This window comes from Ruegeria faecimaris (assembly GCF_900182615.1).
GTDB lineage: Bacteria > Pseudomonadota > Alphaproteobacteria > Rhodobacterales > Rhodobacteraceae > Ruegeria > Ruegeria faecimaris.
The window spans coordinates 56,829-113,378 of the sequence record NZ_FXTE01000006.1; the positions used below are offsets into that span (position 1 = coordinate 56,829).

The window sequence follows — 56,550 nt, forward strand, 5'->3', positions numbered from 1 at the left end:
CACCGAATGTGCAAAAATCTTCCAACCCAACATCTGAAATCTATCCCTTCAACCAATCCTTGTTTTCTTTCCTTCTGTTTCACCCCAAATCCCGACCTGCGTCAACGCAGATAACTTGCCCCCGCGTTCAAAACCCGCTAGGGGCCAGTCGTTCTACGCATAAAGGGAAGTCAGATGTCCGCGCCCAAGAAAGTTGTTCTGGCCTATTCCGGTGGCCTTGATACCTCGATCATCCTGAAATGGCTGCAGACCGAGTATGGTTGTGAGGTCGTAACCTTCACCGCCGATCTGGGTCAGGGCGAGGAGTTGGAGCCCGCCCGCAAGAAGGCCGAGCTGCTGGGGATCAAGCCCGAAAACATCTATATTGAGGACATCCGCGAGGAATTCGTCCGCGATTTCGTCTTTCCGATGTTCCGCGCGAATGCGCAGTATGAGGGCCTGTACCTGCTGGGCACCTCGATTGCGCGACCGTTGATCTCGAAACGTCTGGTCGAGATTGCCGAGGCGACCGGAGCGGATGCCGTATCTCATGGCGCGACCGGTAAGGGCAACGATCAGGTGCGGTTCGAACTGGCCGCTTACGCGCTGAACCCTGACATCAAGGTGATTGCCCCGTGGCGCGAGTGGGACTTGTCCAGCCGCACCAAGCTGCTGGAATTTGCCGAGGCCAACCAGATTCCGATCGCCAAGGACAAGCGGGGTGAGGCACCGTTCTCGGTTGATGCCAACCTGCTGCACACCTCATCCGAGGGCAAGGTTCTGGAAGACCCCGCCGATATGGCGCCCGATTACGTCTATCAGCGCACCGTTCACCCCGAGGACGCGCCGAATAAACCAGAATTCATCGAGATCGGGTTCGAAAAAGGTGACGCGGTCAGCATCAATGGCGAGGCGATGAGCCCGGCCACCATCCTGACCAAGCTGAACGAATATGGCGGCAAGCACGGCATTGGGCGTCTCGATCTGGTCGAAGGTCGCTTTGTTGGCATGAAATCGCGCGGTATCTATGAAACACCCGGCGGCACAATCCTGTTGGAAGCACACCGTGGCATCGAATCCATCACCATGGATCGGGGCGCGATGCATTTGAAGGACCAGCTGATGCCTCAATATGCAGAGCTGATCTATAACGGCTTCTGGTACTCGCCCGAGCGCGAGATGCTGCAGGCCGCGATCGACAAATCTCAGGATCATGTCACCGGCACCGTGCGCGTGAAGCTGTACAAAGGTCTGGCATCGACCGTTGGCCGCTGGTCGGAACACTCGCTGTATTCCGAGGCGCACGTGACCTTCGAAGAGGATGCTGGTGCCTACGATCAGAAAGACGCTGCGGGATTCATCCAACTGAACGCCCTACGCCTGAAACTGCTGGCAGCACGCGACAAACGGCTGTCAAAGTAAGACAGCTGAGATTTTGACCTGAAGACCCGGCAGCCCCTCAGGATGCCGGGTTTTTTATGCGCCCATTTTTGCCACCTCCCGTCAGGTCACTCTTGCTCCACCGCAGGATATGTCTTTACCCAAGTCACAACACTGAAAGGAGGGGGCATGTTGCAGGATATCGCAGAAGGTATTCAGAGCGGTCTGAATGGCAAAAACTTCGATGGGTCGTTGAAATTCGATTGCGGTGATGCCGGTGTGATTGTTCTGGCCGACAATCAGGCGACGACGCAGGATCGGGACACTGATTGCACCATTCGTATCTCACAAGAGAACCTAACCAAGCTGCTGACCGGCAAGCTGAACCCGATGACCGGTATTGCCATGGGCAAGCTCAAGATCTCAGGCAATATGGGTGTGGCGATGAAACTGGGGCAGTTGCTGGGCTGAGGCGATAAACTCGTCTCACCAGCGCGTGAGAACAGATGTCAGCGCGTTGCGCCTGAAGTTTTCCCAAGGCAGTCTGATCATGGAAGGAGACCCACCATGATCCGAACCACATATCTTGATGCAGTCAAGCCATGGCTTTTATTCGCGTTGATCCTCATCGTCGCAATGCTGCGCGCCGCCCCTGCACCCGCTGCCGGGACCGAAACGCTGACTGTGGCCGGGGGATGTTTCTGGTGCGTTGAATCCGATTTCGAATCCGTGCCAGGGGTGATTCATGCGGTCTCGGGCTATACCGGCGGCGCAACCGCCGACCCAACCTATGGCGAGGTGTCCAAAGGCGGCACAGGCCATTACGAGGCGGTTCAGATTACCTTTGACCCAGCCCGTGTTTCCCGTGAAACCCTGCTGAACCTGTTTTTCCGCTCGGTCGACCCTACGGATGCGGGCGGACAGTTCTGCGACCGTGGAGAGAGTTACCGCACAGCGATTTTCGTCTCTAACACAGGCGAAAAGGCGTTGGCCGAGGCTGCAAAATCCAAAGCGCAGAACGTCCTGCGTCAAACGATTGTCACCCCGATCCTGCAACAGGACCGGTTTTACCCGGCCGAAGCCTATCATCAGGATTACTATAAGGGCGAAAAACTGGTCTTTACGCGGTTTGGTCCCAAACGCCAGCACAACGCCTATAAGGCCTATCGCAAAGCCTGCGGTCGCGACGCCCGCGTCAAACAGCTGTGGGGCAGTGACGCGCCCTTTGCCGGGTCTTAATCAAAGCGCGCTTCGCGCACCTCTTTCAGATCAGGAATGACATCCGCCGTACCGTGCCGTGTCACCATCAACGCGGCAGCCCGGTTTGCCTGCAATATGGCCTGCTCCATCGGCATGCCACGATCCATTCCTGCCAGAACGTAACCTGTGAACGTATCGCCCGCACCAGTTGTGTCCACCGCCTGAACCTTGTAAGCCAAAAAATCCGAGGTCGTCCCCTTATGATGATATCGCGCGCCCTTTGATCCGAGGGTCACAATGACATGCTCTATCCCCAACTCGGACAGGCCCTGTCCGGTTGCCTGCCGCAGCTGCTCGGCCTCGACCTCATTTAGGATCAGGAAATCCAGATACGGAAGAACCGCCCGCACTGCATCGGCTTGAAAAGGGGCCGCCGCGTAACAGACAGTCAGCCCCATTTCGCGGCCCAATTTTGCGGCTTCGACCTGCAAGTTGGTTTCGTTTTGCGTCACAATCAGATCACCCTGATCCGCCGATGACAGCGCCTGGCCTAGTTGATCTGACGTAATTGCATGATTTGCGCCTTGAAACAGGATGATGTTGTTTTCACCCTCGGCGTCTACGGCGATAATGGCATGCCCGGTAGGATCTGAAACCTCGGCAATCCAACGGGTATCGACGCCATATTCGGTCAGCCTGTCACGCGCCCAGCGCCCGTCGGGCCCTATGGCCCCAATATGCGCCACCCGCGCGCCGGCCCGCGCGCCGGCGACGGACATATTCGCGCCCTTGCCGCCCAGAAACCGATCCAAACGGTTGGCCGAAAGCGTCTCACCCGCGCCCGGCAGGTGTGGCACATCATAAATCATGTCTGCGTTGATCGATCCTAGATTCCAGATTGTCATGGCTTAACCAATATCGCAGGAGGCCAGAATGGCCATGTTCAGAATGTCATTGGCCGTCGATATGGTCGAACAGATCTGAATCGGCTTGTCGATGCCCGACAAGATCGGGCCGATCACCGTGGCCCCACCCATTTCCTGCATCAACTTGGTCGAGATCGAGGCCGAATGCCGTGCTGGGACAATCAGGATATTCGCCGGTCCGGTCAGGCGCTGGAACGGATAGTTTGCCTGCTGGTCGACATTCAGCGCCACGTCCACCGTCATTTCACCTTCGTATTCGAAATCTACGCCACGCTGATCCAGAACGGCAGGAGCGCGGTGCATCTTTTCGGCCCGCTCCGACACCGGGTAGCCAAACGTCGAAAAGCTGACAAAGGCAACGCGCGGCTCCAGCCCCATATGGCGGGCAACGGCTGCTGAGCGCTCGGCGATATTGGCCAGATCGTTTTCGTCCGGCCATTCATGGACTAGAGTGTCGCCGATCAGCACGATCCGCCCCTTGTGCAACAGCGCCGTCACACCGGCCGCGCCACGGGCCGCATCTGCATCGAACACATGGTTGATCCGATCCAGCACATGCGCCGATTTACGCGTCGCGCCCGAGACCAAACCGTCGCCATGCCCATGTGCCAGCATCAGCGATGAAAACACATGCCGGTCGCGCGCGGCAAGTCGATGAATATCCTTTCGATCAAAGCCTTTACGCTGCAGGCGATCGTACAAAAAATCAGAATAGGTATCGAGATGCGCAGTGTTGGCGGCATTCACGACCTCCAGCTCACGCACAGCATCGCCCAGCCCGGCCTCTTCCAGCTTTTGCTTGACGTCATCCGGGCGGCCTACGACCAGCGCCTTACCAAAGCCCGAGCGTTGATACATCACCGCAGCCCGCAGCACACGCGGATCGTCGCCCTCGGCAAAGATCATTCGGCTTTGCGCCTGACGGGCCCGCGCGTTCAGGCCGCGCAGAATGCTGGCGGTCGGATCCATGCGGGATTTCAGGCTCAGCTCATACGCGTCCATGTCGATAATCGGGCGCCGCGCCGCGCCGGTATCCATCCCGGCCCGCGCAACGGCGGGCGGAATGCGGTGAATCAGGCGCGGATCGAAAGGTGTCGGGATAATATAATCGCGCCCAAAGGTCAGCGACTTACCATAGGCCATCGCGACCTCATCAGGGACATCTTCGCGCGCGAGGTTGGCCAGGGCGTGGGCACAGGCAATTTTCATCTCGTCATTGATGGCGCGGGCGTGGATATCCAGCGCACCGCGGAACAGGTAGGGAAAGCCCAACACGTTGTTGACCTGGTTCGGATAATCGCTGCGCCCTGTGGCGACGATGGCATCAACGCGCACTTCGTGGGCCTCTTCCGGCGTAATTTCCGGATCGGGGTTTGCCATCGCAAAAATCACCGGGTTATCGGCCATGCTGGCGACCATATCCTGCGTCACAGCCCCTTTGACCGACACGCCCAGAAAGACGTCTGCGCCTTTCATGGCGTCTTCCAGCGTACGCAGATCCGTGGTGATCGCATGTGCCGATTTCCACTGGTTCATGCCCTCGGTCCGGCCCTGATAGATCACGCCTTTGGTGTCACACACGATGCAGTTCTCATGCCGCGCGCCCATCGACTTGAGCAGTTCGATACACGCTATCCCAGCAGCCCCGGCACCGTTCAGAACAATCTTCACATCTTCGATCTTCTTGCCCGAGATACGCAGCGCATTCAGCAGGCCCGCCGCACAGATCACCGCCGTGCCATGCTGATCATCGTGGAAGACGGGGATATCCATTTCTTCCTTCAGGCGCTGTTCGATGATGAAACACTCGGGCGCCTTGATGTCTTCCAGATTGATGCCACCAAAGGTTGGCCCCATCAGTCGCACGGCGCGGCAGAACTCATCCGGGTCTTCGGTGTCCAGCTCGATATCGATCGAGTTTACGTCAGCGAAACGCTTGAACAGGACTGACTTGCCCTCCATCACCGGTTTTGAGCCCAGCGCGCCCAGATTACCAAGACCCAAAACCGCCGTCCCATTCGAAATCACGGCGACCAGATTTCCCTTGTTGGTATAGTCATAGGCCGTTTCTGGATTTTCCGCGATTGCTTCACATGGAACAGCCACGCCGGGGCTGTAGGCCAGCGACAGGTCGCGCTGCGTCGTCATGGGAACGGTGGCTTGTACCTCCCACTTGCCAGGAGTTGGGTCCAGGTGAAAGGCCAGCGCCTCTTCGTTGGTGATCTTCGCTTTGGGCATTTGATACGTCGTTTCTCTGCAACTACGGGGCTTCTGCCTCATAGCGCAGGCACGCGCGCGCCTCAACGAGAATACTTTTGCCTTTCGCACCAGATGGCGGATTTGTAAGGTCGCGACCGAACGCCGTCAAAAGGGATCAACCTTGTCCACAGTCACGCCGATGATGGCGCAATATCTCGAAATCAAAGAGGCCCATGCCGACGCCCTTCTGTTTTACCGGATGGGCGATTTCTACGAGATGTTTTTCGAGGATGCCGTCAACGCCGCCGAGGCGCTGGACATCGCCCTGACCAAACGCGGCAAGCACAACGACGCCGACATTCCGATGTGCGGTGTGCCGGTCCATGCCGCCGAAGGGTACCTGCTGACGCTGATCCGAAAAGGCTTTCGCGTGGCCGTTTGCGAACAGATGGAAAGCCCGGTTGAGGCAAAGAAGAGAGGCTCTAAATCAGTTGTAAAGCGCGGTGTTGTCCGGCTGGTGACACCCGGAACACTGACCGAGGACGCGCTGCTAGAGGCGCGCCGCCACAACTTTCTGGCCTGTTATGCCGAGGTGAGGGATGAAGCGGCGCTTGCCTGGGCCGATATCTCAACCGGGGCGTTTCACGTGATGCCTTTGACCTCTGTGCGCCTAAGCCCTGAACTGGCCCGGCTGGCCCCGTCGGAGCTGATCGTGGCGGACGGGGCCGAACAGGTCCTGCACGAACCTGCCCGCGATCTGGGCATCTCGCTGACGCCCATTGGCCGCGCCAGTTTCGACAGCACGGCGGCTGAAAAGCGCATCTGCGCTTTGTTTCACGTGGGCGCGCTGGAAGCGTTTGGAAATTTTGGCCGGGCCGAAGTGTCCGCTATGGGCGCATTGATTGACTATTTGGAGATCACGCAAAAAGGCAAATTGCCCCTGCTGCAAACGCCGCTGAAAGAATCCGAGGACCGCGTGGTGCAGATCGACGCCGCAACGCGCCGCAATCTGGAGCTGACCCGGTCGCTGTCTGGCGGGCGCGCCGGATCGCTTTTGTCGGTGGTTGACCGTACAGTCACGCCGGGCGGCGCGCGGTTGTTGGAACAGCGCCTGTCCAGCCCCTCGCGCAATCTGGATGTGATCCACGGGCGGTTGGATGCGGTAAGTTTTGCAGCCGATGACAGCCTGATCGCCCAAGATCTGCGCGATGCCTTGCGCAAAACCCCCGATTTGGACCGCGCCTTGTCGCGCCTGTCGCTGGAACGCGGCGGTCCTCGCGATCTGGCCGCCATCCGCAACGGGCTGGCGCAGGCTGCAACCATAGCCGAACTGTGCAATGCCGGAGATCTGCCGGTATTGCTGGCCACTGCGGTGCAAAACCTGACAGGGTTTGATGATCTGCTGACCCTGCTGGATGAGGCGCTTGTGGCCGAGCCGCCTCTGATGGCGCGCGACGGCGGCTTCATTGCCCCCGGCTATGACGCGGAACTGGATGAGGCGCGCACCCTGCGGGACGAAGGCCGCTCGGTCATCGCCGGATTTCAGAAGAAATACTCCGAGCACACGGGCATCACCTCACTGAAGATCAAGCATAACAACGTGCTGGGCTATTTCATTGAAACCACGGCAACCCATGCCGAAAAGATGTTGAACCCGCCGTACTCCGAAACCTATATCCACCGGCAAACCACGGCCAATCAGGTGCGGTTCACGACAGTAGAACTGTCCGAGATCGAAACCCGTATCCTGAACGCCGGAAATCATGCTTTGGAGATCGAAAAGCGGCTCTATCAAAGGCTTTCTGATGAGATTCTTACCCGTGCTGCGCAGCTGAACCAAGCCGCGCGCGGGCTGGCAGAACTGGACCTAACCACTGCGCTGGCCGATCTGGCACGGGGCGAGAACTGGTGTCGCCCGCAGGTCGATGCCTCTCGTGCCTTTGATATACAGGGCGGGCGGCATCCGGTTGTTGAACATGCGCTGCGCCAACAAAGCGGTGACGCGTTTATCGCCAATGATTGTGATCTCAGCGCCGAAGATGGTGCTGCAATCTGGTTGCTGACCGGCCCCAACATGGCGGGTAAATCAACCTTCCTGCGGCAGAATGCGCTGATCGCCCTGCTTGCACAGATGGGCAGCTATGTTCCAGCCGAACAAGCCTATATCGGTGTAGTCAGCCAGCTGTTCAGCCGTGTCGGGGCATCTGACGATCTGGCCAGGGGTCGGTCGACCTTTATGGTTGAAATGGTCGAAACCGCCGCCATCCTCAATCAAGCCGACGATCATGCGCTGGTCATTCTGGATGAAATCGGACGCGGGACGGCCACCTATGACGGGCTTTCCATCGCCTGGGCCACGCTCGAACATCTGCACGCCGCCAATAAATGTCGCGCGCTGTTTGCAACGCATTATCACGAGCTGACCGCGCTGGCCGGAAATCTGGAAGGTGTCGACAACGCCACCGTTGCGGTCAAGGAATGGGAGGGCGAAGTGATCTTTTTGCACGAGGTTCACAAAGGCGCCGCAGACCGGTCCTATGGTGTCCAGGTGGCGCAACTGGCTGGCCTGCCGGCATCCGTTGTCGAACGTGCCCGCGTTGTGCTGGACCAGCTGGAGAAAACCGAACGCGAAGGCGGCAAGCAAAAGGCTTTGATCGACGATCTGCCGCTGTTCTCGGCTGCCCCGCCGCCACCGCCTCCCCCAAAAGCTTCACCCGTTGCGGATATGTTGGGTGAGATCTTGCCGGATGAGCTAAGCCCGCGCGAGGCATTGGACCTGATCTATAAATTGAAAGAGGCGGCCAGATCCTGACCGCCTCAATAATTGAATGATATCTTAAGCGCTTAGCTTGCCGGCGTGGACGACACACCCACCTGCGCGGGGCGCAAGAGCCGGTCGTACAGCATAAAGCCTTCTGCAGATACCTGGATGATGTCACCGGCGCGTGTTCCGGGCACGGGGGCCTCGAACATCGCCTCATGCACATTGGGGTCAAACCGATCGCCAACTTCTGGCGTGATCACCTGAATCCCGTGTTTCTGAAACACGTCCTTCAGCGCGCGCATGGTCAGTTCAACACCTTCCAGCAAAGCGCCTGCGACCTCTTTCTGCTCGTCGGTTGCGGCCTCAAGCGCGCGTTTCATATTGTCATAGACCGGCAGCATGTCACGGGCCAGTTTCGAGCCGCCATACTGTTCGGCATCGCGCCGTGCCTTGTCGCCGCGCTTGCGCGCGTTTTCCGCATCGGCCAATGCACGCATGAATTTGTCTTTGTAGTCGTCGCGCTCGGCGCGCAGCTCATCCAGCTCCAGCGCTTCTTCGCTGATCTCAGCAAATTCATCTGCCAGCTCTTCGGCCTCGGCCGTTGCGATATCGTCCAGAAAATCTTCGTTCTTGGGCTCTGCCATCTCTTACCCTCTAGCTCCGGTCGGATATCAGTTTGCCGACCAGTTGCGCCGTATAATCCACGATCGGCACGATCCGTCCATAATTCAGACGTGTGGGCCCGATGACCCCAACCGCACCGATTATCTTACGATCAGCGTTCATATATGGAGACACCACCAAAGAGGAACCCGAAAGTGAGAAAAGTTTGTTCTCAGACCCGATAAAAATGCGCACACCTTCGCCTTCTTCGGTCAATTCCAGAAATTCGGCGATGTCGCGCTTGCGTTCGAGGTCGTCAAACAGGGTGCGAATGCGCTCCAACTCATCTGCTTCGCCGCGTTCACCCAGCAGATTCGCCCGCCCTCGGACGATCAAACGGGCCGAGTCGCCATCATCCCCGTCCCATGCGGCCATGCCGCTGTCGACCATTTCACGGGCCAACACGTCAATTTCCTGTTTCCGCGCATCGATCTGGGTCAGCATCTGACGGCGAGCCTCGCTGATTGTGCGGCCCTCGATCAGGGCGTTCAGAAAATTCGCCGCTTCCCGCATCGAGCTGGGCGTTTGCCCGGGTGGCGGCTTGAACAGCCGGTTTTCCACCTGACCGTCGGAAAAGACCAAAACCACCAGGGCCCTGTCATGCCCAAGCGACACAAATTCGATATGTTTGATTTCCGCTTCGTGTTTCGGCGTCAAAACCAGTGAGGCCCCTTGTGTCACGTGTGACAAGGCCGCACCGACACGGTCAAGCATCCCGCCGACATCCCCCGAGTTAGCGCCCAGTGTGTCGTCCAGCTTCTGCCGGTCATCCGCGCCCAGATCACCGACCTCCAGCAATCCGTCCACGAACATCCGTAACCCGTGTTGCGTCGGAATCCGCCCCGCACTGACATGAGGGCTGTCGAGCAGGCCCAGAAACTCAAGATCCTGCATCACATTGCGAACCGTCGCCGCACTGACTTTTTCCGACAAAGTGCGCGTCAGGGTACGGCTGCCGACAGGCTCACCGCTATCCAGATAGCTTTCGACAATCAGCCGAAACACCTCGCGCGACCGGTCATTCATCTCGTTCAGAATTTTGCTTGCGTCACTCATCGGCAATCCTCTGCTGGATGGCCATTAAATAGCAGGTAGGCGAAAGGTCAATCAGGGTTGCATCCTGACGCTGCGGGGCGGTATCCCCAAACCAGCAAACAAAGGAATTCCCATGCGACCCTCAGGACGTGATCTAAACGAAATGCGCGCCGTTTCAATCGAAACGGGATTTACCAAACATGCCGAAGGTTCCTGCCTGATTAAGATGGGCGATACCCATGTGTTGTGCACTGCCACGATCGAAGATCGCGTGCCACCGTTCATCAAGGGTTCGGGCCTGGGCTGGGTTACCGCTGAATACGGCATGCTGCCCCGTGCGACCAATACACGGATGCGGCGCGAGGCTGCCAGCGGTAAGCAGGGTGGTCGTACCGTGGAAATCCAGCGTTTGATCGGCCGTGCCCTGCGTGCAGGTGTTGATCGGGTTGCCTTGGGTGAACGCCAGATCACCGTCGACTGCGATGTGATCCAGGCCGATGGTGGCACCCGATGTGCCTCGATCACAGGCGGTTGGGTTGCGCTGCGTCTTGCGGTCAACAAGCTGATGAAAACGGGTGACGTGATCTCGGACCCGCTGGTTGACCCGGTTGCGGCCGTGTCCTGCGGTATTTACGCCGGTCAATCGGTGCTGGATCTGGATTACCCCGAAGACAGCGAAGCCGGCGTGGACGGCAACTTTATCATGACCGGGTCCGGCAAATTGATCGAAGTTCAAATGAGCGCGGAGGGCTCGGTCTTTAGCCGCGTTCAGATGGATCAACTAATGGATCTGGCTGAACAGGGCGTTAGTGAACTGGCTGCTGCGCAAAAGGCCGCCACCGCATGACCCGCAAGTTCGACGGCGACAGGTTGCTGGTGGCCACGCATAACAAAGGCAAGCTTGAGGAGATGGCACATCTGCTTGAACCCTTTGGCGTCACTGTTATCGGCGCCGCTGACATGGACCTGCCTGAACCGGAAGAGACCGAGGATACATTCGTCGGCAATGCCCGGATCAAGGCCCATGCCGCGGCCAACGCGACCGGCCTGCCTGCGCTGTCGGACGATTCCGGGATCACCGTCGACGCGCTGAATGGCGCTCCGGGCGTCTATACCGCCGATTGGGCAGAAACCGGCAATGGCCGCGATTTCCTGATGGCGATGACCCGCGCGCATGAAGAGCTGGAGGCCAAGAACGCCCCGCACCCCCGCACCGCGCAATTCCGATGCACTCTGGTGCTGGCCTGGCCCGACGGGCATGACGAGGTGTTCGAAGGCATCGCCCCCGGTCACTTGGTCTGGCCCATTCGTGGTGCGGACGGCTTTGGTTATGATCCAATGTTTGTGCCCGAGGGTCATGGCATTACCTTTGCCGAGATGGATCGCTGGGAAAAGAACAAGATCAGCCATCGCGGTCGCGCGGTTGAGATGTTCGTGAAAGGCTGTTTTGGCGGATGATTGGCGCAATGGGGGCTTTGGCCTGTATGTGCATTGGCCCTTTTGCGAGGCCAAATGCCCCTATTGCGATTTCAACAGCCATGTTTCAAAAAATATTGATCAAAAACAATGGCTTGATGCATATCTGGTCGAGCTGCGCCGTAGCGCTTCCGAAACCCCCAACCGTGTCCTGAACACCATCTTCTTTGGCGGCGGCACCCCGTCTCTGATGGATCCCGAAACCGTCGCCGCAGTGATTGATACCGCCCGCGCCCTTTGGCACCCCGCCAATGACATGGAAATCACACTTGAAGCCAATCCCAGCTCGGTCGAGGCGGGACGGTTCGCAGCCTACAGGGAAGCAGGCGTCAACCGTATCTCAATGGGGGTTCAGGCGCTGAATGATGACGATCTGCGCCGGTTGGGCCGCATTCACAGCGTGGCCGAAGCGCGGGCTGCTTATGACATAGCCCGTCGTTGTTTTGAACGGGTTAGCTTTGACCTGATCTATGCGCGGCAACATCAAACCCTTGATGCCTGGCGCGCAGAGTTGACCGAAGCCCTGTCGATGGCGGTCGATCACCTGTCGCTGTACCAACTGACCATAGAAGACGGAACCGCCTTTGGTGATCGCTATGCCGTGGGCAAGCTGCGCGGCCTGCCCTTGGATGATAGCGCCGCCGATATGTATCTGGCCACGCAAGAAATCTGCGAGGCTCATGGTCTGCCCGCCTATGAGGTATCGAACCACGCCCGCCCCGGCGCGGAATCACAGCACAATCTGATCTATTGGCACTATGGTGACTATGTCGGTATTGGCCCCGGCGCCCATGGACGGATCACCCAGAATGGCCAGAAATACGCGACTGAAACCTATCTGAATCCGCAGCGGTGGTTGGACGCGGCTTCCTGTGGTAGCGGAGAGAAAGAACGCGCCGCATTGTCGCGTGAAGACCAGGCAAGTGAATACCTTATGATGGGTCTTAGGGTTACCGGCGGGCTAGATATAGATAGATATATGGGAATATCAGGCCACCCCTTACCACAAGACCCATTGGGCCATCTTCAGGATATCGGCATGGTTCAAATGCTGGATGGTAGACTGATGGCCACAACCGACGGGCGGGCCGTCTTGAACGCGGTGATCCGCGAACTTTTGGGGTAGACCATGCAATATCTGTGGGCAGGGCTTGGATTGTTATGCGTCGGGCTGGCCGCTGTTGGGGTGGTGCTTCCCCTACTACCAACGGTTCCATTTCTGCTACTCGCCGCCTTCTTCTTTGCCCGCTCGTCTTCACGGCTGCATAGCTGGCTGATAACGCACCGACTGTTTGGCCCAATGATCGTCGATTGGCAGAGTTCAGGCGCGATTCGTCCGGCCGCAAAAAAGGCGGCCACCCTGTCGGTCACCGCCGTATTTGGACTATCGGTCATGATGTCTGCGCCGTCTCATGTCCTGATCATCCAGGCGATTGTACTAGGCGGCGTGATGTTCTTTATCTGGACCCGCCCTAGCGGCTGAGCTTGGAACAAAGATCATCCAGTTGATCCAGGTTCTCATAGGTCAGGACCACCTGCCCCGTTTCCGAGCCCGCTTTGTGATTGATCGCCACTTTCATCGCCAGAATCGCGGAAAGATCCTTTTCCAGCGCCCGGGTATCCGCATCTTTACCCGCATTCAGATCCCGAGACCTTGGTGCCGGTCGGGCCGCATCCCCCTGCTGTTGCTTCTTCACCAGCGCTTCCGTTGCCCGCACCGACAGCCCGTCTTTGACAATTTGCTTTGCAAGATCCGAGGCATTCTCGGCCGTGATCAGCGTCCGTGCATGGCCAGCCGATAATTTTCCTTCTATTACAAGGGTTTGTACATCCATTGGCAGGGACAACAGGCGCAGCAAATTGGCAATATGACTGCGGCTTTTGCCCAATGCTTCAGCCAGCTTTTCTTGCGTATGACCAAAGCGGTCCATCAGCTGCTTATAGCCGGCCGCCTCTTCCACCGCATTCAAATCCGCGCGCTGAATGTTTTCGATAATGGCAACTTCCAGAACCTCAGTGTCATCAAAATCGCGAACGATAACGGGGATATCATGCAACTGCGCCATTTGCGCCGCGCGCCAGCGGCGTTCACCCGCGACGATTTCATAATCGCCTTCGGCAATCTCGCGGACGATCAGCGGCTGAATGATCCCCTTCTCTTTGACCGAAGCGGCAAGCTCATCCAGATGTTCCCGGGCAAAGGTGCGGCGCGGCTGATTTGGGTTTGCGTGAAGCTTTTCGATTGGAATCGTCAGGTCCGGCCGCCGTGAATCAGTTGGCACGCGTCCCTGGGGCTCTTGTGTGACATCTGCCATCAACGCCGAAAGCCCGCGACCCAACCCTCTTGGTTTTGATTTTCTGGCTGTCACAGGGTCCTCCTAGTACCGCTCAGACTGCGGTTTTATTGTTCTTATGCATGACTTCCCGGGCCAAATGCCGATAGGCCATCGCGCCCAGAGACCCCGAGTCATATTGCAAAACCGGCAACGCGTATGACGGAGCCTCACTGACCCGCACATTTCTGGGTATTTTGGTTTTAAATACCATCTCACCCAGATTGTCACGTGCGTCTTTTTCGACCTGACGGGACAAGTTGTTGCGGTTGTCATACATAGTCAGCACAACACCTTCGATTCTGAGGTCTGGATTCGCAGTCTGTCGCACCTCGCGAATGGTCAGCATGAGCTGAGACAAACCCTCTAATGCGAAGAACTCGCTTTGCAATGGCACCAGTACGGAATGCGCTGCGACCATCGCGTTTACCGTCAGAAGATTCAGCGATGGCGGACAGTCAATCAGGACGAAATCCAGATCGTACTTATCAATAGCAGTCTGGCGTAACGCGTCATGCAGTAAATAGCTGCGTTTTTCGTTCGAAATCAGTTCGATATCGGCGGAACTGAGGTCTACCGTAGCGGGGACAACGAGAATACCTTCAATCTCCGAGTCCTGAACGACCGCATCCAAAGGCGCATCATCCAGAATCAGATCATAAGTTGTCCAATCTCGATCCTCGACGCCTAAACCGGTTGAAGCATTTCCCTGTGGATCCAGATCAACCACTAAAACCCTGCATCCGGCCTCGGCCAGGCCTGCTGCCAAGTTTATGGCTGTTGTCGTCTTCCCAACCCCGCCCTTCTGGTTGGCTACCGCTATGATCCGGGGGCCTGAGGGACGAGATAGATCAACCACGTGATACTCCTTTGACCTTGAGGATGACGGCTTGGGGTTCTGTTAAACTTGTAATCGGATCACAGGTGAAATTCCATTCTTCCTGCGCATCCTGTACCTCTTTTTTCCAGCTTACACCTTTCGGCAACAAAGCGACGCCAGAATCGCCTAAATGTCTGTCACAAAAAGATAATAATACCCCGAGATCTGCCAAGGCGCGGGCAGACAAAACATCTGCATTCAGGGGGTCCACCGCTTCAATGCGTTTCGCCACCACTTTACAGTTTGCGCCACATTCCCGGGATACATTGCGTAAAAACGCAGATTTTCGCTGATCGCTTTCAACAAAGGTAAATTTTGCGTCTGGCGCTTCTTCAATCGCCATGATTGCACAGACCATACCAGGAAACCCGCCACCACTTCCAATATCAACCCAATGCGAAAAGTTCTCGGCACATCGAAAAACCTGAACGGAATCCAAAATGTGCCGTGTCCAGATTTCGGACAAGCTTTTGCGCGATACGAGGTTGATTTTCGGGTTCCAGCGCTCGACAAGGGCAACATATGTTGCCAGTCGATCAAATGTTTCACGTGAAACATTCAGACCGTCAAACAGCTCTTCCTTCATGCTTTGCGCACCCTCTGATCTCGGCGAAGCTTGGCCAACACCAAAGTCAGCGCTGCCGGCGTCACACCCTCTATCCGGCTTGCCTGCGCTACATTCTCAGGACGAGCATTGGACAACTTCTGCTTCATCTCTGACGACAGCCCATCCAATGCGAAGAAGTCAAAATCACGCGGAATCTCATAGGCTTCATCGCGTTTCATCGCTTCGACATCACGTCTTTGCCGCTCGATATAATTCGCATACAGCGCATCGCGTTCCACTTGCTGCCGAATGCCTGATTCAACGTCCTGCAACTCAGGAATCAAGGGAACAAGGTCCTCAAAGCTCACATCAGGAAAGGCCAAAATCGCCATACCATCGCGGCGATTGCCATCCTGATTGACCTCGATACCAGCTTCTCGCACTTCTTTCGGAGTATAGGTATGATCTGTGAGCTTCTTTTTTGCAGCCTCCAACTTCTCCATCTTTTCAGAGAAGTGCTTGCGGCGTGTCTCGCTTACGCAACCTAGGCGTATGCCAATAGGTGTCAGTCGTTGGTCGGCATTATCGGCGCGCAAAGACAATCTAAACTCTGCCCGTGAGGTAAACATCCGATAAGGTTCCGCCACTCCGCGAGTAGTCAGGTCATCGACCATGACGCCAATATAACTGTCGGAGCGCGTGAATTGGATTGGATCCCGACCCAAGACCTGAAGGGCAGCATTGAGGCCAGCCACCATTCCCTGAGCTGCAGCTTCCTCATATCCTGTGGTGCCGTTAATCTGACCCGCAAGATATAGTCCTGGCGCCTCAGGCAACGACAGTGATGATGTCAGAACGCGAGGATCTACGTAGTCATATTCGATGGCGTAGCCAGGTTGGAGGATCTCTGCCTTTTCCAACCCCTTAATGGATCTGACATAATCGACCTGAACATCCTGTGGCAGTGAGGTAGAAATTCCATTCGGATAGATTGTGTGATCATTCACACCTTCTGGCTCGAGGAAAATCTGATGAGATTCCTTATCCGCAAACCGCACAATCTTATCTTCGATCGAAGGGCAATATCTGGGGCCTATACCGTCAATATGTCCCCCATACATCGCCGATCTGGAAAGATTCTTTTCAATGATCTCATGTGTTCTGGCATTGGTATGTGTAATCCCGCAAGAAATCTGCGGTGCCACCACCCCCATCGAAAGGAATGAGAACAGCGTAGGTTCATCATCGCCGTCCTGACGTTCGAGACCTGACCAATCAATCGTCCGACCATCCAGCCGGGGCGGTGTCCCCGTTTTCAAGCGTCCTAGCGGCAGGTTAAGGCTATCCAGACGCTCGGCCAGCTTTACAGAAGGACGGTCCCCCATACGCCCGCCAGGGCGCGATACGTCACCAATGTGAATAACGCCTCGCAAAAATGTCCCAGACGTCAGGATCACAGCGCCGGCCCGTATTTCAGACTCATCCGCCAATCGAATTCCGGTAACAGCAGGTCCATTCACCAGGAAATCTGTCACCTCGCCGACTAAGACGCTGAGGTTCGGGTGTGCCGTGGTTTCTCGCTGCATCGCAGCTCGGTACAAAGCCCGGTCTGCCTGCGTTCTGGGCCCCTGAACTGCGGGGCCTTTACGGCGATTCAGCAAACGAAACTGAATTCCCGCCTGGTCTGCGACGCGCCCCATCACCCCGTCCAGCGCGTCAATTTCGCGGACAAGATGCCCTTTGCCGAGGCCCCCGATAGCGGGGTTACAGGACATTACGCCGATATCAGTGGCCGACAGAGTCACAAGGGCGGTAGTCGCACCCATCCGGGCGGCCGCATGGGCCGCCTCTGTTCCGGCGTGGCCCGCTCCGATAACGACGACGTCAAAATCCGAATGTTTCACGTGAAACACTCCTTACTTTCCCAGGCAGAAGCTTGAGAATATTTCATCCAACAAGTCTTCTACACCAATTCTGCCAACCAGAGCTTCCAAAGCGCGGATCGCGGTCCTCAGTTCCTCGGCTGCGATATCATACAGGTCGGGACCTGATTCCAGAACAGCGATTGCAGCACTAAGTGCATCGCGCGCTGTGATCAGCGCTATACGATGCCTTTCACGCGTGGCGATACCATGGGTAGTAGTTCGATTACCTAAAACACGCGATATGTTGGAGATCAACCGATCCACACCCTGCCCGGTTTTCCCTGAGATTCCTTCATCAGAACTGTTTCTCAGATCGGATTTCGGAAGAACCTGAATATCTCCCTCCAACAGCTGAACGCCCAGCTCTTTTGGATCATCAGTCAGAAATACGCGCAGATCGGCGGCCTCGGCGCGCTTTTTGGCCCGCTCAATTCCCAGGCTTTCGACGTGATCGTCGGTTTCCCGCAAGCCCGCTGTATCCAACAAAGTAACGGGAAGTCCCTCAAGGTCCATTCGAACTTCAATCACATCGCGCGTAGTGCCGGCATATTCCGACGTGATCGCTGCTTCGCGACCGGCCAGAGCATTCAGCAATGTCGACTTTCCAGCATTTGGCAAGCCAACAATCGCAACCTCGAACCCGGTTCGAATGCGTTCCGCAATACGAACCCCTTCAGCTTCACGGTGTAGATCTGCAATGACATCTGTGATCAACTGGCGCACTTCAGGGGTAACATCGGTTGGCACCTCTTCATCGGCAAAATCAATCACTGCCTCAAGCAGCGATGCGGCGCGAATCAAATCGCGCCGCCAGCGTTCAGCCAAATTCCCAAGCTCTCCGGCCAGAATGATCTGTGCTTGCTTGCGTTGAGCTTCTGTCTCAGCGTCGATCAGATCGGCAAGGCCCTCGACCTGTGTCAAATCCATTTTGCCGTTTTCCAAGGCACGGCGGGTGAATTCCCCGGGATCGGCCAGGCGCAAACCGTCCATGTCCGCAAGGCAGCGCATGACGGCGTTGACCGCCGCTGTACTGCCGTGAATCTGTAGCTCTGCCACGTCTTCGCCAGTAAAGCTGGCCGGGGCCTGGAAGGTCAGAACTACCCCATCATCCAGGCGCGATCCGTCTTTGCCATACAGGCTGCGCACCCGCATCCCGCGGGAGGGCAAAGCAGCACCGGAAAGAGCAGCCGCGGCAGGATGCGCCAAGGGGCCCGAGAGACGGATGACCGCCACCCCTGCCTTGCCTTGCGCGCTGGCCAAGGCGAATATCGTATCCATTCGACCGCCTCGCTTGCGTCCAGGACCTGTGTCAGGTGTTCATCGAATCGAAGAACTCGCCATTTGTCTTGGTCTGTTTCAACTTGGACAACAGGAACTCGATCGCATCGGTAGTGCCCATCGGGTTCAGGATACGGCGCAGAACAAAGGTCTTGGCCAGATCACCCTTATCGACCAGCAAATCCTCTTTCCGCGTACCGGATTTGAGGATGTCGATAGCCGGGAACACGCGCTTATCTGCGATCTTACGATCCAGAACAATTTCCGAGTTACCGGTGCCTTTGAATTCTTCGAAGATGACTTCGTCCATCCGGCTGCCGGTATCAATCAGCGCAGTGGCGATGATGGTCAGCGAGCCGCCTTCTTCGATATTCCGTGCCGCACCAAAGAATCGCTTAGGCCGTTGCAGAGCGTTTGCATCCACACCGCCGGTCAGAACCTTACCCGAGGATGGAACCACGGTGTTAAATGCCCTACCAAGTCTTGTGATCGAGTCGAGAAGAATAACAACATCTCGTTTATGCTCGACCAAACGCTTGGCTTTTTCGATAACCATCTCAGATACGGCAACGTGGCGGGTGGCGGGTTCGTCAAAGGTCGACGACACGACCTCGCCCTTCACCGAACGCTGCATGTCGGTCACCTCTTCCGGCCGCTCGTCGATCAGTAGGACGATCAGATAGCACTCAGGGTGGTTCTTTTCGATCGAGTTCGCAATATTCTGCAGGATCACCGTCTTACCGGTCCGTGGCGGTGCCACAATCAACGACCGCTGACCTTTACCGATCGGCGAAACCAGATCGATGACACGGGCGGACTTGTCCTTGATGGTTGGGTCTTCGACCTCCATCTTCAGGCGCTCATCCGGATAAAGCGGTGTCAGGTTGTCGAAAGCAACTTTATGCCTGGCTTTCTCGGGATCTTCGAAATTGATTTTGGTGACCTTGATCAGTGCGAAATACCGTTCGTTCTCGTCCGGCGCCTTGATATCACCTTCGACCGTATCACCGGTGCGCAACGAATGCTGGCGGATCATTTCTGGCGAGACATAGATATCATCAGGACCGGGCAAATAGTTCGCCTCGGGCGAACGCAGGAACCCGAACCCATCTTGCAGAACTTCAAGTACGCCATCGCCGCCCACGGTCCAGCCTTCATCTGCGCGTTCACGCAGAATCTGGAACATCATCTCGCCTTTTCGCATGGTCGAGGCGTTTTCGATCTCAAGCTCTTCGGCCATCGCCAAAAGGTCTTTGGGGCTTTTGGCTTTCAGATCGGCCAGATTGAGGGATTCATTAGACATGATGATAAGAACCTTGGCCGCATGGATGCGGCTCGGACTGGAATTTCAATACGGAAGATACGCCGCCCGGACGGGCGTGTTACGCGATAAATAAGCGCTTACCTACAAAGAGTCAAATAGCTGCTCAGAACTTCAGAACGACCGCCAGAACGATGATAACCATCAAAATGGTAGGCACCTCGTTCATCATGCGATACTGCCGCCCAGTGAGCGTATTTCGGCCCTCTAAGAAGTCCTTTCGACGTACCATCAGCCAGTAGTGGAACCAAGTCATCGCAATCACTGCTGCGCCTTTGACCCAGGGCCAGGCAAAATCCCAGCCGACTATGCCTGGAGTGAATACCATGATCAGGCCGCAGGCCCAGGCCACGTACATCGCCGGGCGCATGATCACCCGCAGCAGCTTTTCTTCCATTTCAAAGAAGATCTCCTGCGCCCCGTCAACGCCTTGGGCTTTTTCTACGTGATAGACGTACAATCTAGGCAGATAGAACAAACCAGCCATCCAAGAGATCACGGCCATGATGTGCAGGGACTTCACCCAAGGATAGATGGTGAAAAGAAGATCAGTCATTCCAGCTCCGGGCGTGGTTTGGATCTCTCCCTATAAAAAAAATAGGAAAAGAGAAAGGATGATGGTTTTGTAGGGAGATCAAATTCCGTGGATTACTTATTTACCCATCTGTTTTCCCCAGGTGGATAGTTTCACCCGAGAACTGGGTGATTCTGTTAATTTCATAAAAAACCACAATAAAACAATATGTTATGATTATATAGTGCGTAGACTTCCGGGGATAACTTGATGAATAAGCTGGGATATCCCGCTTGTCCCGATGTTCAAAGTTATCCTTGTCCAGACTGGACAGGGTTCGGGCGACTCATAGAAGTTTTTCGCGAAAACACCGGGCTTGCGTGTCAACAGGAAAACCATACAAACCATCCTTGAACGATCAACCATTTGCTCAGGGGGTTTTCCACATTTCTGTCCCCATCATATTGGCCTCGGGGTCATCCATTCGTGCGCAGTTGCTAGAGAATGCGGGAGTGCGGTTTACCGTTCAAACTGCACGCGTGGACGAAGAGACCGCCAAACGGGCTTTGCTGGCCGAAGAGGCATCTCCACGTGATATTGCCGATACTCTGGCAGAGATGAAAGCCCGCAAGGTCAGCGACAAGGTGCCGGGGCCGATGGTTCTGGGATGTGATCAGGTGCTGGATTTCGAAGGTCAGCTTTTGTCCAAACCGCAATCGCCCGAGGATGCGCTGGCGCAGCTCAAAGCGATGCGGGGCAAGCGGCATATGCTGTTATCCGCAGCCGTCATCTATCAGAATGGCGAGCCGATCTGGCGACATGTAGGTCAGGTGCGCCTGCGGATGAGGATGAGTTCGGACGCCTATCTACGCGACTATGTTGCGCGCAACTGGGACAGCATCCGTCACGCTGTCGGGGCCTATAAGCTTGAGGAAGAAGGCGTGCGGCTGTTCGCAACCATTGACGGTGACTATTTTAACGTTTTGGGTATGCCCCTATTGGAGCTGTTGAATTTTCTTGCGGTCAAAGGGGTGATTGATCAATGAGTGGTAAGCAGATCCCGCTGGCGGGTGTGATCGGGCATCCGATTTCCCATTCGAAATCCCCAATACTGCATGGCCATTGGCTGAAAACTTATGGCCTGGCCGGTCACTATATCCCCATGGATGTCGCACCGGATGATCTTGAGGCTGTTCTACGAACCTTGCCCAAAGCCGGATTTGTCGGGGCCAACATCACAGTGCCCCATAAAGAGGTGGCCTTGGATCTGGCGGATACGGCTTCGGACCGGGCCAGGCAGATCGGGGCTGCTAATACGCTTGTGTTTCAGCCCGACGGTTCGATCCATGCGGATAACACCGATGGGTACGGGTTCATGCAGAACCTGCGCAGCGGCGCCCCAGATTGGATTCCAGCGGATGGCCCCGCGGTTGTCTTTGGTGCCGGAGGCGCCGCGCGTGCGGTTCTTCAAGCGCTGGTCGATGCCGGTGTGCCCGAGATTTTGTTGACCAATCGGACGCGCTCACGTGCAGATCGCCTGAAGGAAGAGTTTGGCACGACCATAACGGTGGTGGATTGGTTGAAAGCGGGCAACGTGGTTGAAGATGCGGAACTTGTGGTCAACACAAGTTCGCTTGGGATGCACGGCCAGCCCGAGCTGCGGGTGCCTCTGGACGGGTTACAGCCCGGTGCCGTTGTCACCGATCTGGTCTATGCGCCACTTAAGACACGCTTGCTGGAAACAGCAGAACAGGCGGGATGCACACCCGTAGATGGCCTTGGCATGTTGCTGCATCAGGCCGTACCTGGATTTGAAAGCTGGTTTGGGGTGCGCCCTGAAGTCACTTCTGATTTGCGTGCTGCGGTGCTGGGATGAGCTTTGCACTTGGCCTGACCGGTTCTATCGGCATGGGAAAAAGCACGACTGCCAGCATGTTCGTCGACGAAGGCTGTGCGTTGTGGGACGCAGATGCCGCCGTGCATCGGCTATACGCGCGTGGCGGGACAGCGATCAAGCCGATGCGTAGGGCGTTTCCTGAGGCCATTATCGACGGCGCGGTTAGCCGGGAAGTATTGAAACGGTTCATTTCGGCAGACCCAGCGGCGCTGAAAGCGATTGAGGCCATTGTTCACCCGCTGGTGGCGGCGGATCGAGCGGCGTTCCGGGAACAAGCCACCGCAGATATTCTGGTTTTCGATATTCCCCTGCTATTTGAAACCGATGGAGATGCGGCGATGGATGCGGTCGCCTGTGTCTCGGTCCCGGCTGACGAGCAGAAACGCCGCGTGATGGCGCGCGGTACCATGACCGAGGCGCAGTTCGAGCAGATCAAAGCCAAGCAGATGCCGAATGACGAAAAATGCGCGCGGTCTGATTTTGTGATCGTCACGGACAGTCTGGACCACGCCCGCACACAGGTGCAGGATGTGGTCAGGCAGATACGGGCAGGGCTGGCAGATGCGTGAGATTGTACTCGATACCGAAACCACGGGCTTTGATCCTGAGAGCGGCGACCGGATTGTGGAAATCGGTGCGGTTGAGCTTTGGAATCACGTCGCCACGGGCGAAACCTATCACGTCTATATCAACCCTCAACGGTTCATGCCCGAAGAGGCGTTTGGCGTGCACGGCATTGGCCCCGACCTGCTGGAACCACCCCGCCCGGTGGAAAAAGGTCAGGTCACGCTTAAGGACAAGCCGGTTTTTGCCAAGGTTGGTCAGGGGTTTCGGGATTTTGTCGCGGATTCGAAACTGGTGATCCACAACGCGTCATTCGACATGAAGTTTCTGAATGCCGAGCTGGGCTGGATGGGACTGCCGCCGATCCCGATGGATCAGGCACTGGACACGCTGGCGATTGCGCGCAAACGGTTTCCGGGCTCGCCCGCCTCGCTGGATGCATTGTGCCGGCGGTTCAACATAGACAACTCGAACCGGATCTTGCACGGGGCGTTGCTTGACTCTGAAATTCTGGCTGAGGTCTATCTTGAGCTGATCGGCGGACGTCAGCCAGATTTCGGGCTTTCGACCTCTGTGTCGTCTTCCGCTGGCGGAGCAGAAGAGTGGCGGCCATCGCCGCGCAAAGATGCCTTGCCGTCCCGGATCACCCAAGACGAGCGCGCGGCGCATGAGAAATTTATTGATAAACTGGGCGAAAACGCCCTTTGGTCCCGCGCCTGAGGTCACTCCGGCGCGGGGAGGCCTGATTAGGCCTGAGTCTTTTGCGTCTCGGCCTGGCGACGCATCAATTCATTCCGGTACAGGCTGACAAAATCAATATTGTCCAGGTTAACCGGCGGGTATCCTCCATCGCGCGTGATGTCGCTGACGATGCGGCGCAGGAACGGGAACAGCATGCGCGGGCATTCGATCATCAGGAACGGATGCAGCTGGTCTTCGGCGACACCTTCCACATGGAACAGGCCGCAATAATCCAGCTCGCACAGGAACAGGATGTCTTCCATGCCCTTGGCTTTGGATTTGAGGTTCAGCTTGATCGACACCTCGTATTGATGCTCAGCCGGGCGCTTTTTGGCGTCCAGATTGACCTGAACCGCGATCTCGGGCTGGACATCGCCAGACACGCCTTTTTGCGCCATCACGTTTTCAAAGGACATATCGCGAATGAATTGTCCCAGAACGCGCATCTGGATCTGGGGTGCGGTCTGGGCCGCGGTGTTTTCTTGGGCGCCGTCTTCGGCCATGGGTCTACTCCGAAACTGAAATTCGCCACTGCTTAGCAAGTTGGGCGAGGCACCTCAATGCTGGTGCGGCCCTTCGACCCATTTCGATGGCTTTGACGGGTTCTGACGGGGGCGAACCTCGGTGTACTCACCGTCGACCACATCGCCCTGGGTCGATGCTTGGGGCCCGGTCCTGAACTGCGTCCCGCCGCCCATCTGAAACTGCGTGATTGTGACCTTCGAGCGGAGATAGCGGAATACAGAGACCCGGACGCCAGGGATTAACAGCGCAAATCCAACGGCATCGGTGAAAAACCCTGGTGTCAGCAGCAAGACACCGGACAGCAAGATCATCGCGCCATGGGCCAAAGGTTCGGTCGGGTCGTCAAGCTCTGCAAAGGATCGTTGTAGGTTTTCCAACGCCATGCGACCTTGTGTCCGTACCAAAGCGGTACCCAGAACGGCCGTTAGAACCACGATCGCAAGGGTTGGCCATAGTCCGATTAGCCCACCAACCTGAATGAACAGGCCGATTTCGATGATCGGAACAAGTAAAAAAGCCAGGAACAGGTACATTTGCATTATCCTTTACTGCAGGTCGGGCGGTAGACTTGTCCCGAACTGTCACCTACATAGTGGCAAGAGGCCGTGTATACAAAGTCGCGGTCTGACCAAGAGGATGAAATGAACGAACCAATGATCCAGTTGCTGGTCCTGGCCGGAATTGCCGTTTTCCTGATCCTGCGCCTGAAAAGCGTACTGGGTACACGTGAGGGTTTTGAGAAACCCCCGCTTCAACAACAGTCCGAAGCCAATAAGTCGCGCCGTGATTTTGAGGTGATTGAGGGCGGGCCAGATCACGACATTACCGATCACGTGCCCGAGGACAGCGAACAGGCGCAGACCCTATCCGCTATGAAACGGATCGAGCCGGGCTTTTCGGTGGGTGAATTTGTTCAGGGCTCTCGCGGCGCTTATGAGATGATCGTCATGGGGTTCGAAAAGGGCAATCTGGATGAAATCCAGCCCTTCCTGTCGGAAGAGGTGTTTGAAACCTTTGTTTCGGTCGTTGCCGCGCGCGAGGATCAGGGGCTGACCATCGAGGCCGAATTTATCGGTGTGCGCGAAACCACACTGGCAGATGTGAGCTTTGACAAGGATACCAACCAGGCCGAAATCACCATGAAATTTGTTGGTGAGCTGACTTCGGCCGTGCGGGATCGTGGTGGCGATATCATCGAGGGCAACCCAAACACGGTTAAACGTCAAAAGGACAGCTGGACCTTTGCCCGCGTTATGGGCTCGGACGATCCGAACTGGCTGCTTGTTGCCACGGACGCATGATTGCAGCGTTTCGGTCGCTTTTCCTGGTGGCTGTCATGACCACCTCTGCCAGCGCTGAGGTGACACGATCCATACTGTCCTACGATGACCTGAATGGTTGGGCCGCCGATGATCACGGGGTGGCCCTTTCGGTTTTTCTGAACACGTGCGGTGATCTGGATGATCCGGACTGGCAGGCATTGTGCGGCGTGGCACGCACCTATAAGCCCGATGCGGCCCGGTCATTTTTTGAGCTGTTCTTCCGTCCCGTTCTGGTCGAAGACGGGAAGGATGGCCTGTTCACAGGCTATTTTGAACCCGAACTGGACGGGTCCAAAACCAGATCGGAGCGGTATAAATACCCGATCTATAAAATGCCTCCTGAGGCGCGCGGAGCCGAAAAATGGTTATCCCGTCGCGATCTGCTGACCGGTGATGTCATGCAGGGCCGCGGTCTTGAAATCGCCTGGGTGGACGACCCAGTCGAGCTGTTCTTTCTGCAGATTCAGGGCTCAGGCCGTATCCGGTTGCCCGATGGGAAGGCGCTGCGGGTTGGTTATGGGGGCGCCAATGGGCATCCTTATCGTTCGATCGGGTCCGAACTGATCCGGCGCGGTGCCCTGGGTGCGCATCAGGTCAGTGCGCAGATGATCAAATCCTGGGTCCGCAAGAATCCCGAGGCGGGTACCGAATTGCTGTTTCACAACCCGTCTTATGTGTTCTTCCGCGAGGTGAATCGTGTTGCACCGGAATTTGGCCCTCTGGGTGCGATGAACCGTTCGGTTACCACCATGCGCAGCATTGCCGCCGATCCGGCATACACACCGCTGGGTGCTCCAGTCTGGGTCGAAAAGGACGGCAAAGATCCTTTGCGCAGGCTGATGATCGCTCAGGATACCGGGTCCGCAATCAAGGGCGCGCAGCGGGCTGATATTTTCTTTGGAACCGGCGATGCCGCAGGGGCCGCAGCGGGGCGCCTGAAAGATCCGGGTCGCATGGTGGTTCTGCTGCCGATTCAGCGCGCATATGCTCTTTTACCGGACGAGTTCTGATGTCGCGCCGCAAATTGACCCCTGACGAAATGGATCTGTGGCGCAAGGTGACCAAACAGGCAGATCGCCTGCATCCCGAACTCCCGCAGTCGGTGCACCCCACCTCATTGCCCAGGCCGAAACCGACAAAGACCTTTAAGCCCCGGATCGAGGCGTTTGAAGTCGGGCAGAACGCGGCTGGCAGGGGTGTAGGGCATGTGTTGAAACCATCCGTTACCGAAGGGTTACGCGCCAACCCAGTGCAAATGGACAGCAAGGCTTTTGCCCGGATGAAACGTGGCAAGCTCCGACCCGAGGGCAAGTTGGACTTGCATGGCTTGCGGATGGACACGGCCTATCCGGCGCTGGTGCGCTTTGTGCTAACCGCGCAGGCTTCGGGCAAGCGTCTGGTTCTGGTGGTGACCGGCAAAGGCAAGGACCGGGATGAGCCCGGCCCCATCCCCACTCCGCGCGGCGTCTTGCGCAATCAGGTACCGCAATGGCTGTCACTGCCGCCCTTGGCACAGGCTGTGATGCAGGTGACGCCCGCGCATATCAGCCATGGTGGCGACGGGGCCTATTACGTCTATCTGCGCCGCAGTCGCTAAAGCGTGCGTGCGGCGCGGCTGATGCCAATCCAGGTCAGCAGACAAACCAGCAGGAAGAATACTCCGATCCACAGGAACTGCGTGTCCAGCGGAACCCCCTGATCAATCAACACGCCGGTCAGTCCGGGGCCAATCGCCGACCCAAGGACCATGACCGCAGTGGCCATGGCCTTGATCGCGCCAATATGACGGGTTCCATAGAATTCCGCCCAGAACGCGCTGGGCAAGGTGCTGTTTGCGCCGACGGTAAGCCCCAGAAAGACCAATGCAGCAACCGCACCCCCAATGGAGGTGCTTGCAGACGCCAACATGAACCCGATAGCTATCGGCACCTGATAAAAGGGCATCATCCGGGCGGTTCCCCATTTATCCAGCGCCCATCCCGCGACAAACATCGAGATCAGGGAAACACCTGTGTAGACGGGAAACAGCGCCACCAACTCGATATGTTGCCAGCCTTTGATCTCGGCCAGATGGACCTGATGAAAGAAGAAGGCGGTGATAAAGGCAGAAGGACCCAGCAAAGCGGGGGCCATGAACCAGAACAACGGGTTCAGCAAAGCGTCGGTGCGTGTCCAGTGCCGCCCCTGCATACCTGATGCCGAATACTCGCTGGCCAGACTTTGCGGTGTGCGCTCTTGCCGAAGCAAGCGCAGCAGAATCGGAATGCCGGCCACACAAATACCTGCCGAGATGATCCAGAGCAGGCGCCAATCCAAAAACACCATCGCAGCGACAAAGATTACCGGCAAAAGCGCTTCGCCAACCGCAAATCCGACCGAGGCGATCGACAAGGCCCTGCCACGCGTTGCGGTGAACCAGCGGGCCATCGCGACCAAGGCCAGATGGGTGCTCATCCCCTGCCCGAACAGGCGCAACAGGAAGATCACCAGCGGTAGCAGGATCAGCCAGCGGTTCAACGCCATCGCTAGCGCCGCCACGGCTAGCCCAGCCAGAACAGCGGGGCCGAGCACACGCACCCGGAAGATATCCGTAAGTCCACCCGCCCAGATCATGATGATGGCGGATGCGGTTGTACCCAGCGAATAGATCCCACCCCAGGCCCCATGGCTCAGCCCGAACGCCGCACGAATTTCGCCGGAAAAGATCGAGATGAAGAACGTTTGCCCAAAAGAGGACAGAAAAGTCAGCAGAACTCCGGCGCCAAGCCATGAGGCATTTGCTTTCAGATAATGCCCCAGGTGAAAGGACATTACGGAGAGCTGACCTTGGCCTGCCCGGTCTCGGTCAGCTCAATCTCGGTCGCCCCGGTCGGGTTGCGGACCTCGGCGGGGGCGATCACGTCAATCCCGCGTTGCCTGCCAAAGGTACTGCTGACCCGGCGGGCGGAATTGATAATCGCCAAAAGCGCCGGAGAGGTAGCAGCCACGAAATGAGACGACCCGGCATCGCTGTTGAAGGCGGTCGTATCCAGAATACTGATCTTATATTCGGACAGCGCATCGGCCGAGCTGATATTTCCCAGACGTTCGCTTTTGGCGGTACCGCGCAGGCGTGCGGATATACTCAGCAGCCTGTCTTTGCGTGAGATCATCACAATGAACGGGTCAGGCAGCGTTTTGATGCTGTCCATCTGCGACCGGAACAGATCGACATCCAGATCCGGTGCGATCAGAACAACCCCTTCGATATTCCGATGCGACCAGCCCGGTTCGCGCAGCTCGGCCTGCCGCATCATCTCCATCGTCAGGGCGGTGCCCATGGAATGCGCCACAAGGATAACCCGATCGACCCCCATTGATTTCAGCTGGCGAACAGTTTGTTCCAGACCATCACGGGCGAACAGCATGCTGTCGATGTCATAGGCATAGCCATAACCCGTTGCCTGGCTTGGCCAGGAATAGACCATGGTTTCACCCGGTATTTCCAGATCATGTTCCAACTGCGCGGCGCGGAACACTGTTTCCGACTGGGTCGTGTTATAGCCGTGGATAAAGATCGAAACCTCGTCCACACCTCTTAGTCGCGAGGCAAGGCCCTGGGGTCCAGCAAGCTCGTCTTCATCAGCCATCACGAACTGATTTTCCGGGTCCGGGTCGGCATAGGAAAAATCCAATGTCCCGGGTGTGTGATTGGGTGGAATCGAGACCGTCATCTCGAGAAACTGCAGCTGATCGCTGCGGCGGTACCCATAGGATCCGTCCGCTTCGCGCGCGCGGGTGGTTGCTGCGTAAATGGTTTTGGGCGTGCCAATGTCCAGTGCCGAGGGCACGGTTTGAGATACGGTCCGGTCGACACACGCGGCAAGCGTTGCCGCAGTCAGGACAAAAATAATATAGCGCAGCACCAGTCGCCCCCTAAGGAATTTGCGCACACGCTACTCTATTCTGATCCCAGGTCCAGCGGGGTCAATGATGCGGACCGGCAAAAACCGGCTGGAGATATTACAGAACGTAACGGCTGAGGTCCGTAGACTTTGTCAGCTCACCCAGATTGTCGTCAACGAACTGCGCATTCACGGTGATTTCCAAACCGGCCTGATCGGGGGCTGTGAAAGACAATTCCTCGAATACGCGCTCCATCACGGTGTAAAGCCGACGTGCGCCGATATTCTCGACGCTTTGGTTCACATCCGCTGCGATTTTCGCCAGGGCTGCGATGCCGTCCTCGGTAAAGCTGACCGTGACATCCTCGGTGCCCATCAAGGCAGTGTACTGGCGGGTCAGCGCGTTGTCTGTCTCGGTCAGGATGCGGACGAAATCCTCTTCGGTCAGTGCGCGCAGCTCGACACGGATCGGCAGGCGCCCCTGCAGTTCCGGCAACAGGTCGGATGGTTTGGCAATATGAAACGCGCCTGAGGCAATGAAAAGAATGTGGTCGGTTTTGACCGGCCCATGCTTGGTGGAGACGGTTGTGCCTTCGATCAGAGGCAACAGGTCACGCTGCACCCCCTCTCGGCTGACATCACCGCCGCGTGCGTCCGAACGGGCGCAAACCTTGTCGATCTCGTCAAGAAACACGATGCCGTTCTGTTCAACCGATTCCAGCGCCGCGCGGTTTACGGTTTCGTCATCCAGCAGTTTATCGGCCTCTTCCCCGATCAGCATGTCATAGCTTTCGGCGACGGTCAGGCGTTTCTTGACGGTGCGCCCGCCAAAGGCCTTGCCGAAAATATCGCCCAGATTCATCATCCCCATCTGACTGCCGGGTTGGCCAGGGATATCGAACATCGGCATCTGGCTTGAGGTATCCGTCAGTTCCAGCTCGATCACTGTGTCGTCCAGCTCTCCGGATTTGAGCTTTTTGCGGAACATCTCGCGGGTGCCCTCACGTGCGTCTTCCCCGGCAATGGCAGTAATCACCCGGTCTTCGGCGGCCTGATGGGCCTTGGCTTTGACGTCCTCACGCATGAATTCACGGGTCTGCAGGATCGCGGCATCGGCCAGATCACGCACGATCTGTTCCACATCGCGGCCAACATATCCAACCTCGGTGAATTTGGTGGCCTCGACCTTGATGAAAGGTGCGCGGGCCAACTTGGCCAAACGCCGGCTGATCTCAGTCTTGCCAACGCCGGTGGGGCCGATCATCAGGATATTCTTGGGATAAACCTCATCCCGGATGTCATCAGCCAGTTGCTTGCGCCGCCAGCGATTACGCAGCGCCACGGCGACCGCGCGCTTGGCATCCTTCTGCCCGATGATAAAGCGATCCAGTTCCGAGACAATCTCGCGCGGGGTCAGGTCGGTCACGGGGGCAGTCCTTTCGGTCGGCATAAGTTGGCTGCGGTCTAGGTAATCACCGCAACGGCGAAAACAACAGCGGCAGCGTTGGTTAGCAATGCCCCACCCGGTTTGCAAATGCTTTCCATAGGTAAAGCGCCCGGCCTCTGGTACAGTGATTTCAAAGCGTTGAGGGCCCGGAGCGCGGAAATGACCAAGATTGCCAAGATCACCCTGCTGTTTGTCGTGTTTGTCGACCTGATCGGGCAAGGGTTGGTCTTTCCGATCATCAACTCACTGATCATGGAGACGAAATCGGGGTTCCTGCCTGAAAACACGGCCATGGGCACCCGGCATTTCTACTACGGCTTGGTGATTGGCTGTTTCTTTCTGTCCTGGTTTCTGGGCGTGGTCTATGTCTCTAAGGTTTCAGATTCCATTGGTCGCAAGAACGCGCTGTTAGTGTGTCTGGGAGGGGCATTGATAGGTTATGCGCTGACCATCACTGCGCTGTATCTCAACAGCCTTTTGCTGTTGATTGTCGGCCGGTCGATCACCGGGTTCACAGCTGGCAACCAGCCTATCGCGCAGGCGGCAATGATTGACGGCAGCACTGATGCCGCTGACCGCGACCGCAACATGGGCTATATCGTGACAGGTGTCAGCTTTGGCCTGGTTGGCGGTCCCATTATTGGCGCGGTCCTGTCGGACTCGGCCCTGCTGGGCAGCGCGGCGACGCTGAAAACGCCATTCTACGGCGCTTTTGTTCTGGTGTTGATCGCCATTTTCCTTGTCGCCGCGTATTTCAAGGATACCCGGACCGAGCGTGAGCCCTTTGTCTTTCGCCCCCGCGATATCACCGACAGCCTGATAGCGGTGCGCGAACATCCGATGGTTCTGAAAATCATGCCGGTTTATGGCCTGTTCATGATCGCCAATGTGACCTTCTATGTGTTTGTCGACAACTTCCTGACCAGCGCATTTGGATACGGGGTCATCGGCGGCAGCATGGCCATGGTCGTCATTGGGGTTGCGCTGGCCTTTTCCAGCACCTTCCTGGTCAAACCTGCGCAGGAACGGTTCAGCAAACACCAGATCATCTATGTCTCACTGGTTGTGATGGTGATCAGCGGCCTAGGTTTCGCCTTCAGCCCCAGCGGTGTGCTGAGCTATGTCCCGGTCTTTTTCTTCTATTTCTTCTTTGGCGTCTCATACCCGACACTGCTGGGCCTGTTTTCCTCCAGTGTCAGCGACACCGATCAAGGCTGGGTCATGGGGGTGACCACGGCCGTCTTCTGTCTGGCCGGGGGCGTCATGTCCCTGATCGGCGGCGGGTTGATGAGTATCGACATCCGACTGCCCTACTACATCGTGATCCTGACCGCCCTGTTGGGGCTGGTCGGGATGCATATGCGGTGGAAGGGCAAAGAGATCCGAGAGCTGTTGGCCTGAGACAACTTGCGTCTTAGATCGTCTCAACCGTGAGATTGCCATTGGTATAGACGCAGATATCGGCGGCGATGGCCATGGCTTCGCGGGCGACTTGTTCCGCCGGTTTGTCGCCATCCATCATCGCGCGCGCCGCTGCCAGGGCAAAATTACCACCCGATCCGATGGCAGCCACGTTGTGTTCCGGCTCCAGCACATCCCCTGCCCCGGTGATCACCAGCAGATCCTTGCCATCAGTGACGATCAACATCGCCTCAAGCTTTTGCAGGTATTTGTCGGTGCGCCAGTCCTTGGCCAGCTCGACCGAGGCGCGCGCCAGTTGGCCGGGCGTGGCCTCAAGCTTGGTTTCCAGACGTTCCAGCAGGGTAAAGGCATCGGCGGTTGATCCGGCGAAGCCTGCGACAACCTCGAACCCGCCGGGTGACAGGCGGCGTACCTTGCGCGCGGTCCCTTTGATCACGGTCTGGCCCAAGCTGACTTGCCCGTCTCCGGCAATGACCACCTGCCCGCCTTTTTTGACGCCAATAATGGTTGTGCCGTGCCAACCGGGAAAGTCGCTGTCTGCCATGGGGGCCTCCGTTTTCGCCTGCTGTTCTATATGGGCCGGTCTCATCCGCAGCGCAACAGTTCACAACTTGCTTATAAGATATGCAAAAAACGCAAATCGGGGCTGTAAAACCAGCAATTGTGGGACTCAGTTGAAAATCCTACATGAGGCTCACAACCGACAACGGGTCGGCTGTTTCTGTTTATAAGGAATGCGCAAATGGCAACTACCGCAAATATCCATGCGCCGCTCGGAGCAGCTACCATCCTGCATGTAGTGGACGCGTTTTTTGGCGCTTTTGAAAAAGCCGCCGATTGGAATGAATCCCGCAAAACCCGCAATGCCCTGTCGGCTCTCAGTGATGAACAGCTGGACGATATCGGCCTGTGCCGCGCGGATATCACCACCCTCTGATCCACGAGAATTCGTGAATTCAAGATAAGCCGCCCGGGTCTGGGCGGCTTTTTCTTTTTCTGCGCAGCTTTTTCCAGTCAGACAATTCAGGCGGAAGCGCTTTGCCCCAGATACGAAAAAAGGCGCCCCGAATGAGGCGCCTTCAAACGTTGTTTCCCGAACCGGATCAGAGCGCTTCTTCGATCCAGCTTTGCAGCGCGGCTTTCGGTGCGGCGCCTGCGCGGTTCGAAACGACCTGACCATCCTTGAAGATGAACAGCGCTGGGATGCCACGTACGCCCATGGCGGCGGCAGAGTTCGGGTTGCTGTCTACATCGACCTTGGCGATCTTGACCTTGTCGCCATATTCAGCCGCCAACTCTTCCAGAGCGGGTCCGATCTGTTTACAGGGGCCACACCATTCGGCCCAGAAATCGACAACTACGGGGATTTCGGAATTCTTGACTTCGGCGTCAAAAGTATCGTCGGTAACAGCTACGGTCGACATATTCTGTCTCCTGAATGGGGAATGCTTGGTCACTGAAACTAGGTGTCGGGTATGCCAAGGTCAAGGCGTCAGCGCACGGGTTAGCGCAGCTTTCACCAGATCGTGTGGCAGCCACATCAGCTGGGCTGTTCGGGTCCACAGAATTGCGGTTCTGACTTCGTGGTCCGGATAGATCTGCGACAATGAATCAGCATAGGCACCCATCTGTCGCAGCAGTCCTTCGGGGCAGGTTGCTGCATTGTCTGGAACTGTCATATTCGATTTAAAATCAATTACCTGGACGTCCGTTTTGGTGACGATCACCCGATCAATGACACCATGGATACGCCGCCCGCCCAGATCGGCCGTTACCGGGACTTCGGCCAAGGTATCGGGGGCGAACACGGCCTTCAGGTGATCCGCCGTCAACACATTTTGCGCCTCGGCCAGCAATCCTTGCCGCTCGGCCTCACGCATATCGGGAAGAACCCGCGCGCAAAGCTGCGGCCAGTTCTCAGGAAGGACCCGCGGCAAATGCTCCAGCAGCAGGTGCAGGCGGGTGCCGCGCAGCTTGGCGGCCTCTTCATCCTGGCCCATGTCCCCGGGCAAGGCCTTGGCCCCGCCCAGATCAGACGGGCTGAGGATTTCCGGCGCCGCATCAATGGCGGGGGCGGAATTCAGGAAGGTCGGCGGCAATTCGCTGTGGGCACGAACGGCACCTGTGTGTTCGATAAATTCCGGACCATGCCAATCTCCGTGCGACAAGCGCAGGATCTCACTGTTGGGCAGAGCTGTTGCCCCTGCCCGCGCCATAGCCGCCTGAACCAGTTGATACCAACTGGTTCCGTCCTTGCCGACATCCCCTGCCGCACCGACGATTAGCCACTTCTCTGCACGGGTCAGCGCCACGTATAACAGGCGCAACCGTTCATTCTCTTCCCGTTCGCGCGCTTCGGCTCGCGCCTGCGCGATCAGCGCCGGGGACGCGTCTGCCGGTACTTTCCATAGTGGCTTAGCATCCGTCACCATGATCTCGGCATCGCGCGGGGCTTGCCGTCTGCCGGTATCCGGCAGGATCACGATGGGGGCTTCCAACCCTTTCGATCCGTGCACGGTCATCACGCGGATCATGTTGCCGACACCGCTCATCTGCCGTTTGATCTCCAGATCGTCCGTCTGCATCCAGACTAAAAAACCTGTCAGGCTTGGAATGTCGGTGCGTTCATAGGCCAGCGCCTGTGACAACAGCGCGTTGATGCCGTCTTCGGCCTCGGGGCCCAGCCGACCCAGCAGCAGGCGCCTCCCGTGATGACGGGTCAGAATCCGCTCGATCAGGTCATATGGGCGCAGAAAGTCGATTTGGCTGCGTAGGTCATTCAGAATGGCTAGCGTCTCGGGAAACTCCTCGGCCCGATTTCGCAGCGCTGCCCAAAGGAATTGCTCTTGTCGCCGATGCGCCAGATCAAAAAGCTGCTGTTCTGACCATCCAAACAGAGGAGATTTCAGTACCGTGGCCAGCGACAAGCTGTCCTCGGGCGTGGCCAAAAAGCTCAGCAGAGCCGCCAGGTCCTTGACCGCAAGCTCGGCTCCGACCTTCAACCGGTCAGCCCCTGCAATCGGCAGTTCGGCAGCCTTGCAGGCGCGGATGATCTCAGCAAACAGGTCCGAGCGGCGCTGGACGAGGATCAGAAAATCCCCCGGCTGTACCTTTCGCCGGACGAAACTGCCCGGTACCTCGCCATCTTCGGGGATGGTTTCCCCCTGTTCGATCATATCCCTGATCGACTGTGCAACCTGCTCGGCCAGAACAACGGTATGGTGGCGCGCTCCAGGGCGGTCCACCGGGTCGGTCCATTCGGTATCTTCCTCGTCTTTGACTTTTTCGACCACCGGCCATAGGTCGACGCGCCCTGGCAGATCGGACTTGAAGGCGCGGTGCTGGCTTTCTTTGTGAAACCCGGCCTCGGCATGGTTTTCGAACAGAATATCGACCAGAGACAGAATGGCGCTGGAGGAGCGGAACGAGTATTCCAGCGTAGAATCCCACAGTTTAGAGCCTGATTCTTCCAGTTTCCGCCCAAATTCGGCCTGCATCCTGTCAAAGGCCTGAGGGTCGGCCCCCTGGAAGGAATAGATCGATTGTTTCTTGTCACCCACCACGAAAATAGTGCGCTCAATCCCGGACCGGGCCCCCTCCCCACTGGTGAATTCCTGCGCCAACTTTTCGACGACGTCCCATTGGTCCGGGCTGGTATCCTGGGCCTCATCCACAAGAATGTGGTCAATCCCGCCATCCAGCCGGTACAATACCCAAGACGCTACCGCCGGGTCGTTCAGTACGTTTCGGGCGCGCAAGATCAGGTCGTCAAAGTCCAGCCAGCCGCGCAGTTGTTTGCGCCGCTCATATTCCGGCAGAAAGGCCATTGCGAACCGATGAAGCGCCAGCGTTTTACGGGCTGCAACCAGTGCAAGCCGCTGTTCACGCGCGGCTTCAATGCGCAACATCAACGCCTCTAGCTGTGGCATCTGACCCGCCAGAACACCTTCGCGCAGGGGTTTGGTCGGGAAAGCGTTAATCTTGGCGGTAAACGGGTCCTTGGCCGCCTTTCCGGTCAGAAATACATCTTCAAGCACCGGCAGCGCACTGATATCGGCGCGGGTGAAGGCCGCAAGCCTGGTGGCTGCCTTGGCATTATTCCCACCGCTTTCGGTCAGTGCGGGCAAGACGCTGCGGACAAGTTCGACCTCGCCCCCCAAAAACACCTGACCCAGCAAGAGCTGTTCGTCAAAATCGGCAGGCAGATTGAATTGCTGCAAAACCTGCGACCAATCGACGGCCTGCGCAAACAGATTGCGCTTTTGCGTGATGGCGGCGGTCAGTTTGTCGAACCCTGTGTCAGTCACAAAACGGGCGACATCGCCGATCAGATTGGCCATCGGCCCTTGGGCAAAATCCTCGACGATTTCTTCGCGCAGCAAGGCGGCGGCCCGATCTTCCATCTCGGTGAATTGCGAGCTGACCCCGGCCTCAAGTGGGAAACGGCGCAGCAGCGAGGCGCAGAAAGAGTGGATGGTCTGAATTTTCAGCCCGCCGGGCGTTTCGATCGCACGGGCAAACAATGTGCGGGCCTGTGCCAGACGGTCCGGGTCAATCGCACCCTGAACGCCCAGATCGGTCAACTGCGCCAATAGCGGAGCATCCCCCAGCATGGCCCACTCACCGAGGCGTTTGAACAACCGGTTTTGCATCTCGCTGGCTGCAGCCTTGGTGTAAGTCAGGCAGAGGATGTGTTGCGGCTGCACCCCGTCCAGCAACAGCCGCGCCACCCGATCGGTCAGAACCCGCGTTTTGCCAGATCCCGCATTTGCCGCCAGCCAGGTCGAGGCATCGGGTCGTGCGGCCTGCACCTGCCGTTCGGTGGCGTCGTTGCGGGCGCTCATTTCAGGTCCTCGGGGGCACTGTTGCTGGTTCGGTCCCACTCACCGAAACGTGCCAGATGATCATAGTCCCCGATATCGGTATCCTTGTGCAGCATGCGGCGCGAGGTGAAGCCTTGGTCAGGCTCTAAATAGGAGGAAATCAGCTGTTTCAGCTCAGCCAGGACCTTGTCGACCGGCTCTTTGGTCAGAGGCGCGGGTATCTCTTTATAGGTGCCGCCCATGCCGACAAAAATTGCTTCGGCCACAGGCAACGGGTCAAACCCTTCGATCCCGCCCTGCTCGGCCATTGCAGCTTCGATCAGCAACTGTTTGTCAAACTTGGCCTGCTGGCTTTCGGTCGGGGGCGCACCGGTTTTATAGTCGACCAGCCGCAGCGCCCCGCGGCTGTTCAGGTCAATGCGGTCGGCGCGCCCGACCATGGTGAAATCCAGCGGACTGAGCGCCAGTTTCATCGCGGCCTCAAAAGCCACAGGTCCACCATCGCTGCGCCGGGTGGTCTCGGCCCTCAGGAAATCATCCGCAATCCGTTCCAGCCGCGCGAGCCATAATTTGCGCGCTGTGGGCCATGGAACATGCTGGACCAGCAGGCTTTCGGCGCGTTTCAAGAAGCTTTCGCGTGTCAGCAAGGCCGTGTCCAGCACGCTGTCCTTAACGAATTGCTCCAAAATCTCGTGGATCACGATCCCGCGCAGCAGCGCATCCGGGGCCTGAACCAAAGGGTCCAGAGGTTTCAACCGCAGCACATGTTTGGCGTAGATCGCATAAGGATCACGGATCAGGCGCATGATCTCGGTGACGCTCAGGCGGCGCGGGCGCGACCCGACCGGAGGGCGCGGAGATGGGCGCGGTGCCGCCTTGATTTCTGGAGCGTATTCAAGTTGTTCGGACCACCCCAGATATTGCCGCCCTCGGCCGCGCATTTCTGCAAGGGCGGTTTGGCCACCCTGTTCTGCCAGGCCACTCAACAGGTTGGTTAACCGATTCAACCAGCGGGAAGGAACGGTTTCGGCATCGTCGGACCGGGTCGACCGGGTCAGCCAGACCTCGGGCGCGCCGATAGCCTGCTGGAAGTCATGTGCCGACAGGCCAATGCGCCGCTCTGGCAGTAACAGCCCAGCCTTATCGCGCATCTGCCTGTTCAACCAAGGATCGGGCGCGGGCGCCTCGGGCCAGCTGCCCTCGTTCAAACCGCCAAGGATTAGCAAATCGGCGCCCTGCACCCGGGCCTCGAGCGTGCCCCAGATCATGATCCGGGGGTGTGGCGCGTCGCGGTCGCGGACCTCTTCTCCGGCCAGCAAAGCACCCAGCAGATCGGCAAAGTCATGGGCGGTCATGGTGCCGCCATGCTGAGCCTCATTTCGCAGCTCGGTCACAACCGCCAGGGCCTTTTGACCGGCGTTCTTGTCCCACAAAGTACCGGGATCGTCAGTGTTACCGGCGGAAATGGCCTGAGCCAACCCGTAGAGGTGATCAACCCAATCCGTCAGTGGCAACTCATCAGCAATTTGCTGGTCGCAGAAATGCTGCACCAACCAATGGACCCAGCCTTCGGGCACCTCTTTGCGGATGGCAAATGCCGTCAGGCTGGCGGCATCCGGGAATGGCGGCCCGTGGCGGCGCAGGTCCAGTTCCAGATCGCGGGTGTGCAACAGATGAGAGCCACGCTCGCCCCCGTCATGACAGAGCGGATGTTTCAGCAGGGTCAACAGCGCTTCGCCGTCCAATCGACGCGCGAACAGGGCCGCGACATGGCGCAGGAACCGTCCGGGTGGGGACAGCTGCAGCGGCAGGCCAGCACTGTCATCGGGCAGGATGTTCCACCGGTCCAGCGCAGCGCTGACCTGACGAGTCAGCATGCGGTCGGGGGTGATCAGAGCGGCGGTCTGGCCGGTTTCAGCCGCCTCTCGCAAACGGAGTGCTATGGCCAGGGCCTCAGCCCGAGGGGACTGCGCCTCGACCAGGGTCAGGTCCTTGGTTGCACCATGCAGATCGGTCAGTTGCGGGCCTTCGGACATCCACGCATCCGTGATCGGGGCAGGGCGTAACGCAAGCGATATCAGTTTGCTACGGGCGGGTGAGGGTGGATTGTCCTGGGCCCAGGCTGTGATTTGATCCGGACTCAGCCCAAGCTGGTTCATGAGTTTTCGGAACCGGTATTGCGGGTGATCCTCAGAGGTTAACGCCGCATCCAGCTGAGCCCAGACCTGATCGGGCTGGTCAAAGTCAAAACCCGGCAGGATCAAAGCGCCTTGCGGCAGGCAGGCAACGGCTTGCATCAGCATCAGTGTCGTTCCCCGTGACCCCGTCGAGCCGGCAAGAATGACCGGGTGCTGAGGTGGATCCGCTCGCCAATGTTCGATTAGGTTCTCGACCACGCGGCGCTGCCGGGCCTGCGTGTCCAGGATGTCGTCTTCTGAGTCGATGAACTGATCCGCAATCCCGATAAAGGCCTGCGCGCGGGCCCAATGCCCAGACATGTCGCCGACATCCAGCCGCCGGATCGCTTCGGGTGAAACGCCTTCGCCCTGCATCTCATCTATCAATGCGGCCAGACTGTCTGATAGGTCAAACAAAGACGAGCGCGCCGCCAGATCCGGTTGTTGATCCAGCAGCTTCGAGACCAGCTGCGTCAATTCCAGCCGCCGTCGCAGGGGCGGGATTGCGGGTGGTATCTGCGCCAGATTCACGCTTTCACCCAGATCAGTCACCAGTGATAGGCGCGGCAACAAACAGGCAGGGCCCTGGTCGAACAGCTCACGCACCCTGCGAGCCATACGCCGCGTGTTAACAACCAGCTCCACTCGGGCCAAAGCCTCGGGCGGAAGAGCGGCACAGCGATTTCTCAACCCCCGGACCAGCGTCTTTGGAAAATCCACACCCGGAGGTACGGCAAAGACGCGGGGCAGGGGTGAGGGGTCAAACATCCGCCAACAGACCTTCAGCAAGGGCGATCCCTTCCGGATGGCCAACATCGCACCAGCGGCCGGGATAGGTTAGGGCAAACAGCCGGTCTTTCTTTTGCATCCGATCCCAAAGCAGGTTCAGCGAAAACACCTTGTCTGGAATTTCGACCAGCCCTTCCGTCTTCATGATCTGCGCGCCTCCGTAGATCAATCCGGGGCCGCGGGTAATCCGGCCCGTTTCATCAGCAGTAAAGTCGCCGGCGCCGGCATGACCAATCGCCTGCGCGGTCGGGATGCACATTAGCAATGCGTCCATCAAATCAGGGTTCCAGACGGCCCGCAGCATTGTCAGCGGGTTCAGGCCGGACCAAATGGCATCTGAATTCAACGTGAACACTGAATCTGACCCTAATAAGGGCAAAGCTGCCCGTAATCCGCCCCCAGTATCCAGAATGTCGGGCTGTTCGTGTGAAACAAGTACGCCTTTCGGTGCCAAATGCGCCTCAAGCTGATCCGGCAGATAGTGCAGGTTGGCCACTTTGCGAACCGGCCCAAGCGCGTCAACCAAATCAAGCGCGTGGTCGATCAACGGGCGCCCGGCTACCTCGATCAGCGGCTTGGGGCGGTTCAGGGTCAGGGTGCCCATGCGGGTGCCGAACCCGGCTGCGAACAGCATGACGGCATTGGGGGGCTGGGTCATCTCTGTCTGAGCCTGTTCAGGTTTTCGGGTGTCGGCGCGGGCAGAGCCACGCGCAGCAGGTCGGCAACATTCACCAGCGCCGGGTGATCCAGATCCCGCATCAGATGGCCCCACGCAGCGGGGATCAAATCGACATAATGGGGTTTGCCATACTCGGTCGCAAGCCGGGTAAACACACCAAGAATCCGCAGATTTCGCTGGGCCCCCAGCACGGCATAGGCACTGCGGAAATCATGATCGTTGACGCCCGTAGCCGAGATATAGTGGCTGACCATCCGCATTTCCGTACCCGCCGTCACTTTGCGGCGCACATCCTGAAGCAAAGACACAAGATCATAGGCAGGATGGCCCAGCATGGCGGTCTGAAAATCCAGCAATCCAACGCGCTCAACCCCTTGGCGGTCAGGAAGCCAGATCAGGTTTTCCGCGTGGTAATCCCTTTGGACAACAACTTTGGTGCCGGATGTTTCTTGATGCAGGATATCAGCAAATCGGTGTTCGAACCGATCCTGTGCATCCCGGTCATATTCGCCAAGAACCCCTTGGGCGTATTTGGTGAAGGATAGGGCCGCCAGTTCGGTCATCAGTGCCGGGCCGTAAGATTGCAGCGACAGGGTCGGGGCCTCGTGCAACTTGATCAGGACATCTGTTGCCGCCTCGTATAATTCCCGCTCCATATCGGGATGTTTGACCAGAACCCGCTCGAATAGGTCATCGCCAAGGTCTTCCAGAAGAAGAAACCCATATTGCGTGTCTTCGGCGTAGATCTGTGGGGCGCTTAGCCCGATAGATTGTAAATGCCGGGCCATCCGTACGAAGGCTTCGACCGGTTCCGCCTGGCCCGGGGGCGAATCCATCAGAACAGCGGACTTGCCCGTGACCGGGTCGGTTAGGCGCTCGTACCGGCGGTTCGAGGCATCCCCCGCCAAAGGCTCTCGGCGGGCCTTGGACCACGGCGTGTGTGAAATCAGAGCTTCGGCAAGGATGGCGCGGTTTGTCATTCGCTGACCTCCAGTTTTTGAGCCCATTTTTCGTCGGTCCATGTGAGGGTGATGTGGCGCATATCCAGCATGTCCGGGTCTGTTTCAAATGTCATCGTCAGGGCAGAACCGGGTGTAAGCGGGCCCAGTTTCTCGGGCCACTCAATCAGGCAGATCGCTTGCTCCATCGCTTCGGCCAGCCCAAGCTCTTCGACTTCCTCCACCGCGCTCAGCCGGTATAGATCGCAGTGCCAAATCTCACCTTTACGGGTGTCATAGACCTGAACCAGCGTGAATGTGGGCGAGGGCACATCCTCGGGCCGGGTCATCAGTGACTGGATCAGACTGCGCGCGAAATGGGTCTTACCGGTTCCGATCTTACCCTGCAGCAGCAGGATGTCGCCCGGATGCAGAATTGCGCCCAGCCGACTGGCAAATTTGGTCGTATCTTCGGGCGAATTCAGGGTGATCCTGAGGGGTGGTAACGTCATGGCGCCACAATGGCCCCACGCTGGATTGGCTGCAACCCGGTTCAGGCGCTGATTTGCTGTATCTCGTGCTGTGGCAACGCATTGTGCGTGGCAAAGCGAATGATGGTGGCCCCGTTTTGCAATGGGCAGATGGTGCAGTTCAGATCGGTTCCGTTACGCATCTGGATTCTGGCTGACCACTCAGCCCGGCTGTCCCGCATTTCCACGAAATCCCGGATTTCACCCAAAATCGGAGTGGCCGTGCAATGTTTCTGCCAGTTGCGGGTCACGTCCAGAACCGTGTCGGGTTCAAATCCGGCACCATCGGCTTCACCCCATAATTTCTGATAGGCATAATTGGTGAAGGCCAAGGTACCGTCATCACCGAAAACGGCAACCGCGTCGGCCAGCTTATCCAGGATGGATTGCATCAAATCCATTTCCGCCCGAAAGCGGCGGGTCAACGTGATCTCGGCCGTGATATCTTCGAACAGAAAGGCCACCGCGCCATCCGGGTGCGGGCGACCGCTGACGGAATAGACCGAGCCGGATGGCAGCGACCATGTTTCCTGGTAATTTCCGTCTTCTGCGGCCTCCAGCAGATCGTTCATCTGATTACGCCAGCTGCGATAGTTCTTGGGTTCTGGCATCATGTGCTGATCGCGCAGGCGGTCAAAGAAACTGGACAGGTTGGGGCGGCAGCTCAGGAAATCCGGGGGCAGGGTGGTCAGGTCAATCAAGGCGGGGTTGAACAGTGCAAGTTGGCGATTTCTGTCAAAAATGGCCAAGCCGATGGACAGCTGTGCAAAGGTTTTGGTCATCGTCTGTACGAATTTTCGCTGCGCTGTCTCGGCGGCGACGATGGCGTTGATGTCCACAGCGTAGCAAAGGCTACCTTCCGGGTGGTCCACCATCGTCAGGTCAAACCAAAGCTTGTTTGCACTGTCTTCGGACGAAATGAATACACGGGTCTTGGCGCTGATACGCGCGCCATTTTCGGGCCCGGGAAAAAGAGGTGCAGTCAGGTCGGTATCGCCACCGCGCACTTTGCGGACAAGCGAGACATAGGCGGCGTTGCACCAGCGGATCTTGTTTTGATAATCCAGATGCCAGACCGGGTAGGGCGCCAGTTCCATCGCCAGGCGGATCGGATCGCTATTCTCGCGCAATACGGTTCTGGGGTAATCAGAGCTTTCCCGCAGCTGTACGCGTACGACCCCGTCGATCCATTCGCACAAAACGTCCCGCTCGACCGAACAATCAATGGCGGGGATGACAAGATTCCCTTCGTGCCTGACGCGTTCAGGGGTTTCAGGAAAGCCCGGAAAATCCCGCTGCAGCAGCCGACGCAGATCTGACCAGTCGCGCACAGCCTCAAACCCATCCAGAGCGATGTCTGTGTGGCTGATCAGGCGGTCACCGTCGAACAGAAACACGACATTGAACAACGAGGCCGGCTCGGACAGGCCGAAATTGTCACTTGTCTGCTGACGACGGGGCAAAAGCCATTGAACCGCCAGACTGGCAGACACCACACTGATGACGGCCAATATGATCCAGTCGACCATGTGCTCTCCCGCGGTGAATTCACGGGTATAGCTATGGGTGGAAATGGTTAACGGGGTCTTAACTCAGACTTGGATATGCTGATTTACACCTGAAGGAACGGGGGTGTCGCCGGTCTGTGCATCCACAAGTTTTCGCGGCCAGGATACCCGGACGATGGCCCCTATACGTTCGGGATTGTCCGACAAGGTCTGATATGGATCAGAGCCATTGGCGAAGTCCAAATGCGCACCGCTGCGTTCCAGCAGGGTTTTTGCGATGAACAGGCCCAGGCCCATACCTTCATATTCCGGACGGGCCCGCTTTTCCGATTCTGCCCGCCGTCGGCGCATGAACGGATCCCCGATCCGGCCAATCATTTGCGAAGGATACCCGCGGCCGTCATCCATGATGTTGATCGTAATCCTTTCGGCTGTCCATTCCGCTTCGACCCAGACGTTGCTGCGCGCGAAATCCACAGCATTCTGGATGAGGTTGCGCATTCCGTGGATGATCTCAGGTTTACGCAAGATCGAAGGCTGTTGAACATCGCCATCCCCGACCGGACCTTCGGCAAAGTGAACCTGCTTGCCGCGGTTGATATGTGGCTCGGCGGCCTCATGGATGACAGTGGACAGGGGGGCCTGTCTCAGGTGGAGGTCGTCTTTACCAGCCCGCCCCATGTCGCGCAGAATGTCGCGGCAACGATTGGCCTGTTCGCGGATCAAGGCGGCGTCTTCTTTCAGATCCGGGCGGTCGTCCAGCTCTTCAATCAGTTCGGCACTGGTCAGTTTGATTGTTGCCAGAGGTGTTCCAAGTTCGTGCGCGGCGGCGGCGACAACTCCACCAAGATCGGTCAGTTTCTGTTCACGTGCGAGGGCCATATGCGTGGCCGACAGCGCCTGAGACATCGACTGCACCTCAGAGCTTACGCGGTGGGAATAGGCCCCCAGGAAAACGATCGCTATAACGATGGCAGCCCAGTTTCCGAACAGAAGGATATCAGGGATCTCAAGATCCACACCGCCATCCGTGTGCAGGGGAAGGTGAAATTCGGCTAGCAGCGTGGTCAGAATGATGGCCACCGTACCGATGATCAGGGTTGACCGGGTGCTCATGACATTGGCCGAGATCGTCACCGGACCCACCAACAGCAAGGCGAACGGATTATTGAGACCTCCGGTAAGATACAGCAGGATGGTCAGCTGCAACAAATCGAACAACACCATCAGAAAGTTTTCGAACTCGGACAGGCGTTTGTTGCGTGGAAAGACAAGAATCGCCGTCAAGTTGCCCATGACCGAAATACCGATGGCCAGATAGCACAGCGTCACATCCAACTGCACATCATAGGTCTGTTGCGCCACGGTGATTGCGGTGATCTGGCCAAAGATGGCCACCCAGCGCAGCAGGATCAGCGTCCGCAGGCGAATCCAGCTGCGTTCCTGACCAGGCCAAAAAGTGATGTTGGAATCTGCCATTGGTCCATTATGTCCTGTTGCATCGGCTGTTCATCTTGATAGGTGTCCCGGCCGGAACGATCAACAACTCCTCTATCGTCAGGTAAGATGCCATGGTCCGTCTATACGCTATCCTTGCAACAGTTGTTTTGGCCGTAGGTCTGGGGGCCATGTGGCTGCTGACGCGCGGCGCAGGCTCGGACGACAAATTCGCGCAGTGCCGGTCCAGCCAGATCGCAGGGGGTACGGCCACCATTGGCGGGCCCTTCGAACTGATCAACGGCAAGGGCGAGACTGTGACCGACAAACAGGTGATAACCGAACCTACGCTGGTCTACTTCGGCTATACCTTCTGTCCGGATGTTTGCCCCTTTGACATGTCCCGCAATGCCGAAGCGGTGGATATTCTGGCCGAACGCGGGCAATCGGTGACGCCGCTGTTTATCTCGATCGACCCGGATCGCGATACACCCGAGGTCATGGCCGATTACGCCTTTAACCTTGGTGGTAAGACCATCGCCCTGACCGGCACGCCCGAGCAGGTCAAGGCCGCCAGCAAGGCCTATAAGACCTATTATAAGGCCCATGACAAAAGTGATGAGTACTATCTGGTTGATCACTCGACCTTTACTTATCTGGTCACACCCCAGGACGGGTTTATCGAATTTTTCGATCGCAATGACACAGCCGAGCAGATGGCTGACAAGGTGGGCTGCTTTCTGGACAAGATCTAGAACGCAACGGTCTGTTTGACCTTTGCAATGGCGCTGCTATTACTCATGTTTAAGCCAACGGCGTGAATTAGCGGAAAGAATAGAATATGGCGGACAGCTCTGACCTCGACATCGGCCCGGATAAATCGCTGTTATTGGTGGATGATGACGAACCGTTTCTGAGACGTCTGGCCAAGGCCATGGAAAAACGCGGGTTCGAGGTTGAAACCGCGGGCTCTGTCGCCGCTGGCCGCGCCATTTCCACAGCCCGTCCACCTGCATATGCGGTTGTTGACCTGCGGTTGGAGGATGGCAACGGCCTGGATGTGGTCGAAGTGCTGCGCGAAAAGCGCCCCGACAGCCGGGTTGTGGTTCTGACCGGGTACGGCGCTATTGCCACCGCTGTGGCCGCAGTCAAGATTGGTGCCACCGACTATTTGTCGAAGCCCGCCGACGCCACCGACATCACCAACGCATTACTGGCCAAGGGCGACGAACTGCCCCCGCCGCCGGAAAACCCAATGAGCGCGGATCGCGTGCGCTGGGAGCATATCCAGCGGGTCTATGAGCTGTGTGATCGCAACGTCAGTGAAACCGCGCGACGCCTGAACATGCACCGCCGGACATTGCAACGGATCTTGGCGAAGCGCAGCCCGCGATGAGATCGTGAGTTTAGCTTGCGCATACCAGGCCAGAACTCATGAAGCCGGAAAACCGAATTGAGTCTCGACAGGCGGCTATCAAACATATGCTTTGTCGCGGCTGATGGACCGCCACCCCTGAAGACTTTAATTTAGTGTCTGTTAACCAATTTGTGTTGTCGTTAAGTTCAATAATTATATTTTCCGAACAAATAGTTGAGATGTATCGAAGTGTCGCCGCTCCCTAATACGCCATACGAAAGCCTCCGTATTTCCAACCCTGCCCTTAAAGCCATTGTCTCTGTTGTCACCTGGGCAGCAGAGAGATTTGGGTTTTGGGCGCGACCACGAAAGGGCGCTGCGGGTGAGCTTTCCGAAATGAACATTTTGGACAACCTGTACTGGGCCTATAAAAGTAAGAACCCCATTCAGCAGCCTGAAGCGGAGCTGGATCAGTCCGGCTTTATGACTAAAACGGCCGTACAACTTTCAACCGCTGACATCAGTGACACATCAAATTCGGTCACTCTGAGCTTTGCCGGGGACATTCTAAGAACCCACAGGACCAGTGTCGCAAAAGATCAAGTATATGCTGAGATTGAAGATCTTTTGTTTCAGGATGATATTTTGGTCGCCAACTACGAGTCACCTGTAACGACACAGCCCTTGATTGACGAAGTGATCGGGGACGCTGGCCCGCCGATCGAATGTGCGTCGGAAGAACAGTTCGATGCTTTGACCAGCCATAACGAAAGGTTCATTGATGTTTTGAACCTTGCAAACAACCATATTCTCGACATGGGTGTTGAGGGGCTTGAGACGACTCTAAACGTCTTAAGTGACAGAAATATCATGCAAATCGGCGTGAATGAGAGTTTGGCAGAAGCCACAGCCGTCAAAACGATCGAACGAAAAGGGATAAAGTTCGGATTTGCGTCCTGCGCTTTTGGTACCAACGGCCACGCGCTTCCTGAAGGTCAAAAGCAGAGCATCAATATCGCCAAGCTGACTTCAAAGCATCAGGCGCCGGACACCACCCTTCTAAAGACACAGATTTCGAACGCAAAAGCGGCTGGCTGTGATCTGGTTATTGCGATTATTCATTGGGGTCATGAGTTCGAGCTGTTCCCGCGCCGAGCGCAGCAAGAGGCCGCACAGGACTTGGCCGAATTCGGAGCTGATCTTATCGTCTGCCACCACCCCCATGTCCCTCAGCCCATTCAGCTGTATCGCACACAGACCGGAGATCGGACGGTGCCAATCGCCTATTCCCTAGGAAGTCTGCTGTGGGGTTTCGCCGATAGAGACATTGCCAGCAGTACGATTATGCAGATTGAAGTACAAAAGACTGAGGGCAAGGCCGAAATAACAAATCTGAAGGCGACGCCAGTGCGTTGGCATGCCCATGAGATTGACGGTAACGTCTTTCAGAAGGTGGCGCGATCAGAAGGCTGATAGTGGTCAGGGCCCAATCTCGGCCATCAATGCCGAATGTCTATGCGTATAGGCACATCTTACTTCAACGGGTGGCCGCAATTTGATCTGCAGCCCTTCCATAATAGCCCTGTCCGGGCGGCCGAAGAATTTTGTCGCCTCGGCCTCGGAAAAGCCCGCGATCTGGGTGGCTTCCATCCAGGCGCTGATCTTGTCGGCCTTTTTGATTTGCCGTTTAACCGTTTTAGGCACCGCAGCGGGCAGGCCAAACCGGATGTGGATCGCCGCAGCCAGCCGGTCATCCAGTGCGCCATAGTCGGGACCGACAGCGGATTTGACCGGAGAGATCATATCTCCGATCACGTATTCCGGCGCATCGTGTAACAGGGCCGCCAGCCGCCATTTGACCGGTGCCTTGGGGGCAATACGACCAAAAAGCTCTTCGACCAGCAGCGAATGCTCGGCCACCGAATAGGCGAAATCGCCATGTGTCTGCCCGTTCCAGCGGGCCACAAAGGCCAGCCCATGCGCGATATCCTCAATTTCGATATCCACCGGTGTTGGGTCCAGCAGGTCCAGCCTGCGCCCGGACAGCATTCTTTGCCATGCGCGGGGTTGTGTTGCCATTCTGCCATGCCTTGTGAAGTGGGACACATTAAATTCGCATTTTTGTGCTAAGCTGTACCTGTCAAGATCACCAGCTGCCAACTTTTTCTTGAGCAATCGTGCTTTGAACAAGCGCGCGGTGATACCGACATTTGTACCGAGGGGGGCGCATGCTCCTCCCGGTGTGCCCCTCTCGGACGTAACTCGTATCGAAAGGAGCTTGCTATGTTCAAGCGTTTGTTAGGAATTGCTCTGGCCTTTGGTATGGCCGCCACTGCACCGCCTGCCTTTGCCCAGCAAAGCTGTGCGTTGCGTGATCAACTGATTTCAACGCTACAGGACAATTATTCCGAGGAACTGGCCTTTGGTGGATTGCAAAAATCCCGTGGCTCGCAATCGGTGATGGAGGTCTGGACCTCTCAGGAAACGGGTAGCTATACCGTTTTGGTGACACGTCCGAACGGCATCAGTTGCATTGTCGCCGTTGGGACCGACTTTTTCCAAGCGATCCCCAAAATCAAGGTAGAGGGCATACCAAGTTGATTTTGGCGGCTTAAAACCCCGTTTCCGGCCATCTGCGTTGCCACGTCCCAAAAGGGATGCTAGGGCAACCCGGATTGAATTATACCGGAATGGAGCACCTGATGGCCGGGGACTATATCGTCAAAGACATTTCGCTGGCCGGGTTTGGCCGCAAAGAACTGGATATTGCAGAGACCGAGATGCCGGGCCTGATGGCCCTGCGCGCGGAATACGGTAACGCAAAGCCCCTGAAGGGCGCGCGTATTGTTGGGTCGCTGCACATGACCATCCAGACAGCCGTTCTGATCGAAACACTTGTGGCGCTGGGCGCGGATGTGCGTTGGGCGTCGTGCAACATCTTCTCAACCCAGGACCACGCGGCGGCGGCGATTGCCCAAGCCGGTATCCCGGTGTTCGCCATCAAGGGCCAGACTCTGGAAGAGCATTGGGATTATCTGGACAAATCCTTCCTGTTCACCGACGGCCCCAACATGATCCTGGACGATGGCGGCGATGCGACGCTGTATATCCTGCTGGGAGCTCGCGCCGAAGCGGGCGAAGACATTATCCCCGTACCGGGCTCGGAAGAGGAAGAGGTGATCAAAAAGCAGATCGCCAAGCGGATGGCCGCGTCCCCGGGTTGGTTCACCAAGATGCGCGACCAGATCCAGGGCGTGTCCGAAGAAACCACGACCGGTGTGAACCGCCTGTATCAGCTGGTGAAAGACGGCCAACTGCCGTTCCCAGCGATCAACGTCAACGACAGTGTCACCAAGTCGAAGTTCGACAACAAATATGGCTGTAAGGAATCGCTGGTCGACGGTATCCGCCGCGCCACCGACACTATGATGGCTGGTAAAGTTGCCGTGGTCTGTGGCTATGGTGACGTGGGCAAAGGCTCGGCCGCGTCGCTGCGCGGTGCCGGTGCCCGTGTGAAAGTGACCGAAGTTGATCCGATCTGCGCCCTGCAGGCCGCGATGGACGGGTTCGAGGTTACGCTGCTGGAAGACGAAGTTGACAGCGCGGATATCTTCATCACCACGACCGGCAACAAGGACGTGATCCGCATCGAGCATATGCGCGCGATGAAGGACATGGCCATCGTCGGCAACATTGGTCACTTTGACAACGAGATTCAGGTGGCTAGCCTGAAGAACCACAAATGGACCAACATCAAGGAACAGGTGGACATGATCGAGATGCCTTCGGGCAATCGTCTGATCCTGCTGTCCGAAGGCCGCCTGTTGAACCTGGGCAACGCCACCGGTCATCCGTCTTTTGTGATGTCGGCTTCGTTCACCAATCAGGTGTTGGCCCAGATTGAGCTGTTCACCAAACGCGATCAGTACGAAAACAAGGTCTACATCCTGCCTAAACATCTGGACGAGAAGGTTGCACGCCTGCATCTGGACCGTATCGGCGTGAAGCTGACGCAGATGGACAGCGAACAGGCATCGTATATCGGTGTGAATCCGGAAGGCCCCTATAAGCCTGAACATTACCGCTATTGATTGCGGGTCAGGCATGACCAAACCTTCTGGACGCCGTCGGATATTGCATCTGGCGGCGTCTTTCGTTTTCTCAGCACTCGCCTTGGTGGTTTTGATGGGTGGGGGTGGCTACTGGCTTTTGTCCCACCCGCAATCACCGGTTCCGGACCACTGGAACCCTTTGCGAGATCTGACCATTACGGCTCGGGTCACGCCGGTCACACCTGTGCAAATGCGACGAGCTTTGGCCGATGAAACGCAGTGCAGGGCCGCATTAGCCGGGGCGGGGGTAAGCTTTTCCCTGGTCGAGGATCTGATTGTCGACGAGAAATGCGGAATAGCCGGGCGCGGGGTTCTCTCGGGCTTAACCACGGCCAGCGTCAATGGCGTCGAGACCCGTTGTGCCACGGCTCTGCGATTGGCCATGTGGGAACACCATGTGGTCCAACCCGCCGCGCGCGAGATGTTGGACAGCAGGGTGCGCAGCTTGCGCCACCTGGGCAGCTATAACTGCCGGCGAATGCGCACCGCGCAGGGAAAGGACAGCGGTTGGAGCAGTCATGCCACCGCTGATGCCATCGATATTGTCGGGGTCGAGTTGGCAGATGGGCGAAGCCTGAGCCTGCTGTCGGACTGGACAACACCCGGACCCGAAGCAGATTTTCTACACCGGATTGGCCGGGGTGCATGCGAATGGTTTCGGGTGGTACTTGGCCCAAACTACAACCGCCTGCATGCGGACCACTTCCATCTTCAGGGACCGGGTTGGGGATATTGCAGATAACCACCGGTCGGTTAGCAGGTGCCATGTCGGCGCGCTGCACTGGTTTCAACATTTTCCCGCTGCGCCCTAAATCCAAACCACCTGACCCTTGCAGAAGGCCAGAATCAGGCATTGTGGTACGCGGAGTCTATCTGTGCTGCCATAATTTCGCTTACGGGGAATGACCTGAAATTTTCCCTTTGTGTAAACAGAACAACTGACTAACCTTCCGACACCTGTTCATAGGCGCATTGAAAATCGCAGCCAAAGCTGCTCAACGGGAGAATTATTCATGGGAAAACGCGACGAACTGATCGCCAAATACGCAGATGATCTGAAAAACAAATGCGGGATGGACGCCGACATGGACCTTTTGACCAAGGTCACAATCGGATGTGGTCCGGCGATTTATGACGCCGACGCGTCGACCGTGGCAGCCACTCAGCCAGGTGAGCTTGAGACCGTCAAAAACAACTTCCTGGTCAAGAAACTGGGCCTTTCCGACGGCCCCGAGCTGATGGAAGCGATCAACAAGGCGCTGGAAACCTATGGCATGTCCGAGCGCAACAAGTATCGTGCTGTCGTTTACTATATGCTGACCAAGCATTTCGGCAAAGAGTCGGTCTATAGCTAAATCCGGGTTTCGACCAATCAGCGCCCGCCCGATCTGTGGCGGGCGTTTCCAATTTTAGGTACTTGTTGTTTGTGCCAAGCCGGCCAAATGGGCTAGTGTCAGTTTGTGATCAGGACGGTCAGAACCGAAATTCTATACGCGTGTGGTGAGTCGGGAGCACGCGGGGTAGGGAAGGTTCTGCATCTGTCAGGACCTTCCCTTTAATCAATCCGACTTCGTTTGCCCCAGATCGCAGATCACCTGCCACTCGGCATCGCTGACCGGTTGTACGGACAGGCGGGAATTCTTGACCAGAACCATCTCATCCAGACGTTCGTCCATTTTGATCTGATCCAGCGTGACCGGGATGGTGAACGGGCGCACGGCTTTGATATCCACACATTCCCAACGCTCATCCTCGGTGGTGCTGTCTGGATGGGCTTCGGCGCAAACCTCAACAATGCCGACAATCGCCTTGTCTTTTTGCGAATGATAGAAAAAACCACGGTCGCCCACGGCCATCTGCCGCATGAAATTGCGTGCCTGATAGTTGCGCACCCCATCCCATTCTTCGCCCTCTGCGCCCTTGGCGACTTGCTGGTCCCAACTCCAGGTCGAGGGTTCGGATTTGAACAGCCAATACGCCATCAGCCGACCACCTTTTTCCAGACGATCAGATCAACTGACTGGAACAGTCCTGCATTGGCATAGGGATCATTGTCGGCCCAGTTTTGCGCCGCCGTCATATCCTCGACCTCGAGGATGATCAGTGATCCGATCATCGCATCGCCTTCCAGAAGGGGTCCGGCCTGGGCAACAACACCAGTTTCTTCGATATAGGCCAGATGGGCGGAACGGTTATCCAGCCGGGTTTGCAGCGCGTCGGGTTTATCCTTGGCGATAAGGGCGATCAGCATGTTATTCCTCCTTCAGGGGTCGGTTCAGCAGCCAGCGCATGGCTTCACCAACGCTGCATTTTCCGGTGCTTATTTCTGAAACGATTGTGCTTATGGGCATGTCCAGGTCTTCGGCCTTGGCAATTTTGGCCAAAGCCTTGGCCGTGGCAACACCTTCGACGGTTGTGTTTGTGTCAAAAGCATCCTGGCGCCCAAGCGACAGGCCAAATCGATAGTTCCGGGACAGTTCGGAACAGCAGGTCAGTACCAGATCACCCATACCCGACAGGCCCATCAATGTTTCAGGGCGGGCCCCGCGCATCAGCGCAAAGCGCTGCATCTCGGCAAAGCCTCGCGTCATAAGGGCGGCACGGGCGCTTTCGCCCATGCCTTCGCCAATGCAGGCCCCGCACCCGATGGCCATGACGTTTTTCAAGGCCCCACCAAGTTCGGCGCCGATAGTATCCGCGGTGCGATAGAGGCGCAGATTTGTGGTGCTCAATTCATGCTGCAGGTCACGGCCAATCGCATCATCCGCACAAGCGAGGGTCAATGCGGTGGGAAGGCCGCGCGCGATGTCGTTCGCAAAGCTTGGCCCGGTCAACAGCGCAGCGCGCGCCTCTGGGACGGTTTCACGGATAACGGAAACCGGCCCAAGGCCCGAGGTCAGCTCTATCCCTTTGCAGCAGGCGACCAGCGTTTTATCTCTGAGGGTAGCGGAATGCGCACACAACGCGCTCCGCAATTTCTGCATCGGCACGGACAGGAGGATGATTTCGCTTTCTGCCGCCAGATCAGCGTCCGAAGTAACCGTAATCGCCTTGGGCAAAGGTGCATTCGGCAGGCGCGCGCTGTTTACGCGATGGTTCTGCATCATCTGGGCCTGTTCCGGATCCCGAGCCCATAGCGTGACGGGGCCTTTCCCGGCCAGCGAAATCGCCAGAGCTGTTCCAAACGCTCCGGACCCCAGAACCGACACGCTCATGCTTTGGCTCCTTTTTTGCCGCTGCCCAACATGGCCGGGCTGGTTTGATCCAGAGGCCAACGCGGACGCGCGGTCAGGGTCAGATCATCGCGGGCACCCGTGCGGAAACGTTCAATTCCGGCATAGGCGATCATGGCGGCATTGTCGGTGCACAGGGCCAACGGGGGGGCGGTAAATCTGGCACCTTTTTCGGCACAGATAGACTCTAACGCGGTGCGAATGGCCGTATTTGCCGCAACGCCGCCCGCAACAGACACAACCGCCTCCGCAGGGCCTTCCAATAGGTAAAGGTCGATTGCGCGGCGGGTTTTCTCGGCCAAAGTGTCCACGATGGCCTGTTGGAACCCGGCGCAAAGATCGGCGCGGTCCTGTCGCGTCAGGCCACCTTTTTCAGCCACGATCTGGTCGCGCATTCGCATCAGCGCGGTCTTGAGCCCGGAAAAGGACAAATCGCAGCCCGGACGGTCCAGCAGTGGCCGCGGAAACCGGAACCGCTTGGGATCGCCCGTGCGGGCTTCGACCTCGACCGAGGGGCCACCGGGTTGCGGTAGGCCCAGCAGGCGGGCTGTCTTGTCAAAGGCCTCTCCCGGGGCATCGTCGATGGTGCCGCCGAGACGGGTGAACTGCTCGGGCCCATGGGCAATCAGATATTGGCAGTGCCCGCCCGAGACCAGCAGCATCAGGTAGGGAAACGCGATCCCGTCCGTCAGGCGTGGCGTCAGTGCGTGACCGGCCAGATGGTTGACTCCGATCAATGGCAGGCCCGTGGCGGCACTGATCCCTTTGGCGCACATGACGCCTGACATAACTCCCCCAATCAGGCCGGGACCGGCGGTTACGGCAATAGCGTCCATGTCGGCAAGGCCCAAACCTGCGGCCTCTAAAGCCTGCATCACACAGATATCCAGCTTTTCCGCATGGGCGCGGGCGGCAATCTCAGGCACCACGCCACCAAATGCGCTGTGCAATTCGGTCTGGCCATAGACAACCGAGGACAGCACCTCGGCGGCTGTATCATCGGATTGGCGCACGACTGCGGCGGCCGTGTCATCACAGCTGCTTTCCAACCCGAGGACAGTAAGTGTTTGCACCATTGGCCTGATCCGTTACACCTTGGTTGCCAAGCGGGGTATCACCCTGCGCGGATGCAAACAATCCCAAGGCCGAAGGCGCCAACTGTTGTATTTGTTGATGACCCGCCCGCGCGCTGCGTCTGAAAGGTTCGTCGCGCAGTTGCCAACCCGCATCAGAAGCCGGGTAGAGGTTATCCATTCGCCGATCCTGGAAATAAAACCTTTGGCGGTGCAAGTGCATGCGGATGAAGCAAAGGGGCTGATCTTTACTTCGGCCAACGCCGTTAATGCGGCGATGTCTTTAGATGTATCTCGAAAGATGCCGGCCTTTTGTGTGGGTCCTGTTACCACCGGAACGGCCAAAGGCGCTGGCTGGGATGCCCGGATGGTGGGTGCTACCGCCGAAGAGCTGATTGCAAACCTGCTAAAGCACCGGCCCCAAAGCCCGCTGCTTCATCTTCGGGGGGAGCACAGCCGGGGTAACATTGCTGAACGGTTGACCGAATCCGGTCTGGCTGTGCGTGAACAACCTGTCTATAAACAGCACTTGTTACCGCTCACAGATCGGGCAGGCGCCGTTGCTGAGGGCAATGAACCGGTGATTGCCCCCATATTTTCACCCAGAACAGCGCGACAATTTGCCGACATCTGGGTGGGTTCGGCACCACTTTGGCTGGCTGCAATCAGCGAGGCCACGGCTGAACCCCTTTATTCCTTGGATTATGTCCGCCTGAAGATTGCCAAAGAGCCGACACCGAAGAAAATGCGGAAAGCCGTTAAAAAGCTTGTGAAACATGCGATGCGGGTTGAGGGCGGCGAGGCCACAGATTAACTTAGTCTGGTTAGTTGTTCAGGTTGTTTTGGATTCGAAAAGGGGAACATTGCGGTGGCTGGTAAGAAGAAAACCGATCAAAAGCCGGAAGATGACCCCAAGGCTGACGCAGTCGAGGACATTGTCCAGACCCCGGATGAGGCACCTGTTGACGATGCTGACCCCGTAGACGAAACGCCTTCCGAAGCCGAAGCCGAAGCCGAAGCCGAAGCCGAAGCCGAAGCCGAAGCCGAAGCCGAAGCCGAAGCCGAAGCCGAAGCCGAAGCCGAAGCCGAAGCCGAAGCCGAAGCCGAAGCCGAAGCCTCTCTTACGTCGCCTGATCAGACCGTCGCAGAACCGCCGGTCGAAAAACGCGGCGGCTTTATCCCGGCGCTTATTGGCGGTGCGATTGCTGCGGCGGCCGGGTTCGCTCTGGGTCAAAGCGGCGCGTTCTCCTCGGGTGAGTCCGACGCAATCGCCGCGCTTGAGGCGAAGCTGACCGCACAATCCGATCAGATATCAACACTGTCGAAGTCTCTGACCGACGGGTCGGATCTGTCCCAGAAGATTGACACGCTGACCGGCCAAATCGCGCCAATTACCGCTGATCTGGATGGGGTGAAGTCCAGCATATCCGATCTGACCAACAAGGTTGATCCGCTTGCCAGCCGTTTGGCCGAGTTGGAAAGTGGCGCGCTGACGCAGGGCGCTTCACCTGAAACCGGCGCGGCCATCGAGGCCGAGCTGAAAAAACTCCAGGACTCTTTGGCCGCGCAACGGGCCGAGGTGGAAAAGATGGTGTCCGAAGCTCAGACGCTCGAGGCCGAGGCTGCAGCAAAATCGCTGGCGGCGACCAATGCAGCCCTTCTGTCACGGGTG

Annotated in this window: 57 protein-coding genes (2 of these 57 running past the window's edge); 26 read left to right on the forward strand and 31 right to left on the reverse strand. The window is 57.4% G+C overall.

Annotated features, from left to right (window positions below):
* Positions 1-33 carry the 5' end (the start) of a hypothetical protein gene (locus FN806_RS11925; RefSeq protein ID WP_142637388.1) on the reverse strand. The gene continues 729 nt to the left of window position 1, outside the view, so only the first 33 of its 762 coding nucleotides appear in the window; its start codon is at positions 31-33; its stop codon lies beyond the left edge, outside the window.
* 141 nt (positions 34-174) lie between these two features.
* On the opposite strand from FN806_RS11925, the gene FN806_RS11930 reads away from it, so the two are divergent.
* From FN806_RS11930 to msrA, 3 genes are all read left to right on the forward strand, one after another.
* On the forward strand, positions 175-1,401 hold the full coding sequence (locus FN806_RS11930; protein WP_142637390.1) for an argininosuccinate synthase: 1,227 nt from the start codon (positions 175-177) through the stop codon (positions 1,399-1,401).
* Between the two features lie 147 nt (positions 1,402-1,548).
* On the forward strand, positions 1,549-1,830 hold the full coding sequence (locus FN806_RS11935; RefSeq protein WP_142637392.1) for an SCP2 sterol-binding domain-containing protein: 282 nt from the start codon (positions 1,549-1,551) through the stop codon (positions 1,828-1,830).
* Positions 1,831-1,926: 96 nt separating this feature from the next.
* On the forward strand, positions 1,927-2,598 hold the full coding sequence (msrA, locus tag FN806_RS11940; protein ID WP_142637394.1) for a peptide-methionine (S)-S-oxide reductase MsrA: 672 nt from the start codon (positions 1,927-1,929) through the stop codon (positions 2,596-2,598).
* Here msrA and FN806_RS11945 read toward each other — a convergent pair.
* Positions 2,595-3,464 (reverse strand): ribokinase, encoded by an 870-nt coding sequence (locus FN806_RS11945; protein ID WP_142637396.1) that lies wholly within the window; start codon positions 3,462-3,464, stop codon positions 2,595-2,597. The two genes, msrA and FN806_RS11945, sit on opposite strands and share 4 nt — an antisense overlap.
* Positions 3,465-3,467: 3 nt before the next feature.
* Positions 3,468-5,723, reverse strand: a complete 2,256-nt coding sequence (locus tag FN806_RS11950; protein ID WP_142637398.1) for an NADP-dependent malic enzyme — start codon at positions 5,721-5,723, stop codon at positions 3,468-3,470.
* A gap of 160 nt (positions 5,724-5,883) precedes the next feature.
* On the opposite strand from FN806_RS11950, the gene mutS reads away from it, so the two are divergent.
* Positions 5,884-8,496 carry a DNA mismatch repair protein MutS gene (gene mutS, locus FN806_RS11955; RefSeq protein ID WP_142637603.1) on the forward strand — a complete coding sequence of 871 codons (2,613 nt, stop codon included), beginning with the start codon at positions 5,884-5,886 and terminating at the stop codon, positions 8,494-8,496.
* Positions 8,497-8,528: 32 nt separating this feature from the next.
* On the opposite strand, the gene FN806_RS11960 is transcribed toward mutS, so the two are convergent.
* Positions 8,529-9,092: a nucleotide exchange factor GrpE gene (locus tag FN806_RS11960; protein WP_142637400.1), complete on the reverse strand. Its 564-nt coding sequence runs from the start codon at positions 9,090-9,092 to the stop codon at positions 8,529-8,531.
* 10 nt (positions 9,093-9,102) lie between these two features.
* Positions 9,103-10,167 carry a heat-inducible transcriptional repressor HrcA gene (gene hrcA / locus FN806_RS11965; protein ID WP_142637402.1) on the reverse strand — a complete coding sequence of 355 codons (1,065 nt, stop codon included), beginning with the start codon at positions 10,165-10,167 and terminating at the stop codon, positions 9,103-9,105.
* 112 nt (positions 10,168-10,279) lie between these two features.
* On the opposite strand from hrcA, the gene rph reads away from it, so the two are divergent.
* Genes rph through FN806_RS11985 form a run of 4 tightly spaced genes read left to right on the forward strand, consistent with a single transcriptional unit; the run spans position 10,280 to position 13,105 of the window.
* Positions 10,280-10,993 (forward strand): ribonuclease PH, encoded by a 714-nt coding sequence (gene rph / locus FN806_RS11970; RefSeq protein WP_142637403.1) that lies wholly within the window; start codon positions 10,280-10,282, stop codon positions 10,991-10,993.
* Entirely contained in the window at positions 10,990-11,604 is a 615-nt protein-coding gene (rdgB, locus tag FN806_RS11975; RefSeq protein ID WP_142637405.1) for an RdgB/HAM1 family non-canonical purine NTP pyrophosphatase, read from the forward strand. Before rph ends, rdgB begins: the two co-directional genes overlap by 4 nt.
* A complete protein-coding gene (hemW, locus tag FN806_RS11980; RefSeq protein WP_142637408.1) occupies positions 11,594-12,748 on the forward strand; it encodes a radical SAM family heme chaperone HemW in 1,155 nt (384 codons plus the stop codon). The genes rdgB and hemW overlap by 11 nt, the downstream gene beginning before the upstream one ends.
* Before the next feature lie 3 nt (positions 12,749-12,751).
* The gene (locus FN806_RS11985) at positions 12,752-13,105 is read left to right on the forward strand and encodes a YbaN family protein (protein WP_142637410.1); all 354 of its coding nucleotides are present in this window, start codon (positions 12,752-12,754) and stop codon (positions 13,103-13,105) included.
* Here the strand turns inward: FN806_RS11985 and FN806_RS11990 are convergent.
* From FN806_RS11990 to FN806_RS12020, 7 genes are all read right to left on the reverse strand, one after another.
* Positions 13,095-13,991 carry a ParB/RepB/Spo0J family partition protein gene (locus FN806_RS11990; RefSeq protein WP_142637412.1) on the reverse strand — a complete coding sequence of 299 codons (897 nt, stop codon included), beginning with the start codon at positions 13,989-13,991 and terminating at the stop codon, positions 13,095-13,097. The two genes, FN806_RS11985 and FN806_RS11990, sit on opposite strands and share 11 nt — an antisense overlap.
* Positions 13,992-14,010: 19 nt before the next feature.
* A complete protein-coding gene (locus FN806_RS11995; RefSeq protein ID WP_142637414.1) occupies positions 14,011-14,814 on the reverse strand; it encodes a ParA family protein in 804 nt (267 codons plus the stop codon).
* Positions 14,807-15,421, reverse strand: coding sequence for a 16S rRNA (guanine(527)-N(7))-methyltransferase RsmG (gene rsmG, locus FN806_RS12000; protein WP_142637416.1), 615 nt, complete (start codon positions 15,419-15,421; stop codon positions 14,807-14,809). Before rsmG ends, FN806_RS11995 begins: the two co-directional genes overlap by 8 nt.
* Positions 15,418-17,286, reverse strand: coding sequence for a tRNA uridine-5-carboxymethylaminomethyl(34) synthesis enzyme MnmG (mnmG, locus tag FN806_RS12005; protein WP_142637417.1), 1,869 nt, complete (start codon positions 17,284-17,286; stop codon positions 15,418-15,420). Before mnmG ends, rsmG begins: the two co-directional genes overlap by 4 nt.
* A 12-nt stretch (positions 17,287-17,298) precedes the next feature.
* Entirely contained in the window at positions 17,299-18,585 is a 1,287-nt protein-coding gene (gene mnmE / locus FN806_RS12010; RefSeq protein ID WP_142637419.1) for a tRNA uridine-5-carboxymethylaminomethyl(34) synthesis GTPase MnmE, read from the reverse strand.
* A 31-nt stretch (positions 18,586-18,616) separates the two neighbouring features.
* Positions 18,617-19,888, reverse strand: coding sequence for a transcription termination factor Rho (gene rho, locus FN806_RS12015; RefSeq protein ID WP_142637421.1), 1,272 nt, complete (start codon positions 19,886-19,888; stop codon positions 18,617-18,619).
* A gap of 124 nt (positions 19,889-20,012) precedes the next feature.
* Complete coding sequence (locus FN806_RS12020) at positions 20,013-20,462, reverse strand: CopD family protein (RefSeq protein ID WP_142637422.1); 450 nt, start codon at positions 20,460-20,462, stop codon at positions 20,013-20,015.
* 404 nt (positions 20,463-20,866) lie between these two features.
* Here FN806_RS12020 and FN806_RS12025 point away from each other — a divergent pair, with 404 nt between their 5' ends.
* Genes FN806_RS12025 through dnaQ form a run of 4 tightly spaced genes read left to right on the forward strand, consistent with a single transcriptional unit; the run spans position 20,867 to position 23,601 of the window.
* Positions 20,867-21,466: a Maf family protein gene (locus tag FN806_RS12025; protein ID WP_142637605.1), complete on the forward strand. Its 600-nt coding sequence runs from the start codon at positions 20,867-20,869 to the stop codon at positions 21,464-21,466.
* Positions 21,463-22,296, forward strand: coding sequence for a shikimate dehydrogenase (locus FN806_RS12030; protein WP_142637424.1), 834 nt, complete (start codon positions 21,463-21,465; stop codon positions 22,294-22,296). Before FN806_RS12025 ends, FN806_RS12030 begins: the two co-directional genes overlap by 4 nt.
* Positions 22,293-22,886 carry a dephospho-CoA kinase gene (gene coaE / locus FN806_RS12035; protein ID WP_142637426.1) on the forward strand — a complete coding sequence of 198 codons (594 nt, stop codon included), beginning with the start codon at positions 22,293-22,295 and terminating at the stop codon, positions 22,884-22,886. The genes FN806_RS12030 and coaE overlap by 4 nt, the downstream gene beginning before the upstream one ends.
* The gene (gene dnaQ, locus FN806_RS12040) at positions 22,879-23,601 is read left to right on the forward strand and encodes a DNA polymerase III subunit epsilon (protein WP_142637428.1); all 723 of its coding nucleotides are present in this window, start codon (positions 22,879-22,881) and stop codon (positions 23,599-23,601) included. The genes coaE and dnaQ overlap by 8 nt, the downstream gene beginning before the upstream one ends.
* Positions 23,602-23,627: 26 nt before the next feature.
* On the opposite strand, the gene secB is transcribed toward dnaQ, so the two are convergent.
* On the reverse strand, positions 23,628-24,125 hold the full coding sequence (gene secB / locus FN806_RS12045; RefSeq protein ID WP_142637430.1) for a protein-export chaperone SecB: 498 nt from the start codon (positions 24,123-24,125) through the stop codon (positions 23,628-23,630).
* Positions 24,126-24,179: 54 nt separating this feature from the next.
* Positions 24,180-24,680 (reverse strand): FxsA family protein, encoded by a 501-nt coding sequence (locus FN806_RS12050; protein WP_142637432.1) that lies wholly within the window; start codon positions 24,678-24,680, stop codon positions 24,180-24,182.
* Between the two features lie 108 nt (positions 24,681-24,788).
* Between FN806_RS12050 and FN806_RS12055 the strand changes: the two genes are divergently transcribed.
* From FN806_RS12055 to FN806_RS12065, 3 genes are read left to right on the forward strand one after another with little or no spacing between them, the layout of a single operon-like run.
* Complete coding sequence (locus FN806_RS12055) at positions 24,789-25,448, forward strand: Tim44/TimA family putative adaptor protein (RefSeq protein WP_142637434.1); 660 nt, start codon at positions 24,789-24,791, stop codon at positions 25,446-25,448.
* Positions 25,445-26,479, forward strand: a complete 1,035-nt coding sequence (gene mltA, locus FN806_RS12060) for a murein transglycosylase A (protein WP_142637436.1) — start codon at positions 25,445-25,447, stop codon at positions 26,477-26,479. The genes FN806_RS12055 and mltA overlap by 4 nt, the downstream gene beginning before the upstream one ends.
* Entirely contained in the window at positions 26,479-27,066 is a 588-nt protein-coding gene (locus FN806_RS12065) for a Smr/MutS family protein (RefSeq protein ID WP_142637438.1), read from the forward strand. The genes mltA and FN806_RS12065 overlap by 1 nt, the downstream gene beginning before the upstream one ends.
* Here the strand turns inward: FN806_RS12065 and FN806_RS12070 are convergent.
* From FN806_RS12070 to hslU, 3 genes are all read right to left on the reverse strand, one after another.
* The gene (locus tag FN806_RS12070) at positions 27,063-28,280 is read right to left on the reverse strand and encodes an MFS transporter (RefSeq protein WP_142637440.1); all 1,218 of its coding nucleotides are present in this window, start codon (positions 28,278-28,280) and stop codon (positions 27,063-27,065) included. The two genes, FN806_RS12065 and FN806_RS12070, sit on opposite strands and share 4 nt — an antisense overlap.
* The gene (locus tag FN806_RS12075) at positions 28,280-29,374 is read right to left on the reverse strand and encodes an alpha/beta hydrolase (RefSeq protein WP_142637442.1); all 1,095 of its coding nucleotides are present in this window, start codon (positions 29,372-29,374) and stop codon (positions 28,280-28,282) included. The genes FN806_RS12070 and FN806_RS12075 overlap by 1 nt, the downstream gene beginning before the upstream one ends.
* A gap of 97 nt (positions 29,375-29,471) precedes the next feature.
* Complete coding sequence (gene hslU / locus FN806_RS12080; protein ID WP_142637444.1) at positions 29,472-30,779, reverse strand: ATP-dependent protease ATPase subunit HslU; 1,308 nt, start codon at positions 30,777-30,779, stop codon at positions 29,472-29,474.
* A 180-nt stretch (positions 30,780-30,959) separates the two neighbouring features.
* On the opposite strand from hslU, the gene FN806_RS12085 reads away from it, so the two are divergent.
* Positions 30,960-32,201, forward strand: coding sequence for an MFS transporter (locus tag FN806_RS12085; protein ID WP_142637445.1), 1,242 nt, complete (start codon positions 30,960-30,962; stop codon positions 32,199-32,201).
* A gap of 13 nt (positions 32,202-32,214) precedes the next feature.
* On the opposite strand, the gene hslV is transcribed toward FN806_RS12085, so the two are convergent.
* On the reverse strand, positions 32,215-32,766 hold the full coding sequence (gene hslV / locus FN806_RS12090) for an ATP-dependent protease subunit HslV (RefSeq protein WP_142637447.1): 552 nt from the start codon (positions 32,764-32,766) through the stop codon (positions 32,215-32,217).
* Between the two features lie 198 nt (positions 32,767-32,964).
* On the opposite strand from hslV, the gene FN806_RS12095 reads away from it, so the two are divergent.
* Entirely contained in the window at positions 32,965-33,159 is a 195-nt protein-coding gene (locus FN806_RS12095; protein WP_142637449.1) for a DUF1127 domain-containing protein, read from the forward strand.
* Between the two features lie 166 nt (positions 33,160-33,325).
* Here FN806_RS12095 and trxA read toward each other — a convergent pair whose 3' ends face one another.
* From trxA to regB, 8 genes are all read right to left on the reverse strand, one after another.
* Positions 33,326-33,646: a thioredoxin gene (trxA, locus tag FN806_RS12100; RefSeq protein WP_142637451.1), complete on the reverse strand. Its 321-nt coding sequence runs from the start codon at positions 33,644-33,646 to the stop codon at positions 33,326-33,328.
* A gap of 60 nt (positions 33,647-33,706) precedes the next feature.
* On the reverse strand, positions 33,707-37,066 hold the full coding sequence (gene addA, locus FN806_RS12105) for a double-strand break repair helicase AddA (RefSeq protein WP_142637453.1): 3,360 nt from the start codon (positions 37,064-37,066) through the stop codon (positions 33,707-33,709).
* Positions 37,063-39,990 carry a double-strand break repair protein AddB gene (gene addB / locus FN806_RS12110; RefSeq protein ID WP_142637455.1) on the reverse strand — a complete coding sequence of 976 codons (2,928 nt, stop codon included), beginning with the start codon at positions 39,988-39,990 and terminating at the stop codon, positions 37,063-37,065. Before addB ends, addA begins: the two co-directional genes overlap by 4 nt.
* Positions 39,983-40,669, reverse strand: coding sequence for a nucleotidyltransferase family protein (locus FN806_RS12115; RefSeq protein WP_142637457.1), 687 nt, complete (start codon positions 40,667-40,669; stop codon positions 39,983-39,985). The genes addB and FN806_RS12115 overlap by 8 nt, the downstream gene beginning before the upstream one ends.
* A complete protein-coding gene (locus FN806_RS12120) occupies positions 40,666-41,670 on the reverse strand; it encodes an aminoglycoside phosphotransferase family protein (protein ID WP_142637459.1) in 1,005 nt (334 codons plus the stop codon). Before FN806_RS12120 ends, FN806_RS12115 begins: the two co-directional genes overlap by 4 nt.
* Positions 41,667-42,140 carry a tRNA (adenosine(37)-N6)-threonylcarbamoyltransferase complex ATPase subunit type 1 TsaE gene (gene tsaE, locus FN806_RS12125; protein WP_142637461.1) on the reverse strand — a complete coding sequence of 158 codons (474 nt, stop codon included), beginning with the start codon at positions 42,138-42,140 and terminating at the stop codon, positions 41,667-41,669. Before tsaE ends, FN806_RS12120 begins: the two co-directional genes overlap by 4 nt.
* A gap of 41 nt (positions 42,141-42,181) precedes the next feature.
* The gene (locus tag FN806_RS12130) at positions 42,182-43,687 is read right to left on the reverse strand and encodes a PAS-domain containing protein (RefSeq protein WP_142637463.1); all 1,506 of its coding nucleotides are present in this window, start codon (positions 43,685-43,687) and stop codon (positions 42,182-42,184) included.
* Between the two features lie 63 nt (positions 43,688-43,750).
* Positions 43,751-45,145: a sensor histidine kinase RegB gene (gene regB, locus FN806_RS12135; protein WP_142637465.1), complete on the reverse strand. Its 1,395-nt coding sequence runs from the start codon at positions 45,143-45,145 to the stop codon at positions 43,751-43,753.
* A gap of 92 nt (positions 45,146-45,237) precedes the next feature.
* Here regB and FN806_RS12140 point away from each other — a divergent pair, with 92 nt between their 5' ends.
* The 3 genes from FN806_RS12140 to FN806_RS12150 all read left to right on the forward strand — a co-directional run bounded on the left by FN806_RS12140 (position 45,238) and on the right by FN806_RS12150 (position 47,933).
* A complete protein-coding gene (locus FN806_RS12140; protein WP_142637468.1) occupies positions 45,238-45,858 on the forward strand; it encodes an SCO family protein in 621 nt (206 codons plus the stop codon).
* An 86-nt stretch (positions 45,859-45,944) separates the two neighbouring features.
* Entirely contained in the window at positions 45,945-46,499 is a 555-nt protein-coding gene (locus FN806_RS12145; RefSeq protein ID WP_142637470.1) for an ActR/PrrA/RegA family redox response regulator transcription factor, read from the forward strand.
* Between the two features lie 357 nt (positions 46,500-46,856).
* On the forward strand, positions 46,857-47,933 hold the full coding sequence (locus tag FN806_RS12150; protein WP_142637472.1) for a CapA family protein: 1,077 nt from the start codon (positions 46,857-46,859) through the stop codon (positions 47,931-47,933).
* Positions 47,934-47,939: 6 nt separating this feature from the next.
* On the opposite strand, the gene FN806_RS12155 is transcribed toward FN806_RS12150, so the two are convergent.
* The gene (locus FN806_RS12155; protein WP_142637474.1) at positions 47,940-48,539 is read right to left on the reverse strand and encodes an HD domain-containing protein; all 600 of its coding nucleotides are present in this window, start codon (positions 48,537-48,539) and stop codon (positions 47,940-47,942) included.
* Between the two features lie 204 nt (positions 48,540-48,743).
* Here FN806_RS12155 and FN806_RS12160 point away from each other — a divergent pair, with 204 nt between their 5' ends.
* From FN806_RS12160 to FN806_RS12175, 4 genes are all read left to right on the forward strand, one after another.
* Complete coding sequence (locus FN806_RS12160) at positions 48,744-49,061, forward strand: hypothetical protein (protein ID WP_142637476.1); 318 nt, start codon at positions 48,744-48,746, stop codon at positions 49,059-49,061.
* A gap of 101 nt (positions 49,062-49,162) precedes the next feature.
* Positions 49,163-50,551, forward strand: a complete 1,389-nt coding sequence (gene ahcY, locus FN806_RS12165) for an adenosylhomocysteinase (protein ID WP_142637607.1) — start codon at positions 49,163-49,165, stop codon at positions 50,549-50,551.
* 13 nt (positions 50,552-50,564) lie between these two features.
* The gene (locus FN806_RS12170) at positions 50,565-51,314 is read left to right on the forward strand and encodes an extensin-like domain-containing protein (protein WP_142637478.1); all 750 of its coding nucleotides are present in this window, start codon (positions 50,565-50,567) and stop codon (positions 51,312-51,314) included.
* A gap of 271 nt (positions 51,315-51,585) precedes the next feature.
* A complete protein-coding gene (locus FN806_RS12175; protein WP_142637480.1) occupies positions 51,586-51,927 on the forward strand; it encodes a DUF2853 family protein in 342 nt (113 codons plus the stop codon).
* Positions 51,928-52,131: 204 nt separating this feature from the next.
* Here FN806_RS12175 and FN806_RS12180 read toward each other — a convergent pair whose 3' ends face one another.
* The 4 genes from FN806_RS12180 to tsaD are packed head-to-tail and all read right to left on the reverse strand — an operon-like array spanning position 52,132 to position 54,881.
* Positions 52,132-52,554 (reverse strand): EVE domain-containing protein, encoded by a 423-nt coding sequence (locus FN806_RS12180; protein WP_142637482.1) that lies wholly within the window; start codon positions 52,552-52,554, stop codon positions 52,132-52,134.
* Positions 52,554-52,823 carry a YciI family protein gene (locus FN806_RS12185; RefSeq protein ID WP_142637484.1) on the reverse strand — a complete coding sequence of 90 codons (270 nt, stop codon included), beginning with the start codon at positions 52,821-52,823 and terminating at the stop codon, positions 52,554-52,556. Before FN806_RS12185 ends, FN806_RS12180 begins: the two co-directional genes overlap by 1 nt.
* A gap of 1 nt (position 52,824) precedes the next feature.
* Positions 52,825-53,787 (reverse strand): NAD(P)H-dependent glycerol-3-phosphate dehydrogenase, encoded by a 963-nt coding sequence (locus FN806_RS12190; protein ID WP_142637486.1) that lies wholly within the window; start codon positions 53,785-53,787, stop codon positions 52,825-52,827.
* Positions 53,784-54,881, reverse strand: a complete 1,098-nt coding sequence (gene tsaD, locus FN806_RS12195; protein ID WP_142637488.1) for a tRNA (adenosine(37)-N6)-threonylcarbamoyltransferase complex transferase subunit TsaD — start codon at positions 54,879-54,881, stop codon at positions 53,784-53,786. Before tsaD ends, FN806_RS12190 begins: the two co-directional genes overlap by 4 nt.
* 97 nt (positions 54,882-54,978) lie before the next feature.
* Here tsaD and FN806_RS12200 point away from each other — a divergent pair, with 97 nt between their 5' ends.
* The gene (locus FN806_RS12200; RefSeq protein ID WP_142637490.1) at positions 54,979-55,692 is read left to right on the forward strand and encodes a uroporphyrinogen-III synthase; all 714 of its coding nucleotides are present in this window, start codon (positions 54,979-54,981) and stop codon (positions 55,690-55,692) included.
* A gap of 54 nt (positions 55,693-55,746) precedes the next feature.
* Positions 55,747-56,550, forward strand: the 5' portion of a protein-coding gene (locus FN806_RS20490; RefSeq protein ID WP_185956697.1) for a COG4223 family protein. 447 nt of this gene lie beyond the right edge of the window; only the first 804 of its 1,251 coding nucleotides appear in the window; its start codon is at positions 55,747-55,749; the stop codon falls past the right edge of the window.

Bases quoted from the DNA above. Each gene is read 5' to 3' on its own strand.
- FN806_RS11930 (WP_142637390.1), top strand. From the start codon at position 175: ATGTCCGCGCCCAAGAAAGTTGTTCTGGCCTATTCCGGTGGCCTTGAT.
- FN806_RS11935 (WP_142637392.1), top strand. From the start codon at position 1,549: ATGTTGCAGGATATCGCAGAAGGTATTCAGAGCGGTCTGAATGGCAAA.
- msrA (WP_142637394.1), top strand. From the start codon at position 1,927: ATGATCCGAACCACATATCTTGATGCAGTCAAGCCATGGCTTTTATTC.
- FN806_RS11945 (WP_142637396.1), bottom strand. From the start codon at position 3,464: ATGACAATCTGGAATCTAGGATCGATCAACGCAGACATGATTTATGAT.
- FN806_RS11950 (WP_142637398.1), bottom strand. From the start codon at position 5,723: ATGCCCAAAGCGAAGATCACCAACGAAGAGGCGCTGGCCTTTCACCTG.
- mutS (WP_142637603.1), top strand. From the start codon at position 5,884: ATGATGGCGCAATATCTCGAAATCAAAGAGGCCCATGCCGACGCCCTT.
- FN806_RS11960 (WP_142637400.1), bottom strand. From the start codon at position 9,092: ATGGCAGAGCCCAAGAACGAAGATTTTCTGGACGATATCGCAACGGCC.
- hrcA (WP_142637402.1), bottom strand. From the start codon at position 10,167: ATGAGTGACGCAAGCAAAATTCTGAACGAGATGAATGACCGGTCGCGC.
- rph (WP_142637403.1), top strand. From the start codon at position 10,280: ATGCGACCCTCAGGACGTGATCTAAACGAAATGCGCGCCGTTTCAATC.
- rdgB (WP_142637405.1), top strand. From the start codon at position 10,990: ATGACCCGCAAGTTCGACGGCGACAGGTTGCTGGTGGCCACGCATAAC.
- FN806_RS11985 (WP_142637410.1), top strand. From the start codon at position 12,752: ATGCAATATCTGTGGGCAGGGCTTGGATTGTTATGCGTCGGGCTGGCC.
- rsmG (WP_142637416.1), bottom strand. From the start codon at position 15,421: ATGAAGGAAGAGCTGTTTGACGGTCTGAATGTTTCACGTGAAACATTT.
- mnmE (WP_142637419.1), bottom strand. From the start codon at position 18,585: ATGGATACGATATTCGCCTTGGCCAGCGCGCAAGGCAAGGCAGGGGTG.
- rho (WP_142637421.1), bottom strand. From the start codon at position 19,888: ATGTCTAATGAATCCCTCAATCTGGCCGATCTGAAAGCCAAAAGCCCC.
- FN806_RS12020 (WP_142637422.1), bottom strand. From the start codon at position 20,462: ATGACTGATCTTCTTTTCACCATCTATCCTTGGGTGAAGTCCCTGCAC.
- FN806_RS12030 (WP_142637424.1), top strand. From the start codon at position 21,463: ATGAGTGGTAAGCAGATCCCGCTGGCGGGTGTGATCGGGCATCCGATT.
- coaE (WP_142637426.1), top strand. From the start codon at position 22,293: ATGAGCTTTGCACTTGGCCTGACCGGTTCTATCGGCATGGGAAAAAGC.
- dnaQ (WP_142637428.1), top strand. From the start codon at position 22,879: ATGCGTGAGATTGTACTCGATACCGAAACCACGGGCTTTGATCCTGAG.
- secB (WP_142637430.1), bottom strand. From the start codon at position 24,125: ATGGCCGAAGACGGCGCCCAAGAAAACACCGCGGCCCAGACCGCACCC.
- FN806_RS12050 (WP_142637432.1), bottom strand. From the start codon at position 24,680: ATGTACCTGTTCCTGGCTTTTTTACTTGTTCCGATCATCGAAATCGGC.
- FN806_RS12055 (WP_142637434.1), top strand. From the start codon at position 24,789: ATGAACGAACCAATGATCCAGTTGCTGGTCCTGGCCGGAATTGCCGTT.
- mltA (WP_142637436.1), top strand. From the start codon at position 25,445: ATGATTGCAGCGTTTCGGTCGCTTTTCCTGGTGGCTGTCATGACCACC.
- FN806_RS12065 (WP_142637438.1), top strand. From the start codon at position 26,479: ATGTCGCGCCGCAAATTGACCCCTGACGAAATGGATCTGTGGCGCAAG.
- FN806_RS12070 (WP_142637440.1), bottom strand. From the start codon at position 28,280: ATGTCCTTTCACCTGGGGCATTATCTGAAAGCAAATGCCTCATGGCTT.
- FN806_RS12085 (WP_142637445.1), top strand. From the start codon at position 30,960: ATGACCAAGATTGCCAAGATCACCCTGCTGTTTGTCGTGTTTGTCGAC.
- hslV (WP_142637447.1), bottom strand. From the start codon at position 32,766: ATGGCAGACAGCGACTTTCCCGGTTGGCACGGCACAACCATTATTGGC.
- FN806_RS12095 (WP_142637449.1), top strand. From the start codon at position 32,965: ATGGCAACTACCGCAAATATCCATGCGCCGCTCGGAGCAGCTACCATC.
- trxA (WP_142637451.1), bottom strand. From the start codon at position 33,646: ATGTCGACCGTAGCTGTTACCGACGATACTTTTGACGCCGAAGTCAAG.
- addA (WP_142637453.1), bottom strand. From the start codon at position 37,066: ATGAGCGCCCGCAACGACGCCACCGAACGGCAGGTGCAGGCCGCACGA.
- addB (WP_142637455.1), bottom strand. From the start codon at position 39,990: ATGTTTGACCCCTCACCCCTGCCCCGCGTCTTTGCCGTACCTCCGGGT.
- FN806_RS12115 (WP_142637457.1), bottom strand. From the start codon at position 40,669: ATGACCCAGCCCCCCAATGCCGTCATGCTGTTCGCAGCCGGGTTCGGC.
- FN806_RS12120 (WP_142637459.1), bottom strand. From the start codon at position 41,670: ATGACAAACCGCGCCATCCTTGCCGAAGCTCTGATTTCACACACGCCG.
- tsaE (WP_142637461.1), bottom strand. From the start codon at position 42,140: ATGACGTTACCACCCCTCAGGATCACCCTGAATTCGCCCGAAGATACG.
- FN806_RS12130 (WP_142637463.1), bottom strand. From the start codon at position 43,687: ATGGTCGACTGGATCATATTGGCCGTCATCAGTGTGGTGTCTGCCAGT.
- regB (WP_142637465.1), bottom strand. From the start codon at position 45,145: ATGGCAGATTCCAACATCACTTTTTGGCCTGGTCAGGAACGCAGCTGG.
- FN806_RS12140 (WP_142637468.1), top strand. From the start codon at position 45,238: ATGGTCCGTCTATACGCTATCCTTGCAACAGTTGTTTTGGCCGTAGGT.
- FN806_RS12145 (WP_142637470.1), top strand. From the start codon at position 45,945: ATGGCGGACAGCTCTGACCTCGACATCGGCCCGGATAAATCGCTGTTA.
- FN806_RS12150 (WP_142637472.1), top strand. From the start codon at position 46,857: ATGAACATTTTGGACAACCTGTACTGGGCCTATAAAAGTAAGAACCCC.
- FN806_RS12155 (WP_142637474.1), bottom strand. From the start codon at position 48,539: ATGGCAACACAACCCCGCGCATGGCAAAGAATGCTGTCCGGGCGCAGG.
- FN806_RS12160 (WP_142637476.1), top strand. From the start codon at position 48,744: ATGTTCAAGCGTTTGTTAGGAATTGCTCTGGCCTTTGGTATGGCCGCC.
- ahcY (WP_142637607.1), top strand. From the start codon at position 49,163: ATGGCCGGGGACTATATCGTCAAAGACATTTCGCTGGCCGGGTTTGGC.
- FN806_RS12170 (WP_142637478.1), top strand. From the start codon at position 50,565: ATGACCAAACCTTCTGGACGCCGTCGGATATTGCATCTGGCGGCGTCT.
- FN806_RS12175 (WP_142637480.1), top strand. From the start codon at position 51,586: ATGGGAAAACGCGACGAACTGATCGCCAAATACGCAGATGATCTGAAA.
- FN806_RS12180 (WP_142637482.1), bottom strand. From the start codon at position 52,554: ATGGCGTATTGGCTGTTCAAATCCGAACCCTCGACCTGGAGTTGGGAC.
- FN806_RS12185 (WP_142637484.1), bottom strand. From the start codon at position 52,823: ATGCTGATCGCCCTTATCGCCAAGGATAAACCCGACGCGCTGCAAACC.
- FN806_RS12190 (WP_142637486.1), bottom strand. From the start codon at position 53,787: ATGAGCGTGTCGGTTCTGGGGTCCGGAGCGTTTGGAACAGCTCTGGCG.
- tsaD (WP_142637488.1), bottom strand. From the start codon at position 54,881: ATGGTGCAAACACTTACTGTCCTCGGGTTGGAAAGCAGCTGTGATGAC.
- FN806_RS12200 (WP_142637490.1), top strand. From the start codon at position 54,979: ATGACCCGCCCGCGCGCTGCGTCTGAAAGGTTCGTCGCGCAGTTGCCA.